Annotated in this window: 43 protein-coding genes, 1 pseudogene and 1 riboswitch (1 of these 45 cut by a window edge); of the genes and pseudogenes, 24 read left to right on the top strand and 20 right to left on the bottom strand. The window is 39.9% G+C overall.

Features of this window, described 5'->3' with window-relative positions; all coding sequences use genetic code 11:
* The first annotated feature begins 559 nt into the window (after positions 1-559).
* The 4 genes from pflB (at position 560) to ACT6XC_RS02700 (ending at position 6,392) form a co-directional block, all read left to right on the top strand.
* Complete coding sequence (gene pflB / locus ACT6XC_RS02685; RefSeq protein ID WP_443737403.1) at positions 560-2,923, top strand: formate C-acetyltransferase; 2,364 nt, start codon at positions 560-562, stop codon at positions 2,921-2,923.
* A gap of 447 nt (positions 2,924-3,370) precedes the next feature.
* Positions 3,371-3,889: a hypothetical protein gene (locus ACT6XC_RS02690; protein ID WP_443740700.1), complete on the top strand. Its 519-nt coding sequence runs from the start codon at positions 3,371-3,373 to the stop codon at positions 3,887-3,889.
* Between the two features lie 149 nt (positions 3,890-4,038).
* Positions 4,039-6,099 (top strand): pectate lyase family protein, encoded by a 2,061-nt coding sequence (locus ACT6XC_RS02695; RefSeq protein ID WP_443740701.1) that lies wholly within the window; start codon positions 4,039-4,041, stop codon positions 6,097-6,099.
* A gap of 74 nt (positions 6,100-6,173) precedes the next feature.
* Complete coding sequence (locus tag ACT6XC_RS02700) at positions 6,174-6,392, top strand: hypothetical protein (RefSeq protein ID WP_443740702.1); 219 nt, start codon at positions 6,174-6,176, stop codon at positions 6,390-6,392.
* A 195-nt stretch (positions 6,393-6,587) separates the two neighbouring features.
* On the opposite strand, the gene ACT6XC_RS02705 is transcribed toward ACT6XC_RS02700, so the two are convergent.
* A complete protein-coding gene (locus ACT6XC_RS02705) occupies positions 6,588-7,082 on the bottom strand; it encodes a hypothetical protein (protein WP_443737407.1) in 495 nt (164 codons plus the stop codon).
* Positions 7,083-7,263: 181 nt separating this feature from the next.
* Here ACT6XC_RS02705 and pflA point away from each other — a divergent pair, with 181 nt between their 5' ends.
* Positions 7,264-8,010, top strand: coding sequence for a pyruvate formate-lyase-activating protein (gene pflA / locus ACT6XC_RS02710; protein ID WP_443737408.1), 747 nt, complete (start codon positions 7,264-7,266; stop codon positions 8,008-8,010).
* Between the two features lie 134 nt (positions 8,011-8,144).
* Here pflA and ACT6XC_RS02715 read toward each other — a convergent pair whose 3' ends face one another.
* The 3 genes from ACT6XC_RS02715 to ACT6XC_RS02725 form a co-directional block, all read right to left on the bottom strand.
* Complete coding sequence (locus ACT6XC_RS02715) at positions 8,145-8,891, bottom strand: transglycosylase SLT domain-containing protein (protein WP_443740703.1); 747 nt, start codon at positions 8,889-8,891, stop codon at positions 8,145-8,147.
* A gap of 132 nt (positions 8,892-9,023) precedes the next feature.
* Positions 9,024-9,455, bottom strand: a complete 432-nt coding sequence (locus ACT6XC_RS02720) for a hypothetical protein (protein ID WP_443740704.1) — start codon at positions 9,453-9,455, stop codon at positions 9,024-9,026.
* Positions 9,456-9,531: 76 nt separating this feature from the next.
* Positions 9,532-9,978 (bottom strand): PTS sugar transporter subunit IIA, encoded by a 447-nt coding sequence (locus ACT6XC_RS02725; protein WP_078930530.1) that lies wholly within the window; start codon positions 9,976-9,978, stop codon positions 9,532-9,534.
* A gap of 365 nt (positions 9,979-10,343) precedes the next feature.
* Between ACT6XC_RS02725 and ACT6XC_RS02730 the strand changes: the two genes are divergently transcribed.
* The 3 genes from ACT6XC_RS02730 (at position 10,344) to ACT6XC_RS02740 (ending at position 15,282) form a co-directional block, all read left to right on the top strand.
* A complete protein-coding gene (locus tag ACT6XC_RS02730) occupies positions 10,344-10,751 on the top strand; it encodes a hypothetical protein (RefSeq protein ID WP_443740705.1) in 408 nt (135 codons plus the stop codon).
* A 5-nt stretch (positions 10,752-10,756) separates the two neighbouring features.
* The gene (locus tag ACT6XC_RS02735; RefSeq protein ID WP_443737411.1) at positions 10,757-11,776 is read left to right on the top strand and encodes a radical SAM protein; all 1,020 of its coding nucleotides are present in this window, start codon (positions 10,757-10,759) and stop codon (positions 11,774-11,776) included.
* Positions 11,777-11,901: 125 nt separating this feature from the next.
* Positions 11,902-15,282, top strand: coding sequence for an alpha-amylase family glycosyl hydrolase (locus ACT6XC_RS02740; protein WP_443740706.1), 3,381 nt, complete (start codon positions 11,902-11,904; stop codon positions 15,280-15,282).
* A gap of 209 nt (positions 15,283-15,491) precedes the next feature.
* On the opposite strand, the gene ACT6XC_RS02745 is transcribed toward ACT6XC_RS02740, so the two are convergent.
* Both ACT6XC_RS02745 and ACT6XC_RS02750 read right to left on the bottom strand, forming a co-directional pair.
* The gene (locus ACT6XC_RS02745) at positions 15,492-17,237 is read right to left on the bottom strand and encodes an ammonium transporter (protein ID WP_443740707.1); all 1,746 of its coding nucleotides are present in this window, start codon (positions 17,235-17,237) and stop codon (positions 15,492-15,494) included.
* A gap of 177 nt (positions 17,238-17,414) precedes the next feature.
* The gene (locus tag ACT6XC_RS02750; protein ID WP_443740708.1) at positions 17,415-19,505 is read right to left on the bottom strand and encodes a glutamine synthetase III family protein; all 2,091 of its coding nucleotides are present in this window, start codon (positions 19,503-19,505) and stop codon (positions 17,415-17,417) included.
* 444 nt (positions 19,506-19,949) lie between these two features.
* On the opposite strand from ACT6XC_RS02750, the gene ACT6XC_RS02755 reads away from it, so the two are divergent.
* From ACT6XC_RS02755 to rnhA, 4 genes and pseudogenes are all read left to right on the top strand, one after another.
* Positions 19,950-21,113, top strand: a complete 1,164-nt coding sequence (locus tag ACT6XC_RS02755; RefSeq protein WP_443740709.1) for a carbamoyl phosphate synthase small subunit — start codon at positions 19,950-19,952, stop codon at positions 21,111-21,113.
* 80 nt (positions 21,114-21,193) lie between these two features.
* Positions 21,194-24,370 (top strand): annotated as a pseudogene (carB, locus tag ACT6XC_RS02760) (carbamoyl-phosphate synthase large subunit); the annotation flags it as partial.
* Between the two features lie 220 nt (positions 24,371-24,590).
* Entirely contained in the window at positions 24,591-26,183 is a 1,593-nt protein-coding gene (locus ACT6XC_RS02765) for a CTP synthase (RefSeq protein ID WP_443740710.1), read from the top strand.
* A gap of 137 nt (positions 26,184-26,320) precedes the next feature.
* Positions 26,321-26,779, top strand: a complete 459-nt coding sequence (gene rnhA, locus ACT6XC_RS02770) for a ribonuclease HI (protein WP_443737417.1) — start codon at positions 26,321-26,323, stop codon at positions 26,777-26,779.
* A gap of 5 nt (positions 26,780-26,784) precedes the next feature.
* Here the strand turns inward: rnhA and ACT6XC_RS02775 are convergent, their stop codons facing one another.
* The 3 genes from ACT6XC_RS02775 to ACT6XC_RS02785 form a co-directional block, all read right to left on the bottom strand.
* The gene (locus ACT6XC_RS02775; protein ID WP_443740711.1) at positions 26,785-28,143 is read right to left on the bottom strand and encodes an MATE family efflux transporter; all 1,359 of its coding nucleotides are present in this window, start codon (positions 28,141-28,143) and stop codon (positions 26,785-26,787) included.
* Between the two features lie 202 nt (positions 28,144-28,345).
* Complete coding sequence (gene cysK, locus ACT6XC_RS02780) at positions 28,346-29,278, bottom strand: cysteine synthase A (protein ID WP_443740712.1); 933 nt, start codon at positions 29,276-29,278, stop codon at positions 28,346-28,348.
* A 161-nt stretch (positions 29,279-29,439) separates the two neighbouring features.
* A complete protein-coding gene (locus ACT6XC_RS02785) occupies positions 29,440-30,282 on the bottom strand; it encodes a hypothetical protein (protein ID WP_443740713.1) in 843 nt (280 codons plus the stop codon).
* A gap of 319 nt (positions 30,283-30,601) precedes the next feature.
* On the opposite strand from ACT6XC_RS02785, the gene ACT6XC_RS02790 reads away from it, so the two are divergent.
* A complete protein-coding gene (locus ACT6XC_RS02790) occupies positions 30,602-31,789 on the top strand; it encodes a hypothetical protein (RefSeq protein ID WP_443740714.1) in 1,188 nt (395 codons plus the stop codon).
* Positions 31,779-32,534, top strand: a complete 756-nt coding sequence (locus ACT6XC_RS02795) for a hypothetical protein (protein WP_443740715.1) — start codon at positions 31,779-31,781, stop codon at positions 32,532-32,534. The genes ACT6XC_RS02790 and ACT6XC_RS02795 overlap by 11 nt, the downstream gene beginning before the upstream one ends.
* A gap of 136 nt (positions 32,535-32,670) precedes the next feature.
* Here the strand turns inward: ACT6XC_RS02795 and thrS are convergent, their stop codons facing one another.
* Positions 32,671-34,425: a threonine--tRNA ligase gene (gene thrS, locus ACT6XC_RS02800; protein ID WP_443740716.1), complete on the bottom strand. Its 1,755-nt coding sequence runs from the start codon at positions 34,423-34,425 to the stop codon at positions 32,671-32,673.
* Positions 34,426-34,584: 159 nt separating this feature from the next.
* Here thrS and ACT6XC_RS02805 point away from each other — a divergent pair, with 159 nt between their 5' ends.
* The 3 genes from ACT6XC_RS02805 (at position 34,585) to ACT6XC_RS02815 (ending at position 39,114) form a co-directional block, all read left to right on the top strand.
* Positions 34,585-35,997 (top strand): hypothetical protein, encoded by a 1,413-nt coding sequence (locus tag ACT6XC_RS02805; protein ID WP_443737424.1) that lies wholly within the window; start codon positions 34,585-34,587, stop codon positions 35,995-35,997.
* Positions 35,990-37,651 (top strand): peptide ABC transporter substrate-binding protein, encoded by a 1,662-nt coding sequence (locus tag ACT6XC_RS02810; protein ID WP_443740717.1) that lies wholly within the window; start codon positions 35,990-35,992, stop codon positions 37,649-37,651. The genes ACT6XC_RS02805 and ACT6XC_RS02810 overlap by 8 nt, the downstream gene beginning before the upstream one ends.
* Positions 37,652-37,779: 128 nt before the next feature.
* The gene (locus ACT6XC_RS02815) at positions 37,780-39,114 is read left to right on the top strand and encodes an acetate kinase (protein ID WP_443737426.1); all 1,335 of its coding nucleotides are present in this window, start codon (positions 37,780-37,782) and stop codon (positions 39,112-39,114) included.
* A gap of 162 nt (positions 39,115-39,276) precedes the next feature.
* Here the strand turns inward: ACT6XC_RS02815 and ACT6XC_RS02820 are convergent, their stop codons facing one another.
* The 4 genes from ACT6XC_RS02820 to ACT6XC_RS02835 all read right to left on the bottom strand — a co-directional run bounded on the left by ACT6XC_RS02820 (position 39,277) and on the right by ACT6XC_RS02835 (position 43,495).
* Positions 39,277-39,900, bottom strand: a complete 624-nt coding sequence (locus ACT6XC_RS02820) for a DJ-1 family glyoxalase III (protein ID WP_443740718.1) — start codon at positions 39,898-39,900, stop codon at positions 39,277-39,279.
* 124 nt (positions 39,901-40,024) lie between these two features.
* Complete coding sequence (locus ACT6XC_RS02825) at positions 40,025-41,545, bottom strand: alanine/glycine:cation symporter family protein (protein ID WP_443737428.1); 1,521 nt, start codon at positions 41,543-41,545, stop codon at positions 40,025-40,027.
* Between the two features lie 96 nt (positions 41,546-41,641).
* Positions 41,642-41,738: riboswitch (glycine riboswitch) on the bottom strand.
* A gap of 84 nt (positions 41,739-41,822) precedes the next feature.
* Positions 41,823-42,089, bottom strand: coding sequence for a hypothetical protein (locus ACT6XC_RS02830; protein ID WP_273330765.1), 267 nt, complete (start codon positions 42,087-42,089; stop codon positions 41,823-41,825).
* A 542-nt stretch (positions 42,090-42,631) separates the two neighbouring features.
* On the bottom strand, positions 42,632-43,495 hold the full coding sequence (locus tag ACT6XC_RS02835) for an AraC family transcriptional regulator (RefSeq protein ID WP_443740719.1): 864 nt from the start codon (positions 43,493-43,495) through the stop codon (positions 42,632-42,634).
* 150 nt (positions 43,496-43,645) lie between these two features.
* On the opposite strand from ACT6XC_RS02835, the gene ACT6XC_RS02840 reads away from it, so the two are divergent.
* Positions 43,646-45,028, top strand: coding sequence for an MATE family efflux transporter (locus ACT6XC_RS02840; protein ID WP_443740720.1), 1,383 nt, complete (start codon positions 43,646-43,648; stop codon positions 45,026-45,028).
* Between the two features lie 183 nt (positions 45,029-45,211).
* Here ACT6XC_RS02840 and ACT6XC_RS02845 read toward each other — a convergent pair whose 3' ends face one another.
* The gene (locus tag ACT6XC_RS02845; protein WP_078930508.1) at positions 45,212-45,397 is read right to left on the bottom strand and encodes a hypothetical protein; all 186 of its coding nucleotides are present in this window, start codon (positions 45,395-45,397) and stop codon (positions 45,212-45,214) included.
* Positions 45,398-45,624: 227 nt separating this feature from the next.
* Between ACT6XC_RS02845 and ACT6XC_RS02850 the strand changes: the two genes are divergently transcribed.
* Positions 45,625-46,695: a TRAP transporter substrate-binding protein gene (locus ACT6XC_RS02850; RefSeq protein WP_443740721.1), complete on the top strand. Its 1,071-nt coding sequence runs from the start codon at positions 45,625-45,627 to the stop codon at positions 46,693-46,695.
* Positions 46,696-46,722: 27 nt separating this feature from the next.
* Positions 46,723-48,840, top strand: coding sequence for a methyl-accepting chemotaxis protein (locus ACT6XC_RS02855; protein WP_443740722.1), 2,118 nt, complete (start codon positions 46,723-46,725; stop codon positions 48,838-48,840).
* Between the two features lie 150 nt (positions 48,841-48,990).
* Here ACT6XC_RS02855 and mgtE read toward each other — a convergent pair whose 3' ends face one another.
* Positions 48,991-50,367: a magnesium transporter gene (gene mgtE, locus ACT6XC_RS02860; RefSeq protein WP_443740723.1), complete on the bottom strand. Its 1,377-nt coding sequence runs from the start codon at positions 50,365-50,367 to the stop codon at positions 48,991-48,993.
* A 301-nt stretch (positions 50,368-50,668) separates the two neighbouring features.
* Here mgtE and ACT6XC_RS02865 point away from each other — a divergent pair, with 301 nt between their 5' ends.
* Genes ACT6XC_RS02865 through ACT6XC_RS02875 form a run of 3 tightly spaced genes read left to right on the top strand, consistent with a single transcriptional unit; the run spans position 50,669 to position 54,802 of the window.
* Positions 50,669-51,931, top strand: coding sequence for a response regulator (locus tag ACT6XC_RS02865; protein ID WP_443737434.1), 1,263 nt, complete (start codon positions 50,669-50,671; stop codon positions 51,929-51,931).
* Positions 51,918-53,921: a response regulator gene (locus tag ACT6XC_RS02870; RefSeq protein WP_443740724.1), complete on the top strand. Its 2,004-nt coding sequence runs from the start codon at positions 51,918-51,920 to the stop codon at positions 53,919-53,921. The genes ACT6XC_RS02865 and ACT6XC_RS02870 overlap by 14 nt, the downstream gene beginning before the upstream one ends.
* A complete protein-coding gene (locus ACT6XC_RS02875) occupies positions 53,918-54,802 on the top strand; it encodes a histidinol-phosphatase (RefSeq protein ID WP_443740725.1) in 885 nt (294 codons plus the stop codon). The genes ACT6XC_RS02870 and ACT6XC_RS02875 overlap by 4 nt, the downstream gene beginning before the upstream one ends.
* On the opposite strand, the gene ACT6XC_RS02880 is transcribed toward ACT6XC_RS02875, so the two are convergent.
* On the bottom strand, positions 54,799-55,155 hold the full coding sequence (locus ACT6XC_RS02880) for a TraR/DksA family transcriptional regulator (RefSeq protein WP_443740726.1): 357 nt from the start codon (positions 55,153-55,155) through the stop codon (positions 54,799-54,801). The genes ACT6XC_RS02875 and ACT6XC_RS02880 overlap by 4 nt on opposite strands.
* An 88-nt stretch (positions 55,156-55,243) precedes the next feature.
* Between ACT6XC_RS02880 and infA the strand changes: the two genes are divergently transcribed.
* On the top strand, positions 55,244-55,465 hold the full coding sequence (gene infA, locus ACT6XC_RS02885; RefSeq protein WP_078930500.1) for a translation initiation factor IF-1: 222 nt from the start codon (positions 55,244-55,246) through the stop codon (positions 55,463-55,465).
* A 93-nt stretch (positions 55,466-55,558) separates the two neighbouring features.
* Here the strand turns inward: infA and ACT6XC_RS02890 are convergent, their stop codons facing one another.
* The 3 genes from ACT6XC_RS02890 to ACT6XC_RS02900 form a co-directional block, all read right to left on the bottom strand.
* On the bottom strand, positions 55,559-56,143 hold the full coding sequence (locus tag ACT6XC_RS02890; RefSeq protein ID WP_443737438.1) for a DnaJ domain-containing protein: 585 nt from the start codon (positions 56,141-56,143) through the stop codon (positions 55,559-55,561).
* Between the two features lie 112 nt (positions 56,144-56,255).
* Positions 56,256-56,822, bottom strand: a complete 567-nt coding sequence (locus ACT6XC_RS02895; RefSeq protein ID WP_443740727.1) for a Smr/MutS family protein — start codon at positions 56,820-56,822, stop codon at positions 56,256-56,258.
* Between the two features lie 144 nt (positions 56,823-56,966).
* Positions 56,967-57,671 carry the 3' portion of a hypothetical protein gene (locus ACT6XC_RS02900; RefSeq protein WP_443740728.1) on the bottom strand. It continues 690 nt past the right edge of the window, so only the last 705 of its 1,395 coding nucleotides appear in the window; its start codon lies off the right edge, out of view; the stop codon is at positions 56,967-56,969.

The raw sequence follows: 57,671 nt of genomic DNA on the forward strand, positions 1-57,671 counted from the left end.
TACCGCCAGGTATGCAAGCATCCTTGCCGCAGGCAAGGACGTGCGCTTTTTAGCGCACTGTATAATCGACGAGTTTTGTGCAAACAAAACTCGCAGCATACCGCCAGGTATGCAAGCATCCTTGCCGCAGGCAAGGACGTGCGCTTTTTAGCGTTTGTATCCTGCAAAAACCTAAAAAAAACACTATTCATAGCGTTTTAACACAAAGTTATTAGGAATAATTACTAATAAAGTCTTTCTTCTGTTGCACTTTTTTGTCAAATCCACTATAGTCTTAACTAACAGAAACAGTCGCATTTTTTAACAAAATTGCGAATTATATACAAATTTGCTTGAATAAATACGAGCCCTGTAAAAACTGTTTTTGAAACATCAAAAAAAGGAAAATTCGACTTACGGAGTTTCCGCAGGCTTAGCAGACTAGTCTTAAATTCAAGACTGTTTTTGCGCGTTTTTTTCCATTTTTGTAAAGTTTTCCCGCCATTACGCAGGTTTACTTCAATTTGTTTCAAATTCTTTTGCACGCGTGCTCCGTTTTTTTCAAGAAAGGAGAACTTTTATGGCAGAAGCATGGAACGGTTTCAAAGGACGCCTTTGGAAAGAAGAAGTAAACGTTCGCGACTTTATCCAGAACAACTACACACCTTATGACGGCGACGAAAAATTCCTCGCAGGTCCTACAGAAGGTACAAACAAGCTCTTTGCAAAATTGCAGGAACTTCAGAAGGCAGAGCACAACAAAAAAGCTGTAGGTCTTGACGGAAAAGAAAGAACTGGCGTTCTCGACATGGACACAGACATCGTTACCGGTCTTACAGCTCACAAACCTGGCTATATCGACCCAGAATTGAAAGATCTTGAACAGGTTGTTGGTCTTCAGACAGACAAACCTCTCAAAAGAGCATTCATGCCTTACGGTGGAATTAAAATGGCAGAAGAGTCATGCGAAATGTACGGCTACACTCCAAACCCAGAACTCCACAAAATTTTTACAGAATACCACAAAACTCACTCAGACGCTGTATTCCAGGTTTACACACCAGAGATTCGTGCAGTACGCCGCTCTCACATTTTGACAGGTTTGCCTGATACTTACGGACGTGGTCGTATCGTTGGAGACTACCGCCGTATCGCTCTTTATGGTATCGACTACCTCATCAAAAGCAAGGAAGCTGACAAAGCAAACATTGGCGACGGAACAATGACTGAAGAAGTTATCCGCCTCAAGGAAGAAGTTGCTGATCAGATTAAGGCTCTCAAAGGTCTTAAAGAAATGGCTGCTCTCTACGGCTTTGATATTTCTAAACCAGCTACAACAGCAAAAGAAGCTGTACAGTGGTTGTACTTCGGTTACCTCGGCGCAATCAAAACTCAGAACGGTGCTGCAATGTCAATCGGACGTGTTTCAACCTTCCTCGACATTTACATCAACCGCGACCTCGAAGCTGGCTTAATCACAGAATCTCAGGCACAGGAACTTGTTGACCATTTCGTAATGAAGGCACGCATGGTTCGCTTTGCACGTATCGAATCATACAACAACCTCTTCTCTGGCGACCCAGTTTGGGCAACACTCGAAGTTGGCGGTCTTGGACAGGACGGACGTTCACTTGTTACAAAGAACGACTTCCGTTTCCTCCATACTCTCGAAAACATGGGACCAGCTCCAGAACCAAACATGACAGTTCTCTATTCTAAGAGACTTCCAGAAAACTTCCGCCGCTATGCAGCAAAGATTTCTATCGATACATCTTCAATCCAGTACGAGAACGACGATGTAATGCGCCCGGTTTGGGGTGATGACTACTCAATCTGCTGTTGTGTATCTGCAACTCAGACAGGAAAAGAAATGCAGTTCTTCGGAGCGCGCGCTAACCTCGCAAAAGCACTTCTTTACGCTATCAACGGTGGTCGCGACGAGCCGGATGGACTTACACCAGGCGTTCAGGTTGGACCTTGCTACCAGCCAATTACTGCCGATGTACTCGATGCTTCTAACTACAACGAAGTTGTTGCTAAATACAAGCAGATGCTCGAATGGCTTGCTGGAATCTATGTAAACTCATTAAACGCAATCCACTACATGCACGACAAATACTATTACGAAGCTGAAGAACTTGCTCTCGAAGACACAAACCTCAAGAGAACATTCGCTACAGGTATCGCAGGATTCTCACACGTTGTAGACTCACTTTCTGCTATCAAATATGCAAAAGTTAAGGTTGTTCGTGGCGATGTTGAAATCAAAGACAAGAAAACAGGCGCTGTAAAAGAAGTTGTTAAGGGATTGGCAAAAGACTTTATCGTTGAAGGCGACTTCCCACGCTACGGTCAGGACGATGACCGCGCAGACGCAATTGCAGTTCAGTTGCTCAAAGATTTCATGACAATGATCAGAAAGCACCCGACATACCGCAATGCAGAACCAACAACATCAATCCTTACAATCACTTCAAACGTTGTATACGGAAAAGCTACAGGCGCTCTTCCAGATGGACGTAAAGCTCATGAACCATTCTCACCAGGAGCTAATCCAAGTTACGGCGCAGAAACAAAGGGCTTGATCAAATCTTTGAACTCTGTTGCTAAGCTTCCATACGAATACGCTTTGGACGGTATTTCTAATACACAGACAATCAACCCAAGCGCACTCGGACACAACGAAGAAGAAAGAATCGACAACCTTGTAAACGTTCTCGACGGATACTTCGATTGCGGTCCAGAATCAGGACATGCTGGTTCTCACCACCTCAACGTAAACGTATTCGGAGTTGAAAAACTCAAGGACTGCCAGGCTCATCCTGAAAAACCAGAATATGCAAACTTCACAGTACGCGTTTCTGGATACGCAGTTCGCTTTATCAACCTTACAAAAGAACAGCAGGACGACGTAATCGCTCGTACTTGCCACGCTTCTCTGTAAGCTAAAATGTTGAATTAGCGACAACAAGGCCACTTCGGTTTTAAAACTGAAGTGGCCTTTTTTATGTTTTTCAACTTCGAAAAATCCATAAATGTTAGTATTAACAATCATATTTTTCATCATTTTTCATCATTTTTCATTATTTTTCATTATTTTTCATTATTTTTCATTATTTTTCATTATTTTTCATATTAAAAAATACAGATTTTATAAAACCGATATCGTTATACTGCAAAAAGTACAATGAAATTTATTTTCAATAAATACGATACTGTCATACAGGGTTATCTCTAAAAATCATTTTTTTCGAAATTTTATTAACTTTTCTATTTAAAAATACAAATCACAAAATATTCTCTTTTCTTTCTTTCCTGCATTGATTTTTTGCCGTAAAAGTTCGGGGATTTTATGATGCAAAATTCAATATTACATAATATGGAGGATATTATGAAAAAAAGTTTAAGAGCTGGAATGGCTCTAACAAGTCTTGTTTTTGCCGCAGGGCTTGTTTTTTCCGGATGTCTGGCAATTTCTGACGGAGAATCAGAAGACACTAAAACAACTTCGGAAATTTCAGCAGTTTCCCTCAATCGCGCCGCTGCCTCTTATTCTGGAACAAGCGGAATTTTAGGTTCGATAACATCTGCTACCCCAACAGGTTCTGGTCTTACTGGTGTAAAAGCCCAAGGCTGGCTCAACAGCGCTTACATAGTGTGGACTGGCTCTTCTTCAAGTTACACGGTCACATGCGACGGACAAACCGTAAGTTCTTACCTTACACGAAAAATCGGAAACCAGTGGAGATGTGATATTCCTGGTCTTGCAAAAGGAAATCACACAATAAAAGTTACAAGCGGCTCTTCTTACCTTTCTGCAACAGTCAGCGTAGAGCAAGCCACGACAGAACAGGATTCGCTTTTTACGGCACAATCACACCAGGAGCATACAAGGCTGATGGAACCCTAAAAGACAATGCTGTTGTTCTTTATGTAAACGAATCAACAAAAGATAAGGTTTCTCTTGACGTTGTAACATCTTCAAAAGGAGCAACAACAACGTGCACAGGACTTCAGAACATTCTAAATGCGTTCAAAAAAGGCTATGACAACCGGCCTTTGTGCGTCCGCTTAATTGGAAAAGTAACAGACTTTGCAACCATGGACAACGGAGATATTATGATTTCTGGTTCAAGCGCTTCAAAACCTCTTTCAAACGGACTTACTATTGAAGGAATCGGGTCTGACGCAACAGCGTACGGCTGGGGAATCCGTATAAAAAATGCACAGTACGTTGAAATTTCAAATATCGGTTTTATGATGGTTGATTCTGCCGAAGGCGATAACGTTTCGCTCCAACAGTCAAACAAAAATGTTTGGGTTCATAACTGTGATATGTTCTACGGCGCTCCAGGCGGAGATGCTGACCAGAAAAAAGGCGACGGTGCTTTGGACTGCAAAAAATCAACATACGTTACATTCTCTTACAACCATTTCTGGGATTCAGGAAAATGCAATCTTCTTGGTTTGAGCGAAGGAACAACATCTGACCTTTATATCACTTATCACCACAACTGGTACGATCATTCTGATTCACGTCATCCACGCTGCCGCTACTATTCTGCGCACATTTACAACAACTATTACGACGGAAATTCAAAGTACGGTGCAGGCGCCTGCCTTGGAGCTTCTTTATTTATGGAGTCAAACTATTTTAGAAACTGTAAATATCCGATGATGATTTCCATGCAGGGTTCTGATCTTTTTGCAGGAACTTCTTCAAAAAACAGCGCAAATTCTACTTTCTCAAAAGAAGCAGGCGGAATGATTAAAGCTTACAACAACACAATGACCGGAACTTACTACTTCATTCCTTATGGCGGAACTTATTCAGGAGCAGACACGTATTCCGATTTTGACGCATATGTTGTTTCTTCAAAATCTGCAACAGTTCCATCTTCTGTAGTTTCTCTTTCAGGTTCAAACAAATACAACAACTTCGACACTTCTTCGGTTATGTATTCTTACACAGCAGATTCTCCAGAAGATGCAGTTAAAAATGTAAAAAAATATGCAGGACGTATTGAAGGCGGAGATTTTACTTACACATTCCCAGACATTGCTGACAAAAGTTACGATGTTGACACAACATTAAAGACAAAGCTTGAAAACTATACTGGAGCAACAACCGCATACAACGAAGCAAGTTCATCAGAATCTTCAGACAGCTCTTCTTCTGGAGGAAGTTCAGGTTCGACTTCGAGCGGAGCTTCATCAGAAAGTTCTTCTGGCAGTTCTTCATCAGGAAGCTCTTCAACTTCAACCGTCACTTCTGCAAAATTGAGCGCTGATTCTTATTCAACTGGAACTATTTCTTCAGACACGGTTTACGGCGACTTTACTATTCTTGCAACAAGCAAAAAAAATGTAAAAATCTCTTCATCATCCGCAACATACGGTTCAACTTCTTACAAAAAAGCCTGGGATTTACAGGGCGGTGCTGACGGACTAAAACCGACTTACCGTGCATTTACAGTAACTCTTGCAAAAGGAGCAACAGTTTCTGTAATTGCAAATGCTTCAAGCGACAGAACACTCAATATTTCCAACGGAAGTAAAGTTGTAAGCAGCGCTTCTGTAGGAACTTCTGCAAGTCTTTTCTCTTACACCGCAACATCGGCAGGAACTTACTATATTTATTCAAAATCAAGTTCAATTCGTATTTTTGAAGTAAATGTAACTGGCGCTGTTGCAAGTTTTAAGACAATTGAACTCAGTGCAAACAACCTTGCGCACGGAACTTTTTCTTCAAACGTGACAAGTGGCAGCTTTAAAATCTATGCTACAAGTTCAAAAAAAGTAACAGTTCCTTACATTGCATCAGCAACTTACGGCGGAACAACTTACACTCAGACTCTTGCACTTGGTGGTGGCGGTTCTGCAGGTTCATATAGATGTGTTGGCTTCGATGCAATTTCTGGTTGTAAGGTGACAGCTTATGCTTACGGCGCTTCTGGACGCTATCTTGCCCTTGTAAAAGCAGACGGCACAGTTGTTTCTAAAAAAGAAGTAACTGCAAGCCTTGCTTCTTATAGTTTTGATATACCTTCAGACGGAACATATTATCTTATGTCTACAGCCTCGGGAATCAATATAAACTACATAAAAGTCAATAAATAAACAAAATCGGCTGTTCAATTAGGACAGCCAGTTAATTTGAAAAGTTATTCTTCATAAAGTCAAAGAGGAAAAATATGAAAAAAGTTTTTTTTAAAACAGCAGGTATTTTTTTGGCTAGCCTGTTGATGTTTGGATGTTCTAACCTTTCAGTTTCGGAATCAGAGCCGACAGAAGATATAGCTAGAGTTGCAGCGACAGAACAATCGACTGGTTCAATCACATCTAAATATTCAGGAGCAAGATTTTCAACCCAGGCAGCTTCTATTCTTGGAGTAAGCCTTAAAACAAATTAAGTTTTTTAGAATAACATTGAACTTATAAATAAAACAAAAATCCCGGACAGAAGAGAAAATCTTCTATCCGGGATTTTTTGCGTTAGGGACATTAGGGGCGGCAAAGCCGTTGCAAAGCAATGCCAACCCCGTTTGGCCCGACGGCAGTTGTAGCGCAAGCGCGACGCAAGCGGAAACTGCCGGAACGCCATTAATCTAGCGCCACATATCCTTTTCTTCTTCAGAAGGAGCAGTATAATAACCCAAATAACAGACAATATCTCCTGCCCATTGAGAAATTGCCAAAGCATCTGCTTCCGGAGTATTCACTGTAAACGAAATTGCATCGTTATCATCGCAGTATTTTTGACAAGTTTTAAAATCTTTTTTCAAAAGCGCAGCTTCGGCTTTTTCGAGAAGTTTGTATTTTTTCTGAACAGAATCTTCCTTGGAAATTTTTGCCGGCTTTTTTGATTTATAATTTTTAAGGTCGTAATTCTGCTTTGTCAAACCTCCGTTTATGCCTGCAAACGGATCTACACTTTTTTTTGAAGAAGATGATGACGAAGATGTTGTTCCTGTCGACTGTTTGTTGCCTTTTATTCTGCCTTCGATTCCTTTCATAGCGCTTTTCCAGCCAGGCTCAGCAAAACAAGCAGATGCCGCAATTAAAACTGCAAGTGCAATTTTTGTTTTTTTTGATGTTTTCATATAGAACCTCCAAAAAGAGAAAAATCTAAACTTTCTGACTTTTCTCTGACGCTGTTAAACACTAAATTCATTATAAACGACAAAATCCAAAAATACATTAAAATTAAGAAAAATTATTTTTCTTAATGCCGAAAATTTGTTAGATTATTATAGAAAGAATTAGATTTTTACGAGGTACAAGATGAAAGGATACATTCACCAGTTTGAAAGTTTTGGTTGTGTAGACGGTCCAGGTTCACGTTTTATAGTTTTTACAGCTGGATGCAATATGCGCTGTAAATTCTGTCACAATCCGGACACCTGGATTATGAAAGAAGGCAAACTTTGGGAACCGGCAGATGTCTTAAAAGAAGCGCTTTCCTGCCGTTCGTACTGGGGTAAAAAAGGCGGAATTACAGTAAGCGGCGGAGAACCTCTGTTGCAAATTGATTTTTTAATCGAACTCTTTACGCTTGCAAAAAAAGAAGGCGTCAATACCTGCATTGACACAGCTGGAGAACCGTTTACAAAAGAAGGCGAATGGTTTGAAAAATTCAAAAAATTGATGGAAGTTACAGACATTCTTCTTATGGACATCAAGCACATAAACGAAGAAGAGCACGTAAAACTCACAGGCAAAACCGGAAAAAACATCCGCGAAATGTTTGCCTATCTCGACGAAATTCAAAAGCCAATCTGGATTCGTCACGTGCTTGTTCCAGGAATTACAGACAACGACGAATATTTGACTCAGACAAGGGATTTTATCCGCACTCTTTCAAATGTTTACCGCGTTGAAATTCTTCCTTACCACAATCTTGCAATTTCAAAATACCGCGACCTGGGAATCAAATATGCCCTCGAAGATACGCAAATGCCGTCCGCAGAACGAATCGAAAACGCAAGAAAGATTTTAGAATGCGATAAATATACACGCTGGCAGGAATAAAATAAGAATTCTGGTGGCCGGGGCTACAAAGCCCCGCCGGGCTTTGCGTGGCTGCGACCAAACGCAAGCGTTTGTTTGCCTGCGGCACCACTCCAATCCCTGCCACAAAAGCAGCAGGTCAGATAATTTTAGTATTACTTTTTTGCAAGACTTGTGTTCTTTTGTGCACCGTTAAAGAAAGAAGCCACATCTGAATTAAAACGGCCTTCAAGTTTTACCCGGTACGCGCTGATTTTTGCAACGTAGTTTAAAGTGTGCTGAGGTGTCTTATTTGCACGAACCCTTGTTGTACCAGCGTTGTACATAGCAAGCGCAGTCACATCATTTCCTGTTCCAGCCAAATCCATGCACCAGCGCAAATGAATCATTCCGTATTTTGCACTTACTTCAGGATTGAAAAATTCTGATTCGGTCAAATGCGGAAAAGACGCGCTGTTTAATTGAAAAAGTCCTCTATCAACAGTTGCATTTGAATTTCTGTTGATTGCATCCGGCTTAAAGCGGCTCTCTACAAACGCAAGGCTAAATGCGAGGCTCAATGGAATATTGTTTCTGTCGGCATTTTCAAGGATTGAAAGCGCAACAAGACGGTTACCTGTCACCTGAGTGTAAAACCATTCGACAGATGCGCGAGAGCTAGGCTGTCTGTAAAGCTCTAGACCGCGGTCATTCTCGTTTGAAAATTCAAAATATTCTGGTTTAAATCCAACTTCGAGCGCTAATTCTTCTGAATATTTTGCATTGGCTAATTCAGCATAAGAATCAAGAACAGATTCTGTTTCTCCAGAGGGAAGTAAAAAATATATCAGCAAGCACACACTTAAAAACAAAACGCTGACAGGAAGAACTCCCCTGAACAATTTTGCAGTATATGAACTCATAATGGATTCATAGTTGCACATTTCAATACTAATTTCAATTAGAGATTTTAGAATAAATTGTAATAACCTGCATTATTTTCAACAAAATTCCGTTATATGCGATATTTTTTTGATTTTATGCAGGTTTTTAACCTAATAAAGCACAACGTCCTCAGTACATGGCTTTTTTGCAAAATAAACATACTGCGGATGTTTTTCTGAAATTTTCTCTAAAAAATCGCTCAAAACATCGGCATCGTCGGCAACTTCGCTTACAAGGGCCATTCCAATAACTGATTTGCAGTCTTTTACGCGGCGTGCTGTATGCTTCATTGCGTTGTTAAACTGCCCTGGAGTTGCTTTTTTATCGTAAACAGGCTCCAAAAAAACAAATTCGTTTTTTTCTTCAAGAGCTTTTAACTGGTCGCGCAGTTGTGCAAGAAAATTTTCATCGTATTCTTCTTCTGCGCCTTCTACCTCGCTCCATTTTACAGGAAAAACCATTTTTTCTGTTACAGGAACTTCTTCTCCTGTTGTTTTATATAGTTTATGATTTTTTGATTCAAAATTTTTTTCAAATTTCATATTTGCTCCAGTCTGTATAAATAAAAAAAGCCCCTGACCAAAAGGTCAAGAGCCTCCCCCATTTCTCACCCAAAAACTATTCGGTAAGAATTTTGATTACTTCAGCTTTGTCCTGTGTATTAAGAATCTGCTGACGTTTCTCTGCACTCTTGAACAAAAGGCTTACTTCTGCCAAGAACTGAAGATGTGGACCAGTCTTGTTTACTGGTGAAAGTGTCATAATAAAGATACGGCATGGTTCCTGATCCAAAGAATCAAAATCAACTGGATTGTCAGAAATACCGATACATGCTACTAAATCAGATACCGTGTCTGTTTTTCCGTGTGGAATAGCGATTCCGTGCTTCATACCAGTAGACATTTTTCGTTCACGGTCGAGTACACATTCGCGGGCAGCAGCCTTGTCAGTTACTTTTCCCGCCTTAATTAAAATTTCAAGCATCTCGTCGATGATGTCTTCTTTTGTTTTGCCCTGCAGATGAAGTTCTACAGTTTCAGGTGTTAATACAGTTCTTAAGTCCATAATTTTAGTTTACCTTCCCTTGTTACCAAAGTCAAGAATTTTTTTCTTAAAAATAACCAAAGATATTTTGGTTAGTCCCTGATTCTGGTTTTATTACCTGTCAAAAATAAAACCCAGAATGTGATTTTATTATACTACCGTTTTTGTTTTTATTGAAGTTTAAATATTGTTTTTCTATAATAAAAATGAAGATTTTAAAGTTTCGTGTCTTTTGGACAAGGGATTGAAGCGGTGAGCGCAGCGAAAACAAAGGCTTGCCTTTGGTCGAAGGCGAATGCCGGAGCCGCGGAAAGCCCGGTTTTTGCAAAGCAAAAATGGCCCCAAATTAAAATTAAATTTATATTTATATAGAAAGGAATGTTAATATGTCAGATACTTCTAAATTTTTGGCTGATATTCAGAGAATTAAAAAGCACGTTCGCGCTGACAATGGAGGAAAATACGACGGCAGAAAAGTTTGTGAGCAGATTTCAAGTCTTTTTGCTTCTTCAAACAGAAATGCCGGCGATTTGGCAAGGTCGATTGCAGATTATTGGCTGAATTCTTATATTTTTGCCTCGACCGACGTCAAAAATGAACCTTCGCAGGAAAACATCGACAGAATTACGGTTTTTCAGAACTTTTTGGACGGAGATTCTGACGAAGATTATTCGATTTTGACTGGCGACGACTGGGAAACTCTCAAGGACTTTTGCGATGACGAAGCTGAAAATTTGGATTTGGACAGTTTGCAGAATTTTATGAGCATAATTCTTGATAACGGCGCACTTTAATTTTTATGATTAGCGATAACGAAATTGTAAATTTGTATTCGGAATGCAGACAGTGTCCGCGAAAATGCGGAGTAAATAGATTTGCTGGAAAATCAGGTTTTTGTCTCGAAAACGCTGATCTGAAAGTTTCGGTGGCGTGTCTGCACTTTGGAGAAGAACCTCCTGTTACTGTTCATTCTGGAAGCGGAACTATTTTTTTGACTGGATGCAACCTGCGTTGTGCTTTCTGCCAGAATTATCAGATAAGCCAGCAGGGAATAGGAAAATCTGTTTCTAAAGAGGAATTTGCGGAAATCTGCCTTAGGCTTGAAAATGCCGGCGCAGAAAATATAAATCTTGTTACGCCGAGCCATCATATTCCAAAACTTGCGCAATTTATTGAGGAAGCTAAAAAACGCGGACTCAAACTGCCTGTCTGCTGGAACAGTTCTGGTTATGACAGCATTGAAATGCTCGAAATGCTCGACGGACTGGTGACAATTTTTTTGCCGGATTTTAAGACTCTGAGCGCTGAACTTTCTAAAAAACTGTGTTCGGCAGAAGATTATCCTGAAACTGCAAAAAAAGCCCTTTTGTGGATGATTGAACACAATCCGCTTAAATTTGCCAACGTTGAAAAAAATGGTGTAACAAAACAAAAACTCCTTCAAGGCGTAATAATACGCCACCTTTTTTTGCCGGGGCGTTTTGAAGAAACAGTGGATGTACTTTCGTGGCTCAAAGAAAATGCAGACAAAAAAGCGATAATTTCGCTTATGAACCAGTATACTCCGGTTCCTTTTGCTGGAAGCGAAGATGAACTTAAAAGACGGAAAAATGCGCTTTCTGCAATCGAAAACAGGCTTGTAAATACGACCGAAGACCAGGATTTGCGCGATATGATAGAAGCTTTTGATTTTGACTTGCTTTTTTATCAGGATTTGAGCACTGATACGGACTGGCTTCCAGACTTTACAAAAAAACAGCCTTTTTCAAATAAATTGGCAAAACCTGTCTGGCACTGGAAAAACGGTTTTATAGAATAAAAAATAACCTCAAAATGTCATTTTTGCCTTTCAGTGTGTTATAATGAGAAAAATGTCGATTTTTGGATTGTCTTGCAATAATCGGCAAAGTTTTTTCAAAAAAAATGCACAAAACGGAGGAAAAAATGACCTTTTCTTACAATGAATTTCATATTTCGCGGACGGTCAGAAACGCCTGTAATTTTTCTGAAGGGCTTTTTTCTTCGAGCGGCAACGTTATTCTTGTAAATTTGCCAGCTGTGAGAACTTTTCAGGCAAAATTCAACGAATACCTAAAAAAGAACGGAAAAACAGAAGTAAGCGCAGGAACTCTGAACGCAATGGGTCTTTTGGACGAGGTTTTTCATCTTGCGTGTTGGACTTACAGAAGACAAAAATATCCAGACGCATTTAAAGAAATTTTAGCTGAACTTGATTCAAAATTTTCCAAGGAAAAAGTCGATTCCCTTTTGACAGCTTTTTGCGAGGAATTTCCACCGGTTGCGGTTTACAAAGGTGAATGTTCTATTCAAGATTTTTTGAACACGGAAATGGTTGAACGAAAGACAAACCGCACGCGCACAAACCGGGAACAGACGCTCGAAGAGGTGATTATGCTTCATCTGGCGAACGAAAATCCTGCTTTTAAGCCTTTTTATCCGCTTTTTGACGATTCTAATTTAGAAAAAAAATCAATTTATATCGAATCCTGGAAACTTATTCAGTCTTATTTTAAACAGTTGCCTTTTTGGGGAACTTACGGTCACGATTTAATTTCGTTTTTAAAAGAACCTGTAAAATTTGCCCCGGACAATCTGCAAGAACAGTTGAATTATGTCCGCACCCATTGGGCTGAGCTTTTTTTGCCAGGTGAAGGCGAAGGTGAAAATTACTGGCTTAAAAGACTTTTTGGAGGAAGCGATCTTCTGGCTGAAGAATGGAAACCGGAATGGCGTCCGACAAACGGTGGAAGTCCGGACATGAGCCCTCCAAACTACGACTATTTAATGAAAGAATATGAAAGGTTTAGCAGCGACAAAGAATGGATGCCTCGCGTTGTTTTGATGGCAAAAACCGTCCTTGTATGGCTTTTTCAGCTTTCTAAAAAATACGGAAGGGAAATTTCAAGACTGGATCAGATTCCTGACGAAGAACTGGATTTGCTGCGCGACAGGGGTTTTACAGGACTTTGGCTAATCGGTCTTTGGGAGCGTTCTTCTGCAAGCAAGAGAATAAAACAGTTATGCGGAAATCCAGAGGCGGCGGCAAGCGCCTACTCCCTCGAAGATTACGAAATTGCTTCTAACCTTGGTGGCTGGGACGCGCTTCAAAACCTGCGCACAAGGCTCTGGCAGCGCGGAATCCGTCTTGCAAGCGACATGGTTCCAAATCACACTGGAATGGATTCTAAATGGGTGGTTGAAAAACCGGATTTGTTCGTTCAAAGACGCGACAATCCTTTTCCGCAGTACACATTTAACGGCGTAAACTTGAGCCACGACAGCAGGGTTGCAATCTATCTGGAAGACCATTATTACTCAAAAAACGACTGTGCCGTTGTCTTTAAGCGCGTTGATACTCAGACTGGCGACACACGCTATATTTACCACGGAAACGACGGAACAGGAATGCCATGGAACGATACTGCTCAAATTGATTTTTTAAATCCACAGGCCCGAGAAGAAGTTATGCAGGAAATTCTGCATGTTGCAAGGAACTTTCCGATTATACGCTTTGATGCGGCTATGGTTTTGGCAAAAAAGCACATAAAACGGCTTTGGTATCCAGAACCAGGAAAAGGTGGCGACATTGCAACCCGAAGCGAATATGCTCTTTCGGCAGAAGAATTTGAAAAAAGAATTCCAAATGAATTTTGGCGCGAAGTTGTTGACCGTGTTGCAAAAGAAGTTCCTGACACTCTCCTTCTTGCAGAAGCATTCTGGATGATGGAAGGATATTTTACACGAACACTGGGAATGCACCGCGTTTACAATTCAGCCTTTATGAACATGCTTAAAAAGGAAGAAAACTTTAAGTATCGTTCGACCGTAAAAAACACGATTGCCTTTGATCCTCAGATTTTAAAGCGCTATGTAAATTTTATGAACAATCCGGACGAAGAAACGGCAGTTGCCCAGTTTGGAAAAGGTGACAAGTATTTTGGTGTCTGCACGCTTATGATAACAATGCCGGGACTACCAATGTTTGGACACGGCCAGATTGAAGGGTTTGAAGAAAAATACGGAATGGAATACATGCGCTCTTACCGCGACGAACCTCCTGACCAGTATTTAATTGACCGGCACAACCACGAAATTTTTCCGCTCCTCAAAAAACGCTATCTGTTTGCAGGAGTTGAAGACTTTTTGTTCTACGATGTCTGGAACAACGGAAGCGTAAACGAAAACGTCTTTGCTTATTCAAACCGTTGCGGAGGCGAATATACACTCGTTTTCTACAACAACAAATACGAACGCGCGGCCGGCTGGATAAAACAGTCGTGCGAATATGCCGTAAAAACAGGTTCTGGCGAAAACGACAAAAAACTTATCTCGCGCTCACTTTCCGAAGGTTTGGGACTGAATGCACAAGCCGACACTTTTGTAATTTTTTACGAGCAGCGCTCTGCAAAGTGGTACATAAGACGCTCAAAGGATATTTGCGAACAGGGAATGTTTATTGCTCTAAACGGTTTTGAAACTCAGGTCTTTATGAACATTGAGCAGAAAAAAGACATAGACGGCAAACTTGAAGAACTCTGCAACTTTTTGAATGGAAGCGGAACTCCAGACTTAAAAATTGCCTGGCAAGAACTGCATTTTAAGGAAATTTACGAAAAATTCGACATTTTGCTGGACGAAACCGTAAAATTCTTTGAAGAAAGCAAAAAGCCTTCTTGCAGCGAACTTAAGCTTAAACTTGAGGCGCCGCTAAGTGAGTTCTACAAAACTGCTGAAAAATTTGCACCAGCAAAGACAAAAATCAAGATTCCTGCAATAAAACTGGCGCCGGTTCAGAAAAAAGACGACGACTTGAGGCTTAAAAAACAGATTTTGATTTTGCTTGAACCGCTCTCAAAAACGGGATTGTGCCTAAACTGGAATTTGCAGCGCAAGATTGCAGAAAAAATCGAAGGTTCGTACAGTTTCTTTGAAAAATCATTTATTTTTAAAAGCGCAAAGATTGATGAACTTTCGCTAGCAAGACTGCTTGTAAACTCAGAATACAGCAGAAATTTGACGGGCACAAACGAATTTGACGGCGTAAAATGGTTTAACAAAGAGATGATGGAAAATGCCTTAAAAGAAGCCGAAGAAATCCTTTTGGAAGGAGCATCAAAATCCCTGACAGAAAAAATCAAAAAGATTTTTAAGAGTCTTGACAACGCTCAGAAAAAATCTGAATACAAGTGCGAGAATTTCTTGAAAACTTTTGCTCCAAAAAAGAAAAGAACTGCAAAGGCAGCAAAAAAAGATAAAGATGAAAAATCTGTAAAAATTAAAAAAAAGACGGTAAAAAAAGAGTAAAACTTAAATTTTTGCGCAAATTTGATGTTTAACAAATTGATGCGCCAGGAACACGGAAGGCGGCGAAGCCGGTGCAAAGCACCGAGGGCACCGAAGCCTGTAGTACTCCGGCCCGCGAAAGCGGGTGGCGCCCTCAAAAAAAAACGGTGACCGATGCACTTTTTTGACTGTGCTCAATCACCGTTTAACGTCAAACCGCTTTTTTTTAACTATTTGTCGTTTTGAAGGGCATCGTAGCCTGTTTCGCCAGTGCGGATTTTTACAACCCCTGTCACATCGCTTATGAAGATTTTTCCGTCGCCAATGTGTCCTGTGTAAAGGGCTTTGCGTGCCGCTTCGATAACCGTGTCTACTGGAACTTTGCTGATTACGGTTTCAACCTTGATTTTTGGAAGAAGGTTGATTTCGACTGGAGCACCACGGTAATATTCGCTTGCTCCTTTTTGCATTCCACAGCCCATTACATTGCTTACGGTCATGCCGGTTATTCCAATTTCGTTCATTGCAGCCTTGAGTTTGTCAAATTTGTTCTGACGTGTAACGATTACGACCTTGTGTGCAATTGCTTCTTTTGAAGTTGTGCCAGAAACGGGAACACTGAGTGCTGGAATTTCGATGCCAGCATTTTCTGCTTCTTCGACTTCTTCTGATGAATAGGTTGTTGCAAAACCTGCGTATCCAGTATCAAGTCCGTGCTCGAGCTTATCGAGTCCGACAATTTCTTCTTCGGCTGTTACGCGAAGACCGAAAATCTTTTTGATTATAGTGAATAAAATCGTAATTGTCACAACTGTCCAGGCGATTGTCGAAATCATTCCGAGAAGCTGAAGTCCAAGACATTCAAATCCACCGCCGTAAAAAACTCCTGCGAGCTGTTCGCCAGCTTTGTTTGCAATCGAATAGCCTGGGACTGCTGGGTTTGCAAAAAGTCCAACGGCGATTGTTCCCCAAATTCCGTTAAAACAGTGAACTGCAACTGCTCCGACAGGATCGTCAACATGAAGTTTGTAGTCCAAAAACCATACGCCAAATACAACCAAAAGACCTGCGACAATTCCGATTATTGAAGCGCCAAAAGCGTCGGCAACATCACAAGGCGCGGTAATTGCTACAAGACCGGCGAGCGAAGCGTTCAAACACATAGAAACATCTGGTTTTCCGTATTTTATCCATGTAAAAATCATACATGTAACTGTTGCAAGTGCTGGAGCGATTGTTGTCGCTACAAAGATTGAACCGAGCTGGGCGACAGAAGTTGCAGCCGCACCGTTAAATCCGTACCAGCCGAGCCAAAGAATAAATACACCGAGCGCGCCGATTGGAATATTGTGTCCTGGGAAAGCGTGAACATCTGTTACTTTGCCGTCCTTGTCACGCGTAAATTTGCCAATGCGAGGACCGACCATTGCAGCACCGATTAAGGCGCAGATTCCGCCAACCATATGAATACAGTTTGAACCTGCAAAATCGTGGAAGCCAAGCTGTGCGAGCCAGCCGCCACCCCAAGTCCAGTGAGCTTCAATAGGATAGATTACTGCCGAAATTACAGCAGAATAAACGCAGTAAGAAAGAAATTTTGTGCGTTCTGCCATTGCGCCAGACACGATTGTTGCTGTCGTTGCGCAGAATACGAGGTTGAATACAAATCCAGACCAGTCAAAATTGCCGTAATCTGTAAAAATCTGCCAGTTTGGTTTTCCAATCAAACCGAAAAGTGCGTTTTCACCGAGAAAAAGTCCAAATCCAATAAGAATAAAAACAACTGTTCCGATACAAAAGTCCATCAGGTTTTTCATGATGATGTTTCCCGTGTTTTTTGCACGGGTAAAACCTGTTTCGACCATTGCAAATCCGGCTTGCATCCAAAATACGAGGGCGGCGCCTAAAAGAAACCAAACGCCCCACAAGTCGCTAGAAACCGACTTTACCGCTTCCATTAGTGCAGCTGAATCCATAAATTACCTCCAAAAAATAATTCAACAAAAAAAAGCGCGCGGACAGTCCGTCTAAAAAACGAACAAAATCCGCACGCCATTGTGCTTAAAATAAAAATCGCGTTCTGCAATTTTTGTCTTTTTGCTTTTGCCGCCGCGCTATGCGACAGCATTTGTTACAATATAAAACCCAATCGCTTATACTCTGAACAGCAAATCCTCGTAACTTGGGAAAGGTTTATATTCTTCTCCCAAAAGCGGTTCGATTTTGTCTGCTACAGCGCGTGCTTCTTCCATTGCAGGTTTTACTGTATCTGCATAGGCCTTTGCAACTGCAAGAGCGCTTCCTGCTTTTTCGGCTTTTTCGTGCGCTTTTTCGAGTGAATCTGCCTTTTCGGAAAGCTCGTCAACGAGAAGATCTAGTTCGGAAAGAACCTTTGTTTCTGCTGAGGCCTTTGCGCCTGGAACAACCGATTTAAGTTCACTTACAGTCTTTGAAACTGCCGAAATATACTTGTATGCCGCTGGAAGAATGTCTTTTGAAATCATTTCGAGCATTGTGTTTACTTCGATATTCAAAACCTGAGCATATTTTTCAAGCTTGATTTCGTAATGACTTTCCATTTCCTGCTTTGTGTAAACGCCAAGTTCTGTAAAGAGCTTTACATTTTTTGCATCAAGATAATGTTCAACTGCGTCAGGAGTTGTCTTTAATTCAAGAAGTCCGCGTTTTTTTGCTTCAACTTTCCATGATTCATCGTAGCCGTTTCCGTTAAATACGATTCTCCAGTGAGCTTTTACTTCGCGCGCAATCAAAGCGTTGAGAGCTTTTTCAAAATCTGGAGCACTCTCGAGTTCGTCTGCAAAGATTTTTAGAACATCTGCAACAATTGCATCGAGAGTTGTATTAGGACCTGCGATTGAAAGGCTTGAACCTACAGAACGGAATTCAAATTTGTTTCCTGTAAAGGCAAATGGCGAAGTTCGGTTGCGGTCGGTTGAATCCTTCGGAATTGAAGGAAGAACATCAACTCCGATTGTCATTTTTTCGTTTTTGTCCGAAGTGTAAGGTTTTCCGTCTTTGATTGCTTCGAGAACTGCATAAAGTTCGTCGCCAAGATAAACGGAAATAATTGCTGGAGGCGCCTCGTTTGCTCCAAGACGATGATCATTTCCTGCACTTGCAACAGAAATTCTCAGCAAATCCTGGTTCTCGTCGACTGCCTTTAAAATTGCCGTCAAAAACAAAAGAAACTGAGCGTTCGATTCTGGTGTTTTTCCAGGTTCGAGAAGGTTTTCTCCTTCGTTTGTGGACATTGACCAGTTATTATGCTTTCCTGAACCGTTAAGTCCGGCAAATGGTTTTTCGTGAAGAAGACATTCAAGACCATGACGCTTTGCAACTTTCTTCATAACTTCCATTGTGAGCTGGTTCTGGTCTACAGAAAGGTTTGTTGTCGAGAAAATCGGCGCCATTTCGTGCTGGGCTGGAGCTACTTCGTTATGTTCTGTTTTTGAAAGGACTCCGTATTTCCACAAAGTTTCGTTCAAATCTTCCATATATTCTACGATTCTAGGATTAAGGGCCGCAAAATACTGGTCGTCCATTTCCTGTCCTTTTGAAGGTTTTGCTCCAAAAAGAGTGCGTCCAGTCATGCGCAAATCTTTGCGTTCTGAATAAAGCTTGTGGTCTACGATAAAATATTCCTGTTCAGGACCGACTGTAGTTGCAACATGGCTTACTTCTTTTCCGAAAAGTTTGAGGATTCTCTTTGCCTGCTTGTCCAAAGCTTCCATTGAGCGCAAAAGCGGAGTTTTTTTGTCGAGAGCTTCGCCTGTGTAAGAGCAGAATGCTGTTGGAATACAAAGAGTGTGTTCCTTGATAAAAGGATAAGATGTTGGATCCCAAACTGTGTAGCCTCTTGCTTCGAATGTAGCTCTGTGTCCGCCACTTGGAAATGAAGAAGCATCAGGTTCACCTTTTACAAGTTCTTTTCCAGAGAACGACATGATTACGGTTCCGTCATTCTGTGGATTTATGAAAGAGTCGTGTTTTTCTGCCGTAACTCCTGTCAAAGGCTGAAACCAGTGTGTATAGTGAGTTGCGCCTTTTTCAATCGCCCATTCTTTCATTGCATGAGCCACAACATTTGCAACATCAAGCGGAAGAGGTGCTCCGTCGTCAAGAGTTTTCTTGAGAGCCTTGAACGTTTCTTTTGGCAAGCGGTCTTTCATAGTTTTCTGATTAAAAACCAAACTTCCAAAAACTTCTGGTACATTTGCTGTCATATAGTCCTCCAAAAGTAAAAAAGACGCCGCAATTTATCAGGGAGGGAGGTTCCCATAAAAAATCACGACGTCTTTGTCTTTAAAATAAAAAAAGCCGCAGAAAATTCAACCTTTTTCTGCGGCCTCATTGCCTTTTTATATTTGAGTTATACAGCGACAGCAAAAAAGTGTCAATTAGATTTTGTAAAAAAATATTTTTTTTACATCGTGCACAATTTTTTTTATTTTTTTGTGCATTGCGATATTTTCATATAACCTTCACCAATTGACAATAAATACAGATAGTTTTATTGTATTCAGCGGAATATATGAGCAAGGGCGTTCATTACTGTTAAGGAAGTATTGCAGGCTATTTCTGAAAGTTTGAATTTTTAGAAGTTTTTCTGTTTTTTCTTTAATATGCAATGACGCTTTTTTTTTTGCCCTTAAAGGTAGAATAAAAAAATGAAAAAAGCATTCTTGATTTTGGCAGATGGAACGGTTTTTGAAGGAAATTCCATCGGTGCTATTGGCTCTGTAATCGGAGAAACGGTTTTTACAACTGGAATGACCGGTTACCTCGAAACTCTTACCGACCCGAGTTATTACGGACAAATTGTTACCCAGACTTTTCCATTGATCGGTAACTACGGAATGATTCCAGAAGACTACGAAAGCAAAAAATGTCATATCCGTGGCTACATTGTCCGGGAACTTTGCGAAAAACCTTCTAATTTTCGTTGCAAACTGACACTCGACGATTTTTTAAGGCAACAGAATATAATCGGGATTTGCGGAATTGACACCAGAAGGCTTACAAAAATTTTGCGAGAAGCTGGAGTTATGAACGGAATGATTGTTACCGCAGAAACCTGCCCACAAATTGATAAAAATCTTCTTTCAAAAATAAAATCCTACCAAATTGTTGATGCCGTAAAAAATGTTCAAAACAGCATGATTTTAGAACCACTCAAGAATGCAGTCGAACCGAAAAAAACTCCATTTTATACAAAAGATTTTGCAGACGGAAAAGAAAAAACCATTGCTCTTTTTGATTTTGGGGCAAAGGCGAATATTGAACGCGAACTTGAACGGCGTGGTTGCACTGTAAAAGTTGTTCCTTACGACACGACAGCAGAACAGATAAAGGCGATGAATGTTGACGGAATAATGCTTAGCAACGGTCCTGGAGATCCTGCGGAAAATGTCGGTGTAATTGCCGAAATAAAAAAACTCTGCGAATACGGCAAAATTCCGATTTTTGGGATTTGTCTTGGGCACCAGATGCTCGCCCTTGCAAACGGCGCTAAAACAGAAAAATTAAAATACGGACATCGTGGCGGAAATCATCCTGTAAAGGATTTGCAAAGCGGAAGAGTTTATATTTCCAGCCAGAACCACGGATATGCGGTTAAAAACGAAACTATTCCAAAAAATGCAGAACTGAGTTTTGTAAACTGCAACGACGGAACTTGCGAAGGCATTGCATACAAAAATATTCCTGCCTTTAGCGTGCAGTTCCATCCAGAAGCATGTGGCGGTCCGCACGACACAAACTTTTTATTTGATAGTTTTATAAAAATGATAAATGCGTTAGGGGCTGAAAGGGTGCCGGAGGCAAACCGCTAAAAGCGGGTCGAAGCGAAAGCGTAGCCCTGCAAGACCCGCCCGAACGCCCAAAAAAGTAAAAAACTGATGGAGATTAAAAAATGCCATTGAACAAAAATATACACAAGGTAATGATTATTGGTTCTGGACCGATTGTAATTGGTCAGGCAGCGGAATTTGACTATGCAGGAAACCAGGCTTGCAAGGCTCTTAAGGCTCAGGGGCTTGAAGTTGTTCTGGTAAACTCAAATCCAGCAACTTTAATGACTGACCACGTTATGGCTGACGAAATTTATCTTGAACCGCTCAATGTTGAAACCTTGCAGAGAATTATCGAAAAAGAAAAACCAGATTCGCTGCTTTCGACACTTGGTGGTCAGACTGGACTTACTTTGAGTATGGAACTTGCAAAGTCGGGTTTTTTGGAAAACCATGGAGTGCAGCTTTTGGGTGCGCGTCCGCTTACGATTGACAAGGCTGAAGACCGGCAAATGTTCAAGGATACGATGGAAGAGATTGGAGAACCTTGTATTCCTTCAAAAGTTGTGACTGATTACGATGATGCTCTTGATTTTGCAAAAAATAAAATCGGTTTTCCTGTTATAATCCGTCCGGCTTTTACTCTGGGTGGAACTGGCGGCGGAATTGCATATAACGAAAAAGAATTTGATGAAATTGCCCACAACGGACTTCATCGCTCGCCGATTCACCAGATTCTAGTTGAAAAATGTATTTCTGGCTGGAAAGAAGTTGAATTTGAAGTTATGCGCGACCATGCAGGCAATGTTCTTACTGTCTGCTCAATGGAAAATTTTGATCCAGTTGGTGTTCATACTGGAGACTCGATTGTAATCGCTCCGACCGTAACACTTGCCGACAAAGAATATCAGATGCTCCGTTCGGCAGCCTTGAATATAATTTCTGCCCTCGAAATCGAAGGCGGTTGCAACTGTCAGTTTGCGCTCAATCCAGAAACTTTTGAATACGCCGTAATCGAAGTAAATCCGCGTGTAAGCCGTTCTTCCGCGCTGGCTTCAAAAGCAACTGGATATCCGATTGCAAAAGTTGCAGCTCTAATCGCCGTTGGCTACAACCTTGATGAAATTCCGAACTTTGTAACTGGAAAGACAAAGGCTTGCTTTGAACCAGTTTTAGATTATGTTGTCGTAAAAGTTCCAAAATTCCCGTTTGAAAAATTCGTTTACGCCGCAAGAAAACTTGGTACGCAGATGAAGGCGACTGGAGAAGTTATGGCTATCGGCCAGAATTTTGAAGAAGCGATTTTAAAGGCAATCCGTGGCGCTGAACTTGGTGTAAAAGACCTGAATCTTGCCACATTTGCAAAAGAAAACGAAGAAAAAATCCGCGAAAGGATCGGAAAATGCACAGACCAAAGAATTTTTGCAATATATCAGGCTCTAAAACGAAAAATAATGAGCGTGGACGAAATTCACGAAGTTACAAAAATTGATGAATGGTTTTTGTATAAACTCGAAAATATTGCCGAAGCCGAAAAAAAAGCCGTTGCAAATTCCGCACCGACCGTTCATGCTCCAATGCTCTACTCTCCAGCTTCGTTCAAAATGGTAGACACCTGCGCTGGCGAGTTCAGCGCAGAATCTCCGTATTTTTATTCGACAACTGGCGGAGAAAACGAGGCAGAAGAATTTCTTGAAGGGCTTGAAAAGGAAGGAAAACGCAGCAAAAAAGGAACGATTATTGTTTTGGGGTCCGGACCAATCAGAATCGGACAGGGAATTGAATTCGACTACGCTTCGGTTCAGTGCGTATGGTCGCTCAAAAAACTCGGCTATGAAGTTGCAATCATAAACAACAATCCAGAAACTGTTTCGACAGACTTTGACACTGCCGACCGTCTTTATTTTGAACCGCTCACTCCTGTCGACGTTATGAATGTAATCAAGGTTGAAAAACCAGTCGGTGTTGTAGTTGCATTTGGCGGACAGACTGCCATCAAACTTACAAAATACCTCGACGGCCAGGGAATCCGAATTCTCGGAACAAGCGCAGATGGAATTGACCTTGCAGAAGACAGGGAACGTTTTGAAGAACTTTGCGAGAGACTTAACGTAAACCGTCCGAAAGGACAAACCGTCTTTACAGAAGTTGAAGCTCTAGAAGCAGCCGCCCGCCTTACCTATCCTGTTTTGATGCGTCCAAGTTACGTTCTTGGCGGACAGAATATGATCATTGCGCGAACAAATGCCGACATCAAGGAATACATGAAAATTATCCTTGCGCAAGGAATTACAAATCCTGTTTTGATTGACAAATACATGGAAGGAACAGAACTTGAAGTCGACTGCATTTGCGACGGTGAAGATGTTTTGATTCCAGGAATTATGGAACATGTCGAAAGAACAGGAATCCACTCAGGAGATTCAATCGCAGTTTATCCTGCATGGAACTTTACGGACGAAATGACAAAAAACGTCGTAGAAAAATCGCGTGACATGGCTTTAGCTCTTGGAACTCAAGGACTTGTAAATATTCAGTGGCTTTTTTACAACGGTCAGTTGAATATTATCGAAGCAAATCCTCGCTCTTCGCGGACAGTTCCTTATTTGAGCAAGGTTACAGGAATTCCAATGGTTGAACTTGCTACCCGGGCAATGCTCGGCGAAAAAGTACGCGACATGGGCTATGGAACAGGACTTTACAGAAAACCTGATTATTACGCCGTAAAAGTTCCAGTATTCAGTTTTGAAAAGCTTATGGACGTAGACACTCACCTTGGGCCGGAAATGAAGTCAACTGGAGAAGTTCTGGGAATTGCAAAAACACGAGAAGAAGCGATTTTTAAGGGAATGGTTGCGGCTGGCTGGAAGATGATTCATCCTGCGCTTGCAAAAAAAGGCGAACCGACAGGAGTTTTATTCAGCGTAAGAAAGTCTGACAGACCTGAACTGCCGGCACTTGCAAAAAAATACAGCGATTTGGGATTTACGCTCTACGCAACGGAAGGAAATGCCGACACAATCGAGCGTTCTGGAATGAAAGTAACAAGGGTGAATAAAGTTCACGAAAATTACAACGAAAACGTAATGACACTTCTCGAAAGCGGAAAAATCTGCTATGTAGTTTCAACTTCCGCAAAAGGACGAGATCCTTCTTCAGAAAGCGTTCGTCTGCGCCGTCTTGCAGTTGAACACGATATTGACTGCCTGACAGCAATCGACACGGCAAACGCACTTGCAGATTCACTTTCTGGAAAATTTACGGATTTAAATACAACTTTGGTTGATATAAACAAGCTGTTTCATTAGTTTTGACTTTTGTTCGGCAAAGATGATTTGCGGACAAATTCTGCAATTTTTGCAGCCAGAAAACTAGCGAACTTGAAAAAAAAAGTTTTTAGTATTATTATTCGAGACGAAATTATTAGTTGACGAAGAAGTCGCGGGCACAGTTCCGATTTTTAACGGGATTGCTGTCGGCGACTTTTTTTATTTTAAAAATTTTATCAAGAGGTTTTGTATGTCAAAATTCATTTTTGTGACCGGCGGAGTTGTAAGCGGTTTAGGAAAAGGAATTACAGCCGCAAGTCTGGGCCGGCTTTTAAAATGCCGCGGTTTAAAAATTGCATCTCAAAAACTAGATCCTTATATGAACGTTGATCCTGGAACAATGAGCCCATTTCAGCACGGCGAAGTTTTTGTAACAGACGACGGAGCAGAAACCGACCTTGATCTGGGACATTACGAACGTTTTATCGACGAAAATTTAAATAAATATTCAAATTTGACCTCTGGAAGAGTTTACTGGAACGTTTTGAACAAAGAACGGCAGGGCGAGTATCTCGGTCAGACAGTGCAAATAATTCCTCATGTAACAAACGAAATCAAGGATTTTATTTTAAAAAATGCGCAGGTAAGCGGCGCAGACGTTTCTATCGTAGAAATCGGAGGAACAATCGGCGACATCGAAAGCCAGCCTTTTTTAGAGGCAATCCGCCAGCTTTCTACAGAAGTTGGAAGAAAAAACTGCCTTTTTATTCACGTTTGCCTGGTTCCGTACATTTCTGGCAGCGACGAATACAAATCTAAGCCGACTCAGCACTCGGTAAAAGAACTCATGGCCGTTGGAATACATCCTGACCTTATCGTAACCCGTTCGGACGAAGCAGTTCCCGAAGAAATCCGCCAAAAAATCAGTCTTTTTTGCAATGTTGCGGAAGACTGCGTAATCGACAACAAAACCCTGAATTCACTTTACGAAGTTCCGCTCATGCTCCACGAACAAAAAATGGACGAAGTTGTCTGTCGCGAACTAGGAATCGAAGGAACAACTTCAAACCTTTCAGAGTGGGAAAAAATGGTGAATTCAATTCACTCAAGAAAAGGCGAAATTCAGATTGCCCTTGTCGGAAAATACGTAAAACTCCACGATTCATATTTGAGCATTGTCGAAAGTTTGAATCACGCTTCTTTTGTTGTCGGCCGCAAATTAAAAATAAAATGGGTTGATTCTGACAGCGTAACAGACAAAACTGCCCCGGAAATTTTTAAGGACTGCGCAGGAATAATTCTTCCGGGCGGATTTGGAAACCGCGGAATCGAAGGAATGATTACTACTGCCCGATTCGCCAGAACCCACAAAAGACCATATTTTGGAATCTGTCTTGGAATGCAAATCGCCGTGATTGAATTTGCACGCGATATTTTGAATTTTAACGACGCCAACAGCCGGGAATTTGACGAACAGTGCGAACATACAGTAATTGACCTTATGAAAGACCAGGAAGGCGTAATTATGGGCGGAACAATGCGCCTCGGAAAATATCCTTGCAAAATTCAAAAAGGAACAATCCTCGAAAAAGCCTACAAATCGAATTTAATCGAAGAACGGCACAGACACCGCTACGAGTTTAACAATTCGTACCGCAAACAAATGCAGGACGCAGGTCTTATAATTGGAGGAACAAGCCCAGATGACAAAATCGTAGAAACGGTCGAGCTTTCTGAAAAAGAACATCCATTTTTTGTAGGAGTTCAATTCCATCCAGAATTTAAGTCCCGTCCAAACCGCGCAAGTCCACTTTTTGTTGAATTTTTAAAAGCGTGCCTGTAAGTTTTGGCAAAAAATTCTACACCGGATGCGGAAAGCGCAGTTGGCACGACAGTGCCAATGAGGGCTACCGAACTTGAAGCAGCCGGTTAGACACCAGTTTGCCGTCCATTTCTTTTTCTGCTAGAATATTTGAACTTATGGAAAATTCAAGAAAAATCATTGTTTATACGGACGGCGGTTGCCACGGAAATCCTGGTCCTGGAGGTTGGGCCTGTGTAATCATTGCAGAAGGCGAAGCTCGCCAGTTAAGCGGTGGCGATAAATTGACTACAAATAACAAAATGGAACTTACAGCGGCAATCAACGCACTTTCGGCAATTTACAACACGGAAAGGTTTCGGAACTGCCCGGTTCAACTAAATATTGACAGTCAGTACGTAAAAAACGGAATTACAGGCTGGATTTTTGGCTGGAAAAAAAACGGCTGGAAAACTGCCGCAAAAAAACCGGTTTTAAACCGCGAACTTTGGGAAAAACTCGATTCCCTCAATTCCCTCTTAAACGTCGAATGGAACTGGGTTAAAGGTCATGCCGGAGTTGAATACAACGAAGTCTGCGACAGTCTTTGCCAGAGCGAAATTGCAAAGTTTGAATAGTTTTATCAGGCTTTTTTATTTTTTCCAAAGGCAAGTCTTGCAAGCATTATAAGTCCGCGGAAACAAAGCTCAATAGCCATTGCAAACCAGATTCCTTTTAGAGCGTAGTTTTTTACGAGAATAAAACTTAGGCTCAAACGCACAACCCACAGGCTAAAAAGATTTAAAATGCTTGGAACGAAGGTGTCGCCTTTTCCGCGGAGAGCGCCCATTGCAACAATGCTCGCTCCAAAAAGAGGCTCCGCAAAAAGTTCTATTCTGAGCACTTCAACCGAAAGAGCGCGGATTGCAGGGTTTGGCGTTATAAATTTAAAAACAAGCGGACAAGCAAAATACATGGCAAGTCCGCTCACCGTCATCAGAACGATTCCGTAAAAAACCGTAATCCAACTGAACGAACGAACCAAATCCCGCCTTTTTGCGCCAAAACTCTGACCAACGAGAGTTGTAGCCGCCTCCGAAATTCCATATCCAGGCATATAACAAAGGCTTTCGGCAGTCGTTGCAAAAGAATTTGCGGCAAGACTTACAGCGCCCAAAGGAGAAACCATTCTCGTAACTACGACAAGTGCGCCACTAAAAGCAGAACTTTCCAGGGCAACAGGAGCTGCAAGTTTAACCGCCTTTTTTACCACGCTTCCGTCAAAAAAGAAACCTTTATATCCGGTAAATTTCAAATACTCAGACTTAAAAAGACTAAAATACAAAAAAAGCAGGGCAACGCTCAAGGCAGAGCACGCAGAACCAAGCGCCGCGCCTTTTACGCCAAGATTTAACACAAATATAAAAAGAAAATTAAATGCAATATCAAAAAAACACATCAATGCATTTAAAATACCAGGAAGTTTCATGTTTCCAGAACATTGCTGCATTCCGCCAAGCAGATAAACAATTTCATAAAAAGGAGCAGAAAGACAAAAAATCAAAAAATACCAAAAAGCGTCATTGTAAATCTCATCACTTGCACCAAGCCACAAAGGCAGTTTAAAACTTATTCCAGTTCCAAACAAAAGCAAAAACAGGCTAAAACAAATGCAGATCAAAAGCGCATTAAAAAGCAAATTTTTCGTTTTGGATTTTTCTCCAGCGCCGACAAGATGCGCCATTTGAACCGTAAATCCAATGCAAAGAGCGTGCAAAAGACTTCCCAAAACCCAGGTCGAGGAAGCAACCAGACCTATACTCGCCGACTGCCGCGCTCCCAAAAACCCAACCATTGCGGCATCAATATATTGCATCAAAATCGATGACAACTGCGCCATCATTCCAGGAATACTCAGGTGCCAGACAAAACCAATCTGCTTTTTAAGAGAAACGGCAGAATTCTGGTTCAAAAGTTCTGACAGGTCAAAATTTTTGTCCATAAAACCATTTTAGATTTTTTAACCGAACAAAACAACCTGATTCAAAAAATAAAAAATCAGGACGGGATTTTGCGCTCAAACCGGTGTTTCGCAGTTCCGCTTTCGCTCCATTGCAAGACCTCTTGCAACGCTTTGCGCTGCTACACCCCGGCGTAAGCAAAACCGAAAAACAAAAAGTCTTCCGGCTTTGTTTTATTTTTCTTTAGTCCTGAAAAAGCGGAGTAGAAAGGTAGCGGTCTCCAGTATCCGGCAAAAGAACAACAATATTCTTTCCCTTGTTTTCTGGACGTTTTGCAAGTTCAATTGCAGCCCAAGCAGCCGCTCCCGAAGAAATTCCAACAAGAACGCCTTCTTTTTTACCAATCAATTTGCCAGTTGCAAAAGCGTCTTCGTTTGAAACAGCAATAACTTCGTCATAAATTTTTGTATCAAGAACATCTGGTACAAATCCTGCGCCAATTCCCTGAATTTTATGAGGACCAGCAACTCCTGTCGAAAGCACAGCAGAAGATTTTGGCTCAACTGCAACAACTTTTACGCCAGGATTTTTTGACTTAAGAAATTTTCCAGTTCCTGTAATAGTTCCACCAGTTCCTACACCAGCAACAAAAATGTCTACTTTTCCGTCAGTATCTTCCCAAATTTCAGGACCAGTAGACTCAAAATGAGCCTTTGGATTTGCAGGATTAACAAATTGACCGGCAATAAAACTGTTTGGAGTATTTGCCTTGATTTCTTCAGCCTTTGCAATTGCACCCTTCATTCCCTTTGAACCGTCAGAAAGTACAAGTTCTGCACCATAAGCTTTCATAAGCTGGCGGCGCTCAACAGACATTGTTTCTGGCATTACGATTACAATTTTATAACCGCGGGCTGCCGCAACAGAAGCAAGTCCAATTCCTGTATTTCCAGAAGTTGGCTCAATAATTGTCGAGTCTTTTGTAAGAAGACCTTTTGATTCGGCTTCGTCAAGCATTGCCTTTGCAATGCGGTCTTTTACAGAACCTGCCGGATTAAAATATTCAAGTTTTGCCAGAATTTTTGCTTCAAGTGAGTTTTCTGACTCGATATGCGACAATTCAAGAAGCGGTGTGTGTCCAATAAGCTGGTCTGCCGAAGTGTAAATGTTTGCCATAGTTTTTCCTCCAAAGCATTATTACCTAGTTGTTTAATAGGTTTATTTGATACTTAATTTATAATTCTTATTACCTACCTTGTCAATAGGTAATAATTTTTTTTGCAAAAAAAATTGGCTCCGCCTAAAAACAAGGCAAAGCCAATTCTATTTTTCGGTTTTTAATCGTATTCTTCTTTTTCTGATTCAGAAATTTCTTCATCAATTCCCGAAGAATTGCGCATATACTGCAAATACGAAATTCCTTCGTCGTTGCATTTTCTCATCAAATCCAGTTCTTTTGTTCCGAGTTCCAGGTCATAGGCAAGTTCCATATATTTTTCGCACTCGTCTTTTTCTCCAAGCTCATACAAAAACTGCGCATAATACGTGTAGACCATATATTTTTCACCAGGAGTGCGCGCGCCTTTTATACCGTTTTTGTAAAACTGCCTTGCTTTTTTGTTTGAGCCGATTGGAGGCGGAGCGTAAAAATTCCAGTTTCCAAGACAGGCATTTGCCGACGCCATAAATTCATCTTTTTTTAGCGCTTTTTTGTGCCAGTCCTTTACCTTAAAACCCCAGTAAAAAGTGGCCGCAAGGGAGCTCGTCATATAGTAACTTGTCACATCGGCGGTCGAAACATAAAACCACTTGCTCAACTGCTCTTCGTTGCGCTTTTGCATCAATTCAAGGCAGTCATTCATCCGTTTTTTCATATTTTTGCGCAATTGGATGCGGTTTTCTTTTGTCAAAATTCTTGCGTATGCTTCCATAAAATATAAATTTGCAAGAATCTGCTTTTCCTGCTCAAAATCCTTTGCAACGGCAGGAAGCACAATCATCGTTTCGTTTTCAATATTTTTTATGATTTCGACTGCAGTAAGGTCATCGTTCGATTTTAATTCGACACGAAGCGTAACAAATTCGTCGATTTTTTTCTGACAAAAATCCGAAATTTCATTTTCTGCAAAACAGGCGACAGCAAGACAAAAGATTGCAACGCAAATACAAAACTTTTTCATATTTTAATTGTAAAATAACAAGGTCGATTTCCAGTAAAATAAAATACTGTATTCGTCCAAAAAATTTAAAAATGTTTTCCAAACTCCGACAAAAAAAGCCTCCAAAAAAGACAATCAGAGGCTTCGAGTAAATTTACTCAAATAAATAACATAAGTCCATAAAAAAAAGTTACATTTTGCAAAAGAATAATCTTAGCCCCGATCGTCGCGGAAAGACCGGACGAGCGGAGCGAAGGAGGACTTGCAGCAAGAGCGGCTAGACCGTACCTGCGCTCCAAAAGTCTAAAAAAATTCTTTAAAACGACCGATATAAATACAAATGAAGCAGAATTTTTTATTTACGGCGGCAGTATCGGCAAGTCTTTTGATTTTTGCAGGCTGCTCAAAACAAAACAAGGCTACGATTTCTCAAATTCCAGAAAACACAAAACACCACAGTTGGTATTTTTTTACGGAAGATGGTTTTGAACAAACTTCTCTTCCGCAACAATCGGGGATTTCGAGTTTAAAACCCTGGACAGAAACTTTGCGTGCAAGTGATGCAAACACTGCGGCCGACAAAAGCGGCTATATGCTCGTAAACAGGCTTGGCGTAATTCACTTTGCAAAAAACGAAAGCCAGCAGGTTCAACCGGTTTTGATTCAAGATTACGAGCTTTTTTCCAATTCAACAGCTTCAAACCTGATTTTTGACAACGAAAATCCATATTTTACTTTGAGCCGCTCCTCTTTTTTTAACAAGGAAGCCTCTCTTTCCGAAAAAGGCAATGCTCAAGATTCAAACCGCCCGTTTTTGGTAAGAATTTCTCAGGAATTAAAGGCTTTTTATCCGATTGTTACCTACGGAGATTTAAGACTTAGCGGTGGCGGAGAAATCACAGGAACTTTTTTTGACGGAAATTCATTTTTTTCTTCTATAAAAAAAATAAATAATTCTAAAACCGAATTTACCTATATAAATTTTTCCGCAACTTCTTCGCTCGAAAGCCTTTCTCCATTTACAAAAGACGAAAAAATTACGATTCAGGAAACTTCGGAAGAAAATTACAGGTTGCTTAATTCTCCGAAAAAATTTTCAGATTCACCAAAACGCCTGCGTTCGCTCCTGTCTTCAATTCCACAAACTTTTTCTTTTTCGGTTGAATGCAAAAACTCTGGCGGAACTTCTCCAAAAACTTTTATTTCTGGATATGATTTAGGATCGGAAAACGCAGAAAATTCTTTTCTTATAAACGCACACGCAATAATTGCAGACGACTGGATTTGCGCTGTTTTTTCTGACGGAACAACATATTTTAACGGAGCCTTGGACGGTGAACCGATTTTGAACAACGGAAAAAACGCAGCATTCCGCCTTCCAAAACTTCCACAAAACTACATTTACGGTCCGTTCTGCATAAGCGGAACAACTCTTGCCGTTGCCTGGGAAGAAAGCGATTTTTACAAGACAGGTCGCTCTGGATTTTTGACGGTGGACTTAAAAAAGGTTTTGTACAATGAAAAATAAAACAATTTACAAGAAATTTCCGTTCATTTTTTTATTTTTTTCGCTTTCTTTTTTTTGCTTCGGACAGACAGAACAAAATTTTCAAAAAGAGCAGGCAGAAGATAACGACAAAATCCTCACAAAAATTGAAAATTTCGAAAAAACAAAAATAAAAATTCCAAAAAACCTGTTTTTCTTTACTCTCGGACCTTCGGTTTATGTAAATACAGACAGCAAAACCTCTCCAAGCCCAGTTTCGTTCGCAGGTGGAGCGGGATTTGACCTTTTTAACCACAAATTTTTGAATTTCCAGCCAAAACTCACTTTTTTTACAAATTATTATCTCTGGGACGGCGAATATGCGCGCCCTTCCGAAATCGAAAACAGAACAGCACTTGCGCTTTCGTTTTTATTAGATCTGAGCACGACTCATATTTTTCGTCTCGAAAAAGACATTTTTCAGTTTGGTGGCGGATTGGGATTTTTGGCTCGATTTTCCTTTCTTGCAAACGGCGTTAATTCAGACGACTCAGGCGGAGAAACAAATTCAACAGCGGGCGACGACGTAAAATCAATCAACCGCTGGTTCTACAAAAACTTAAATTTTCTCTATCCAAACTTAAATTTTTCCTGGCAACGTGCATTTACCAAAAACTATCTGGCCGGTCTGGAATCAAAAATCTACTTTCCGCTCGGCGCAATTTTGGACGGACGCACTTTTGACGCGGTAATTTTTTCGTTAGCAATAAAAATCAGTCCAAAATAATCCGGGCGGTGCAGATTTTGAGCACTTGCACAAAATCTGCCGCTATGTCCGGGGTTTCATTCAAAAAAAATACCGCGGTTACAAACCGCGGTATTTTTTTTGAACGGCTTACGCCGCCCCTACCAGCGCTACCGCATTAAATCTCTGTTGAATGGGAATTTACTTTTTCCTGAACATAAGCAATAAAATCTTCAAGCTTCATTGTTTTTTGTTCAAGTCCGCTACTCTGACGGAAGCGTACGCTTACAGTTTTTTCGTTTTTTTCGTTTTCGCCAACAACAAGGATATAAGGAGTTTTGTGCTCTTTTGTAATCATCTTGATTTTCTGGCGCATATTTTCGTCAGAAGTATAAGCATTTGAACGAATATCTGCGCTAAGAAGCGCTTCGTTTACTTCTTTTGCATAATCGTCAAATTCATTTTTTACAGGAACAACTGCTGCCTGTTCAAATGCAAGCCAAGTCGGGAAGTTTCCAGCAAAGTTTTCAATCAAAATTCCAAGGAAACGTTCAATTGAACCCAAAATAGCTCTGTGCAACATTACTGGATGATGTTTCTGGTTGTCAGAGCCAATGTAAGTTGCATCAAGGCGTTCTGCTGACGGCAACTGGAAATCCGCCTGAATCGTACCGCACTGCCATTCGCGTCCAAGACAGTCGTAAAGCTTAAATTCGAGTTTTGGACCGTAGAATGCGCCTTCTCCCGGCTGAATTTCGTAATTAAGGCCAGCTTCGTGGCAGGCATCGGACAACGCTTTTTCTGCACGCTGCCAGGTTGCAAGGTCGCCAACGTGATCTTCTGGCATTGTTGAAAATTTTACAACTAAATCGTCAAATCCAAAGTCGTGATAAACTCTTTTAAGAAGTTTACAGAATTTTGCAACTTCTGCCGCAACCTGTTCTTCCGTACAAATAATATGAGCATCATCCTGAACAAAACCACGCACGCGCATAATTCCATGCAAAGTTCCAGAAGGTTCATTGCGCACGTCATGGCCAAATTCTGCAAGACGCATAGGCAAATCTTTGTAAGTGCGGAGACGGCTCTTAAAAATTTCGAGGGCACCAGGACAGTTCATTGGTTTGATTGCAAAAAGCCTTTTTTCTGACTCAGTAATAAACATATTGCGCTGGTAGTGTCCCCAGTGTCCAGAACGTTCCCAGAGAGTACGTGGCATAATTGCAGGAGTATTAACTTCCTGATAGCCGTCGCGTCTTACCATTTTGCGCATATAATCCTGAATAACTGTGTAAGTTGTCCAGCCGTTCGGGTGCCAGAAAATCTGACCAGGATCTTCTGGTTCAAGATGGAATAAATCCATTTCTACTCCGAGTTTACGGTGGTCGCGTTTTTCTGCTTCTGCAAGCATTTCAAGATATTCTTTTAAATCGTTCGGTTTTTCAAAACAAAGCGCATAAACACGCGTAAGCATAGGACGGTCAGAATCTCCGCGCCAATACGCACCTGCAATTTTTTGAAGTTTAAAAGCCTGAGCATTGATTTCTTTTGTCGTAGCCACATGAGGACCACGGCAAAGGTCAATATAGCCGTCCTGTTCGTAAGTAGAAATTGTTGCATCCTGCGGCAAATCGTTGATAATTTCAACTTTATAAGGTTCGTCAGCAAAAATTTTCAAAGCTTCGTCTTTTGAAATTTCTTTGCGTACAAATTCTGCTCCGGAAGAAATGATTTTTCTCATTTCTTTTTCAACAGCAGCAAAATCATCTTCGGTTATTTTATGGTCTGTCGGAAAATCAAAATCGTAATAAAATCCGTTGTCGATTGCAGGACCAATTGCGATTTTTGTTCCAGGAAAAATATGTTTAACTGCTTCTGCCATTACATGCGCACATGAATGGCGAATAATCTGTAACTTTTCATTTTCTGCCATAAAAATACCTCTTTGTATAAAGACCAATTTTTTTTATCTTTGCTTTATAGAATATCGCTTTGCGGACTTTGTTTCAACTTATAGCAATTTTTTGGCAGGTTTGCATTATACTATTGTAGAAAGATTGTAGATTTCCGAAAAAAAGCCGATAATAGAACTATGTCAGAGAAAAATTTTTCAGAACAGTTAATTGCCGCAATTGATAAAAAAACGGATTGGTTCAACTCTCGAGAATTGCAAAATGTACTTGAACAGTACCGCCTCATGCACACTTGCGAAAAAACGCTCTATGAGTTTCTTTTAAAAAAATCTCTCATCACGCCTGATCCTTACAAAAACGACAAGAAAATTTCGGACATTGTTCCGCCAGAAAATTCTCCTTTTACAGACAACGAACGTTCAATGATTATAGGAATGAGACTTTCCGATTATGACAGCACGCTGGACTTTCTCTGCAACTATTACAAATTTTCAGTTTCAAATTTGCAGATTTCAAATATAAAAAAATTGATTGATTTAAACAATGCAATCCAATGGAATTCATTCTCCGTAAATTCAACAAACATAAACACAAGGACAATTGCAACTATGCTTTTTAACGCAAAGCAGGGCGCAGATGCTTTAACCGTAAACATGATAAACGACAGCATCTCAAAAGCAGGCAAAGCAGTTCTTGCGATCAACAAAAGTTTAAAGGCGCTCACAGAATTTCAGCGAGAATTTTATAAAGGAAATATCCGCAAAAACGTAATGGCTAATCCTTCTTTCAATGCGGAAAAGGCAGCTTCAAGTCCTGACGACGAAAAAGTTCAAATTAAAAAACTTTTTCAAGCAACTATGGGAAAAATTCCGTATTACAATGAACTGATTGACGAAATTATTGCCGAAGATCATTCTCCCGACAAAGAAAATCTTCAAAAAGCACTTTTAAAAAAACTCGAAGTTGAAAATTCCAGCGCTCAGGATTCAGAAGAAAAAATCGACACTAAATCAATTCTTTTGGTTGCGCTCAGAGTTTTTGGCGCAATGCCAGGTCAGATTTCACAGGCAAAAGAAAAAATCATAGAAAATCACGAAATTTTGGAAAGCGAACACAACTCTTTTTTTGAAAAGCTCAAAAAAGCGCTCCGAAAAGCATTTAATATAGAAGAAAAACCTGTTTTTTATCAGATTTCAATTACAGATCAGACAACGGACACAATTCGCCACGAAAAAATCGACTATCAACAATTTGTACGAGATCTAGAGCTACGCTCAAGAAGATACGCTTCGGCAGGAATAAGAAAAGCGCCTCTTTACGAGAAAATTGCCCAACAGAGCGAAGAGAAAATTCTTGAATATGTAAACCAGCAGATTCTTGAATGCAATAAAATGCTCAAAATTTTAAACGGACTCGACGAATTTTTCAAAAGCGCCCCTCTTCCACAAAACCGTTCAAAAATCAAAGGTTTAAAGATGGAAATTACGGCCTTAAAAAATTCAATCGTAAAAGCAAACCAGCGCCGCTCTGAATACACGGCATACATCGAAGAAGAAGCTCAATTAAGAAAATTAGGAATTACAAATGCTTAAAAAATTTTCAGCCACAGTTTTACTTACATTCGGCTTGTTTTCGTTCAATTTTGCACAAAATTTTCCGCAGAATCCACAAAATCAAGACAACGAAGATGAAGACATAGAAAAATTTATGAATGAATTTGAGCAAAATTCCGAAAACGAAGAAAAAACTCAAAAAAAATTCAACCCGGAAATTCAGCGGACTTTTATATTTTCTTCTCCAGTTTATCATTTAGATTTAAATCCGCACACATCAAGTTATTCTAACGAAGCGCAGATTATAAACGCACTGCAGGAAGGTCTTTTCTGCTACGACCCAAAAACCTTGGATCCAGTTTCGGCAATTGCTTCCGAATACAGAATTTCCCGCGACAAAAAACGCTGGACTTTTACGATTCGGGACAACGCAAAGACAAGCGACGGCTCAAAAATAACCGCGCAAACCGTTGTTGACAGTTGGCTTCACCTTCAAAAAACGCCTGACGCACCTTATTCTTCGCTTTTGGACTGCATAAAAGGAATTAAAGATTACCGCGAAAATAAAATTGCAAAAGAAGAAATTGGCTTAAAGGCAAACGGCCAAAAATTGACGGTGATTTTAAATTCACCAACTGCCCATCTTCCACGGATTCTCTGCCACCACGCATTTTCTGTTTTTACAGGAAATTTGGAAGTTTTTTCGGGCGCATACGTTCTCAAAGAACAGGATAAAAATCAACTTGTCCTCGAAAAAAACAAAAATTACTGGGACGAACAAAATGTGGCGATTGAACAAGTTATAATTAAAATTTCCGACGACAAAAAAGAAAATTCATGGTTTTTTAACACAGGGCGAACGGATTGGATAACAACTGCCTTCGACACAAATTCTCTCATAAATAAAAATGCAATAAGAATCAGCACCGTTTTTGGAACAACATATCTGTTTTTTACCTGCAAAAATCCAGTTTGGAACAAGGTTGAATTTAGAAATGCGCTTTTAACGGCTGTTCCTTGGGATAAACTGCGTAGCGACAATTTAATTCAAGCATCAACCTTGGTTTACCCACTTTCTGGATATCCAGAAGTTGAAGGTTTAATCGATTACAACGAAGACGAAGCACTAGAATTGATGGAAGAAGCCCGTAAAAATTCAGAAATTGGACAAGACGAAAAACTTCAGATTACTTTTGGAATTGCAGACAACGAATACATGAAAGGCCTTGCTGCGATTTTAAAAGAAGCATGGGCGCCACTTGGAGTTGAACTCGTAACATTTAAAATTTCAGACGAACAATATCTTTCTAGCATTCCGTATTTAAACTATGATATTTTCAGTTATTCGTGGATTGGAGATTTTGCCGATCCGCTGGCTTTTCTGGAACTTTTCCGTGAAGGTTCAACCCTAAACCACACAAAATGGACAAATGAAAAATTCACCGAAAAACTAAAACTTGCAGACGAAGAAACTGACGGAGCAATGCGTTACAAAATTCTAGGACAGGCAGAACAAATTCTTCTTGACGACGGAATAGTTATGCCGATCAGCCACTCAATCAGTTTGCATGCAATAAACCTAAACGAAATCGGCGGCTGGTATACAAATGCTCTCGATATTCATCCGTTAAAAAACATTTATTTTAAAGAAACCGTTTATGCCGTTCCGGACAACGTTGCAATTGCAAAATAAAACAAGAGCGGACAAAAGGAACGCAAAGCGTTAAAAAAACTAATAATAGCATTTTTAATTGAACAAAGTTTTTTACAAGTTTATAATTGCATTAGATTTTTTTTAATTCATTTTTAAGAGGAAAAACAATGGTTATTCTTACATTGAACTGCGGTTCGTCTTCAGCCAAATATCAGGTTTACGACTGGGACAACAAAGACGTTTTAGCAACAGGAGTTGTAGAACGTGTTACAGCACCAGGCTCAGTTATTACACACAAGCCAAAAGGAAAAGACAAATTTGTTAAGGAAAGCCCTTGCCCAACACACAAGGAAGCAATCGAACTTATTCTCGATGCAATCACAGACAAAGATCACGGTGTTATCTCAGACATGAGCGTTATTGGAGCTGTAGGACACCGCGTTCTCCACGGCGGAGACAAATTTACAAAATCTGTAAAAGTTACTCCAGAGGTTTTGGACACATTCCGCTCTGTAATCGGTCTTGGACCTCTCCATATGCCTGCAAACATTATGGGAATCGAAGCGGCTCAGAAAGTTCTTCCTAATGTTCCTCACGTTGCAGTAATGGACACTGCATGGCACCAGACAATGCCACCTGCAAGCTATCGCTATGCTGTTCCAAAAGAATGGTATGAAAAATACGCAGCACGTCGCTATGGTTTCCACGGAACTTCTTTCCTCTACACAGCAAAACGCGCTTCTGTTCTCTTGCACAAAGCTCCAAAAGACACAAATGTAATCATCGCTCACGTTGGCAACGGCGCTTCTATGTGTGCTGTTAAAAACGGTTGCTGTTTTGACACATCAATGGGAATCACTCCTATCGAAGGTCTTGTAATGGGAACTCGCACTGGCGACGTTGACGTTACTCTTCCATTCTACATTATGCGTCAGACAGGAATGAGCGTTGAAGAAATGGACACTGCCCTTAACAAGAAATCAGGTCTTCTCGGTCTTACAGGGCTTTCTTCTGACCGTCGCGACATTGCAGACGCTGCAGAAAAAGGCAACAAAGACGCACAGCTCGCAGTTGACATGGAAGTTTACCGCCTAAAAAAATACTTTGGCGCTTACATGGCAGCAATCGGTCCTGTTGACGCAATTGTTTACACAGCAGGTGTAGGCGAACACTCAGCACTGATTCGTGGTCGCGCTCTCGAAGGTCTTGAATGGATGGGAGTAAAAATCGATCCAGTTAAGAACCAGCTTGCAAACACAGGCAACGCCGAAACTTGCATTTCTACAGACGACTCAAAAGTAAAGGTTTTTGTAATTCCAACAGACGAAGAACTCGTAATGACAGAAGACGCATTTGCAATTATGAACGGAACTTACGACGTTCACACAAACTTTACATATTCTTTCCAGGATCCTTCATACAAAAACAAGGCTCGCGAAGCAGCACTCGTAAAAGAACTCGAAAAGAATCCTGACCTTGCAAAAATTATCGTTCGTCCGTAGCTTAATTTAAGTTTGCGTCCAAAACGCATAATTTTTTGCTAAAAAAATGGCTGTCTGACAACTTGTGGCAATAAAAAAATACCCCTTTTACTTTTGTCCAGTAAAAGGGGTACATATCACAATCAGACAGCCTTTTTTATAAAAAAGAAACGTTTTGCAAATTTATCTCTGGCAAGAACCTTGACGGATTCTTTCTGCAACAAGCTCTCCGCAAAGAAGCTCAACAAATTTCATTGCAAACTGTTCTGCAGTTCCAGGTCCACGCCCCGTAAGCACATTGTTATCTAAAACAAACGGAACATTTTTTATATGAGTTGAATTTTCGGTCAGTTCCTCAGCCTTAAGCGCACTCCCACACCATTTATCAAGTTCTTTTTCCATCTCCGGATAGCATGTCCATTTTCGGTTAGCCAGAATTCCAGTGGGAGCAAGAACAACGGCAGGAGCGGCACAGATTGCAGCAACAACTTTTCCACCGCGCGCCATTCTAATCGTAAAAGTAAACAAAAACTGATTGTCCGCCAAATTTTTTGCTCCAGGCATTCCTCCAGGAAAGTAAATGGCATCGGTCAATTCTCCGTTTAGTTTTTTTATGTAATCTTTAAGCAGAATATCCGCAATAACAGGAATTCCATGACTGCCTTTTACAACAATCTGCTCATCAACACAGCCGTCTTCTGGCACGCTAACAGTCGTAACATTCTGACCAGCACGACGCAAATAATCAACAACCGTCAGAGCTTCGATTTCTTCAAACCCTGGCGCAAGAAAAACAGAAATATTCATAGGTTCATTCTAACACAAAACAATTTTTACAGCAAAACTCGTTCAAAAATTCTGTCAAAAAAAATCCCCAGAAAACTTCTGTATTCTGGGGAATATTCCATTTTTTTTAACTGAACTCTATTTTTTAGTTTTGTTCTGCGTCAGAAACAGGATTGTTCCAAAAATCGTATCCAATTGAATAGATGCGTTTTCCAGAGAAATAATCCGCCGTAAGTTTTACGATAATTCCGTTTAGAACAAGGAGAGAAATAATATTTGGAATTGCCATAAGTCCGTTCACTATGTCGGCAATTGTCCAAACAGCGCTTACAGTCATATAAGGACCGCTAAAAATTGCGACAATATAAAGCCAGCGGTAGATTTTTACAGGAGTCATTCTTCCGTTAGAAAGATATTCGATACAGCGTTCCGAATAATAATCCCAACCCAAAATTGTCGTAAATGCAAACAAAACAAGGCAGACCATCAAAACAAACGAAATTACAACGCCAGGAATACGTGGAAGCAAGGCATGGAATGCAGCGTTTGTAATTGCAAACCCTTGGAATTTTTCAGGATCGAGAATTTCAGGATTCAAGATTCCGCCGATTACAATTGTAAGACCTGTGATTGTACAGATTACGATTGTATCAAAGAAAGTTCCAGTCATAGAGATAATTCCCTGCTGAACCGCATAATCAACCTTAGCAGCAGAAGCGGCAATCGGAGCAGAACCAAGTCCGGCTTCGTTCGAGAAAATACCGCGGGCAATACCTTTCTGCATTGCAACAATCATTGCACCGACAGCGCCACCAGCGGCAGCCTTAAAGCCAAATGCGCCCTGGAAAATTCTTTCAAAAGCTTCTGTAACATGAGAGATATTGCAAGAAACAGCAAGAACACCAAATACAAAATAAACAACAGCCATTACAGGAACAATTACAGCCGCAACATTTGAAATCCTTTTAAGCCCGCCAATGATTACGAGAGCAACCAAAATTGCAAGAACAATAGAAGCTATTACTACAACAACAGAATAGGTTCCAATTCCAGGAATTGAAACCGTAGCAAGCGCAGCTCCACCGACAAGAGTAGAAGAGAAAGTTTCAACAGCAGTTGTGATTGAATTTACCTGGCTGAAAGTTCCGATTCCAAACAGACCAACCATAGTTCCGAAGATTGCAAACAAAATTGCGAGAACTTTTCCAAGACGAGGGAATTTTGCGCCAACGCCCTTTTCACAAGTGTAGAAAGGACCTCCGAGAATATGACCGTCAGGCTTTTCTTCGCGGAAATGAATAGCAAGAAGACATTCAGAATATTTTGTAGCCATTCCCAAAAGCGCAGCAAGCCACATCCAAAAAAGCGCACCAGGACCACCAAGAGCAATGGCGGTAGCAACACCGACAATGTTTCCAGTTCCAATTGTTGCAGAAAGTGCAGTACAAAGGCTCTTAAAAGAAGAAAGTTCTCCGCCTTCTTTTGAATCAGGTTTGCGGAAAATCGATTTAATTGCAAACTTGAGTTGAGAGAACTGAACGCCTCTGAGCCTGATTGTCAAAAAGATGCCGGTTGCAAGAATCAGAATTATGAGAGGAAGTCCCCACACAAAACCGTCAATAGCATCTAAAACTGAATTGATTTTTGTGAACACCGATGAAGTCATAGTGTTCTCCTTGTGAATAAAAAATCCCTGCAAAATAGCGCAGAGAAAAAAATAGAGCCTGTCTCATCGGGCAGGCTCTCTAGAGTGAGTAGAACTTTTTTAAGCTCCGTCCGTTTGCCTGAGATATCGGTTCTTATAACCTTAACCCTTCGGCGCCTTGCCAAAAATACAAGGACTCTCCAGAGAGATGGCTTAGGTACAACGCACCCGCCTTCATTTATAAGATTACCAATATGGCAATTTTTTTACAAGAGCTTTTATATTTCATTTTTAACGATTAATTTTCCCTGTTTCCGTCGCTATAATCATCGTCTTCAACAATGTCATCTTCTTCATCGTCATCATCGTCATCAGACTTTTCGCGCAAATACTTTTTCAGAATTTTTACAGCCTCGTCTTTTTCAATGTCAAACTCATCCATAAGTTCACGCACAATGTCGCCTTTGCTTACCAGCTCTTCTTCCAAAGCCTTGATGTAAGAAACATAGTAATCAAAATCGTCCAAATCATCGTCGTCAGTAGTATAAATATCATCATCAAACATAATTCTTACCTCAAAAACTATAATAACATAAACACCGTCAAACTTGCATATAAAATCTTATTTAAAGGTGAACTATTCTGGAGCGCAATTTTTCGTCAAACCCGTCTTTCGTAATTCCGCTTTCGCTTCATTGAGGCGGCAGCTTCGCAAAACTCAGCAGTCGCCTCAACTCCGTTACTACAGCCGGGGCTAAGTTTTTTTGGTTCATTAATATTTTTCTTTCAAAAACACAAATTGCGGATTTCTTGTTTTTACAAAAATCAAAAACACAGTTTAAAACAAAAAACCGGGAGCTCATCCCGGTATGTATACACGCCATACAAAACACATTCGGTTTGTTGGCACAATATTCAATTCCTGCGTAACTGCAGGTAGATTATGTCTAGTTTTTGACCTCTAAAAGGTCTGATATTTTTGTCGGCAACATAAGCGTCTCCTCTACGTGTAGTCGGTGCTAAGTCCTCATCTCTTTCCTGACCACGATTTAATACTAACACGGTATTCCAGACTCGTAAAATAAAAAACTGTTATATTTTTTTTGTTTATTTTCCAGACAGATTGTACTTTTTACGAAATTCTCTGGGAGAGCATCCAGTGCATTTTCTAAACGCATCGCCAAAATAATTTGCGTCGGTAAAGCCACAGGCAAAAGCAATCTGCGTTACGGTCAGTTTTCCAGTTGTTAGCATTTCTTGGCTCCGTTTTATGCGCACATTTGTCAGATATTCCTTAAAACCATAGCCTGTTACTTCCATAAATTTTCTCGAAAAATATGTGCTGCACATTCCTGCTATTCCAGCAGCTTCGTCAAGCGTAATTTTTTGCGCGTAGTTTTCAAAAATAAATTTTGCAGATTTCTGAACTAAAGCTGTCGTCTGGTCGATAAGTTCTTCGTTTTTTATATTATTTCCATTGCGTCCAATAAGAGCAAAAAGAGTGAGAATCAGTCCGTGAATATTCAATTCGCTGTAAAAATCGTTTCTTTCTTTTTCTTTTAAAAGCAAATCCAAAACATAAAAAAAATCTCTTCTTTGTTTTCCAAAAAAACTCATCTTTCCAAAAACCAGAGTTTTTTCTAAAAAATTCGGCATAAGCGGACGCAAAAAGGGTTCAACAAATTCCTGTGTAAAACTCAAATTTATTCTTTCCGCTGGCATTTCTTTTTCGTATTGATTTCTGTGCAAGGTTGACGGAGGCAGAATTACAATTTCGCCTTCATTCACAAAAAAAAGATTGTGGTCAACAAAAATTCTGCACTGCCCTTTTTTTACGCAGCAAATTTCAAAATAAGGATGATAATGACTGCTTCCCATCGAAACTTCTTTATCCTTAAAAATTATGTCAAAATCCTTTACTGTGTCGCGATAAAATCCGTTTCGTGCATTGTCAAATACTTTCTGGTTCATTTTTTTTACCGTTTTTTGATAATCATAAATTTTCTGTAGTTTAATACAATTTTTCATAAAAATCACGCTTTTTTACATTTTATTTTGAAATATAATTTATTAAGGTTGTGTTAAAAAATCTTAATAATAAAATAACAAGGACGAAAAAAAATGAGTGTTCAACTTTCAAAAAAAGACGAAAAATTCCGTGAATTTTCCCTAAACGGAAATATGTTTCATGTAATCCTTTATGTCTGCATTCCGCTCGCCTTGTACCAGAGCCTTACACAAATTTTTAAAGTTTTCGACACGATGATGGCCGCACATATTTCTGCAACGGCAGTTTCCTCGGTTGCATACATTGGTCAGATTCAGATTATGCTTTCTGCACTTGGAAGCGGTCTTGCTGTCGGTGCAAGCATAAAAGTAAGCGAAGCGTACGGTGCCGGAGACTGGGAACTCGTAAGCAAGAGAGTTTCCACAATGGTTGCAATGTGCGCAATTTTGGGCAGCGCGCTTTTGCTCTTTCTTTTGCCGACAGCTTCTGCATTTTTGCGTTTTATGAAAACTCCTGAAGAATTTATCTCGATAGGAAGCACTTACTTTAGAATCGAAATTCTTGCTCTTGTAATAACATTTTTTAACAACATATACATTTCGATTGAACGCGCACGCGGAAATTCAAAGAGAATTCTTTATATGAATATGGGAATTGTCGCTTCAAAACTCGCATTGACGGCAATCTTCGTATATATTTTTCATCTTGGAATTACTGCGATTGCAGTTGCAACCTTGATTTCGCAGCTAACGGTTCTTTTTACGGCAATTGTCGTAATGACAAAAAAAGGCAATCTTTTTAGTTTTTCGGTAAAAGCGGTTTCTCTTAAGAGCGAAATTGTAAGTCCAATGCTCAAACTTTCAATTCCTGTAATAATCGAAAAAGCGGCTTTTTCAATGGGAAAAGTAATCGTAAATTCAATGTGTACAATTTACGGACCGCAGACTGTCGGCGCCCTCGGAATTTCTAACAACATCGGTGGAATTACAACTATGCCTCAAAATGGTTTTCAGGAAGGCGGTAGCGCCGTAATAAGCCAAAACCGCGGAGCAAAAAAATTTAGCAGGACACTCAAAGCCTTTTGGTGCGAACTTATCTGCAACCTTATTATTGGAGTTGTTTTGATGAGCATTTCCCTTTTGTGCCTTGAACAGATTTCGAGATTTTTTGCAGGAAGCAACCTGGAATTTCAGGAAATGATAAAAGGAATTTACCGTTGGGAAGCCTGGGGCGCAATTCCTCTTGGAATAAATGCTTCGGTTCTTTCGCTCATGTACGGTTTTGGAAAAACAAAAATCACTCTTTTTATGAATTTTTGCAGAGTTTTTGTATTCCGTGTGCCTATTTTGATTGCCCTTCAGAAATTTACAAACCTCGGAAGCGAATCTGCCGGAATTATAATGGGAATAAGCAACTTTTTGAGCGGAATGCTTGCAGTAATCCTCGGTGTATGGATTTTTTTTAAAATAAAAACAACTGAAAAACCTGAGATTTAACTTTTTGAGTTTAACTTACGCCGGATGCGACGGGCTTTAGTTGCGGCTGTCAAAAAACGAATAGCAAACTGTTGATGTTTTTTTGCAGAAAATATGTTCGCAGACACAAAAATTGGCAGCCGCAATGCGCGCGAGCAAACCCAAAGCAGCCGGTTAGACAAAAAAATTTCGTCCAGATAAAAATTAAGCGGAAACTGTATCGCCGTTTTCTGATTTTTCGGTCAGATGTTCACGTTCAAAGCTTTTATAACCTTCTTTATATGCGTGAAAAGCAATTTTTTTCATTTCGCTTTTTTGATTTATAGGAAGAACAAGGTTTTCAAAATGAGTCTTCCAATAATCGTCAAAGGCTTCTGTTACGTCTTTCATAGATGGTTCCTCCACTTTTTTCAAATTAAACTGTCGTATTTTACAAAAATAATAAAAAAAAGGTCAATAATCTGTAGGTTTTTGACCTTTTTTTGTTATTTTTTTATAAATTTTTTAGCAAATTTTGATTTTTTTGACAGAGTTATTTTTATAAATTATTATATTTGTATTAAAAAAGTTCAATTTTTTTTAATTTCTAGTTTTTCTAGAAAAAAAAGGAGTTTGAAATGAAAAAAAATTTGAAATCGGCTCTTGCTGTAGCGGTTATGCTTTCTGCAACATTTTCAATACACGCCGCAAAGGCTGGAAAAGTAATCTCAAGAAATTCTTCAAAAACATCTGTTTCTAAGAAAGCTGAATCACGTTCCCTCGAAATTACAGTTTCGCTGGCTCACAACCAGACTGCGCCTGACAATCCTTACACTTTTGGCGCAAAAGCTTTTAAGGACAAACTCGAACAAGTTTCTGGAGGAGGAGCAACAGCAACTCTTTACAACGGAAACATGAGCGAAGACGAAGGAGAACTTTTTAAAAAGCTCCAGAGTGGAGAAGCAAACATCGTAGTAATTTCTCCAGGATATCTTACAAGTCTTGGCGTTGCAGAAGTTGATATTTTCTCTCTCAACTATCTTTTTAACAATTTTGCGCACTGGGGAAAAGTTCTTGACGGTCCGTTCGGTTCTGAACTTGCAGGAATCGTAAACCAGAAAACAAACGGAAAAATCCAGATTTTGGGTTATTGGTCTGCTGGCGTAAGAAACTATTATGGAAAAAAACCAATTCATTCTCCAAAAGATTTAAAAGGTATGACAATCCGTATTGGAAGTTCTCCTGTTCAGCAGCAGTTCTGGAAAGGTTGTGGCGCAATTCCTGCTTCTGTCGGCTGGGGCGTTCTTTACGATGCTTTGAACACTGGAAAAGTTGATTCGGCAGAAAATGACTACACAAATATGAGCCTTAAAAATCATCACAAGGCAAAAAACGGAAAATATATCTGCGAAACAGAACACGACTTTACAACACGTCTTATGCTTGTAAACGGAGATTTCTTCAATAAACTTACTCCAACGCAGAAAAAGTGGATTAAACAGGCTGCATCTTATGCTACACAGGTTGAACGCCAAAAGACTTTTGAACAGGCATCTGGTTCTAAAGCAAAAACTATTGCTGAAGGAGCGGTTGTTGTAGAAAATAGCGACATCGACACGGCAGCATTCAAAGCTATTGCCCTTCCTATTCAGGACGAATTTGCCCAAAAAAATGGCATGGAACGCTTCCTTAAGATGGCCAGACAATAGAATTTTTTATAAGGAAGAGGCTAAAAAATGGCAAAAAAAGAACTTGACCGATTCGACACAAAAGCAAAACGCAACATGAGAATTTCTACAAAGTTGATGCTTTTTATCGGTGCAGGCGTAGTTATCAGTTCAATCGGTGTCTGCATTCTCTCGCTGGGAATTTTTAACAGCAAGATGATTGACAACACAATAGAAGATCTTAACCACACTGCAGACGGGGTTGAACTTTATATAACTTCGAGAGAAAACGACCTTTCTCACTACTCTAAACTTTTTGCGCGCAATTCTGAGCTTCTAAATGCAATTGAATACGACTCATCTTATGCGTTGCAGCACGCTCTAAAATCTTTTGTAGACGATTCGGAAATTGACTTTATGTTTGTGACAGATTCCCGCGGACGAGTATTAAAAGGTGGCGGTATAAATGTTACAGCCGGTGTGGACGTTTCGTACATTGGAACAGTCGCAAACGCGCTTTCTGGAGAACCTTCAATCGGAATTGAGGGCGTTGCAAATTTCAATTATGCCATAATTGCAAGCGAACCAATTTATATAAATGGAAAAGTTTTTGGAACTGTCGTTACAGGATACGATCTTTCCACAACTCATATAATTGATTACATTTCAAGAAGTTACAATGTTGAATGCACTGTTTTAAAAAACGATATTCGTACTGCTACAACTTTAACGGATTCAGACGGCAACTCCTTGGCAGGAACTAAACTCGACGACAGTTTTGTTGAAGAAACGGTTCTTCACGAAGGAAATGCATTTGCAGGTCCTGTCAGTATAAGCGGACGTTCGTATTACGGATATTATTTTCCGATTACGTCGGGCGACGGAAAAATTACAGGAATGTTCTTTATTGCAAAAAATATTGAATCAATCGAAGCAATCCGTGCAAAAACTGGAACAATCGTTATTCCTGTAGTATGTATTCTTTGTACACTCATCATTACAATCGGCGGATTTTTTGTACGCTGGCTCATGTGGCGAATTTCCAATGTAACAAATACGCTCAAAGATATGGCAAGTGGAGATGCCGACCTTACAAAACGTGTAAAACTGCTTATCCGCGATGAAATTGGCGACCTTGTAATTCAATTCGACTTTTTCTGCGACAAATTGCAGCAAATTGTAGGAGAAATAAAGAATTCAAAAGAAGCTCTTTATTCTGCTGGAAGCCAGATGTCCGAAACTACGACAGAAACTTCAAGTTCAATTTCAAACATAATTCAAAACCTTTCCAATATTCGCAATCAAATTTCGTTCCAGAACGACAGCGTGCATCAGACGGCTGATTCAGTTTCCGAAATTTCAAATTCGATTACGGTTTTAAACGACATGATTGAAAAACAGGTAAGCGGTGTAAACGAAGCAACTGCAGCGGTCGAAGAAATGGTTGGAAACATTGCAAGCGTAAACAGTTCTGTCGATAAAATGGCAGTTTCGTTTGAAGAACTTACGGCAAACGCACAGGCTGGTTTTTCTAAACAGCAAGATGTAAACGATCAGATAACGTCTATTGAAGGACAGTCAAAAATGCTTCAGGAAGCAAACTCTGTAATTGCATCAATTGCAGAACAGACAAACCTTCTTGCAATGAATGCGGCAATCGAAGCCGCTCATGCTGGCGAAGCAGGAAAAGGATTCTCTGTAGTTGCAGACGAAATCAGAAAACTTTCAGAAACTTCATCGCAACAATCAAAGACAATCGGAGATCAGCTCGACAAAATCCGCGATTCAATCACAAACGTTGTTTCTTCGGCAACAGAATCTGGGGAAGCGCTGGCTCTTGTTTCAAACAAAATTCATGAAACAGACCAGCTTGTTGTGCAAATTAAGAGTGCAATGAATGAACAGCAGATTGGTTCAGAACAAATTGTTAATTCGCTCAAAGACATGAACGAAAGTACAAATAACGTACGCTCTTCTTCAAAACAGATGGAAGACCGCAACGAAAAAATTATGAACGAAATCAATTCTCTAAAAGAGATTACGGTAAAAATGAGAGACAGCATGTCAAATATGAGCGAAGGAGCCGAACGAATCAGCGCAGCAGAAGAATCTCTTTCGGATATTTCGCACAAAGTAAAAGATTCAATCGACAAAATCGGTTCAGAAATCGACCTGTTCAAAGTCTGACAAAATTACGCTCAGACAACTTGATAATTTTGTCATAAAAAATTGGCAGAAAAACAAAAATCCGCCAGTAAAATTACGCTCTAAATCGCACCTCCTAAAGCAGAAGAAATAAAGTTCACTTTAGGAGGTGTTTTTGATTTTTTCCAAAACTCAAAGGTGGAGAAAGAATTTTGCAATTCCAAAATAAACTAGAAGAGAAAGCGTGTCCGCAATTGTTGTAATCAGCGGACTTGCCATGACCGCCGGATCAAAACCAAGTTTTTTTGCAAAAAGCGGAAGCGTGCAGCCCACAACCTTAGCGACAAGAACGGTAACAGTCATCGTAAGGCATACAACAAGCGCAACCATAGCCGAAACATCCGTATTTCCAAGCAAAAGGCGGTCAACAAGCATAACTTTTGCAAAACATACAGCGGACAGGGCTGTTCCGCACAAAACCGCCGTTCTTATTTCTTTCCATATAATTATGCCGATGTCAGAAAAGCCAAGTTCCCCCAGCGAAAGGGAGCGGATAATCGTTACAGACGACTGCGAGCCGGAATTTCCGCCGGTATCCATAAGCATCGGAATAAAAGCCGTAAGAACAACCAGCTGCGACAAAGCGTTTTCAAAATTCGTAATAATCATTCCTGTAAAAGTCGCGGAAACCATCAGGAACAAAAGCCAGCCGATTCTGTGCTTAAAAAGGCTGAATGCCGAAGTGCGCAGATAAGTTTTGTCGGAAGGAGTCATACCTGCCATAATCTCAATGTCTTCGGTGGTTTCGTCTTCCATTACGTCGATGGCGTCGTCAAAAGAAATAATTCCGACCATATTTTGCTCTTTGTCAACAACCGGCAAAGCCATAAAGTTGTATTTTGAAAACATCTGGGCAACCTCTTCCTGGTCGGTGTGCGTGTTTACAGAAATAACGTTTGTCTTCATCAAATCGTCAATCAGAAGGTCGTCGTCTTTTGCAAGAAGCAAATCCTTTACAGAAAGCCGGCCGAGAAGCTTGCGGTTTTGAGTTACATAGCAAGTGTAAAAAGACTTTTTGTCCGAACCCTTCTGGCGGATTTGATTGATTGCCTGGCCGACAGTTGTTCCCAGCCGCAGCGAGACATATTCCGTAGTCATAATCGAACCGGCGGAATTTTCCGGATACTGAAGAATCTGGTTTATTGCCGTCCTTGTCTCCGCATTCACGTTTGAAAGAATCCTGTTCACAACGTTTGCAGGCATTTCTTCAACAATGTCAGCGGCATCGTTCACATACATTTCGTCAAGAATGGCGGTAAGCTCCTTGTCAGAAAAACCTTTAATCAGTTCTTCCTGAAAATCGCTTTCCATCTCAACAAAGGCTTCCGCCGCAATTTTTTTAGGAAGAAGGCGGAACAGCAGTGTGGCCGGTTTTTCATCAAGTTCCTGAAGAACCGAAGCGACATCTTCCGGCGCCATAGTAGAAAGAATATCTTTTGCCGAAGAATATTTTTTTTCTTCAAGCAAAATGTCCAGTGTTTTTTGAAAAGTAGCGTTAAAATCTGCCATAGAAAACTCCATAAGATGAGAAATTTATGGCCAAAGAATGATTTAGAACTTCACTGGGGGAGGAGCTGCATTCAAACTTTGACCAGAAGCCGGGTTACCGGAACTACCGTCAGGCATAAACGTTTCCTCCTTGAGCAAAAAATTGAATAAAAATCAGTATAAAAAGTATTCTTTTAAGTAAATCTTGTCAACCAAAACAAAACAGATAAAATCTACAGTTCTTTTAAATTTTCATTACACAAAATCTCCCATATAAAAAATTTTAATTGAAAATTCGATAGACTTATTCTAAAATTGGAATATGGCACAGTTTCCAAAAAAACAGGTTTTAATCATAGACGCAACTCCGATGTTCCGGGAATTTTTAACAGAAAAACTTACCGAAGAAAAAATTGAGGTTGAAACTGCGCAGGGACACCGCGATGCCGTAATCAAAATGGCAAACGACCTGCCTGACCTTATTATTTTGGATATTGAAAATTCGATTGACGATATGCAGGAATTTTTGGACAAAAAAGCGTCAAATCCGAACACAGTCAAAATTCCAATGATTATTTCTGGTCCAAAAATCGAAAAAGAACGTGTTGCCCAACTTATTCATTATGGCGTTGCAAAATATTTTACAAAACCAATCAAATTCGACCTTTTTTTTGAATCAATCGGACAAATTTTGCGCTCTGCCTTTACAATGGACATAACACCGTGCGTGCTTGAAATTCACCTGAACAAAAACATTATTTTTGTTGAAATTGCGCAGGGACTTAACCGCGAAAAAATGGCCCTTCTAAAATACAAACTTACGGAACTGATGGACAAAAACCGTCTGGATTCTCCTAAAGTTATAGTAATGATGACAGACCTTTCTCTGAGTTTTGTCGACGGCTCAAACCTTGAGCTTCTTTTTGATAATATTCTTGCAGACAAGAGAATTGAACGAAAAAATCTAAAGGTTCTTTCACTGGACAGTTTTGCAAAAGAATTTATCGAAGGTCATACAGAATATTACGGTGTAGAAGTCGTTTCAAACCTAAACGAAGTTTTAAATTCAGTTGTTGAAAGCGGTTCAGAATCAACTGTTCAAGACATAATTTCGGATCAGATTTTAACCTCAACAGGCTCAGAAGACGAAGGTTCTGTGGAAATGCGCTTTTATTCAGACACAGGAACCGCTGAACACGAAGAAGAAGACAGTTCTCAACCGTTTAAAATTGCAATTGTCGATGACGATGCAGTCGTCCGTCAGTTGCTTTCACTCAGTTTTAAATCCATAAATGCAGAATGTGCCCTTTTCTCAAGCGGAACTGAATTTTTGCAGGCCGCAAAGACAAATAATTACACACTAATTGTTCTTGATATTTTTATGCCAGGAATAAGCGGTTTTGATATTTTAAAAAACTTGCAGCAATTCAACATAAAAAGTCCGATAATCGTTTATTCGCAGTCAGCACAACGAGAACTGATTGTTCAGTCGCTTTCGCTCGGTGCAAAAACCTACATTGTAAAACCTCAAAAACCAGATTTTATAATTCAAAAAGCACTGGAAATCATAAATGGAAAACTCTGATTCTTTCAGCGCGATTGACGAGGCCAGCCGTTATCTTGCAAGCACACTTCACGAAATCAGGACGCCAATTCAGACAATTATCGGCACCGTCGAGCTTTTGCAAGACACAAGCATGGACGACGAACAGCGTGAGTATATTCGCCAAATTCAATTTAGCGCAGATGTTCTACTCGACCTTGCAAACAATATTTTGGATTTTACAAAAATCCGTTCCGACCAATTTAAGCTGGAATCAGTTCCTTTTAACATTGTTGAACTTACAGAGCAGGTCGTAGATTTAATCAGCATCGAAGCGTTTAACCGTGGATTGGAAATTATTACGGACATTGATTTTTCAATTCCTTCGATAATTTATGGAGATCCTGTCAGAATTCAGCAGATAATCTTAAATCTTTTAAAAAACGCTGTAAAATTCACAAATCACGGATATATTCATCTTGAACTAAAAAAAACAGGGCAAAATATTTTATTCACGATAAAAGATACTGGAATCGGCATAAAAAAAGAACAAAAAGAAAAAATCTTTACAAATTATTATCAGGGCGACATTTCTACTTACCGCAGATTCGGCGGAACAGGACTTGGACTCTCAATCAGCAAAAACCTTGTGCATTTAATGAATGGCAGAATCGGCGTAAAACCAAACAAGGACGAAGGTTCAATTTTTTGGTTTACACTGCCAATTGTAAAAAATCGGGGGTTCGAAACTTTTGAACAAAAAGAAACATTTCTGGTTCAAAAAAATTCTAAAATCTTAATAATTGACGACAACCAAAAAGCCACAAATTCACTGATAAAAATTCTAAATGCCGCAGGAATTTTTGATATTGAATCGACGACACAACCACAGAACACAATTCAGCTTATTTTAGACGCGGAATCTCAAAAAAATCCGTTTAATCTCGTTTTTATCGATATGATTATGCCAGCAATGGACGGATGGCATTTGGCGAGCGAAATTCACAATGAAAAAAAAATAAAAAACACGCCAGAGCTTTACCTTCTTGTGCCAGAGGGTCAGATGAAAGGCGAAGCAAAAATGAAAATGCTCAACTGGTTTGAAGGATACCTTTACAAGCCTTTAAAGCGAAAAAAAGTATTTGAGCTTTTAAAAGAAAGCACGGACAAAAAAAATAACAACATTGTTGAGCTGGAGCTTGCAAACGATGACATGATTATGACTCTTGAGCCAGTTGACGATTCATCTGTTGCAAAAAACAAAAGAGTTCTCGTTGCGGAAGACCATCCTGTAAACAGCAAGTTAATCGAAACTTTTTTACGGAATTTTGGAGCCGATGTTTTTCTGGCAGAAGACGGGCAGCAGGCAGTTGAACAGATTAAACAAAATCCAAACATTGAGTTGATTTTTATGGACATTCAGATGCCTGTAAAAAATGGCGTTGAAGCCACTGTCGAGCTCCGAAAATCCGGTTACAAAGGAATTATCATCGCATGTACGGCAAATAACGACGCAAACGATTTTGAAATATACAAAAAAAGTGGCATAAACGACATTATTGTAAAGCCGTTTAAAAGCAACACAATCCGCACAGTTCTAGAAAACTGGATTCCAATTATAGATTTGACTGTTTTAAAATCAGTCTCAACCATCGAACCCGAAAATTCTGCAAAAAAAACGGCCTGGGACAAAGAAGATTTTTTGGACACTACAGGTGGCGACATTGTGGCTTCAATCGAAATATTAAAAACTTTTGCAAAACAGACAAACAGACTTTTAAAAGAAGCGGAAATGGCTGTTGAGGCAAAAGATTTTGAAAAACTGCGAGCGCTAGGACATTCACTAAAAGGAAGTTCTGGCACAGTAAGCGCAAAATTGCTTGCAGAATACGCTTCCAGACTAAACCTTACGGCAAAAACAGGCGACATTGCAGGCTGCAGATTCAATCTGGAAGAATTTAAACATGAATATGTCCGCTTTAAAAAGCTTGTAGCAAAATTCATAAGAGCAGAACAGGCAGTAAAAAAATGAAAAGTTTTGTTGATTTTAAAAAAAATTCAAAGCCATTAAAAGTAAATTTTCACACACATTCCACATTTTGCGACGGAAAAAACACGCCGGAAGAAAATGTTATTTCCGCAATAAAAAAAGGTTTTAAAATTTTGGGGTTTTCGAGCCATTCAACCTGGCCGTTTTCTTTTGGCGACAGCATAAAAAAAGATGATTTTGAAAAATACACTCAAGAAATCAACTCTCTAAAACAAAAATATGCGGATCAAATCGAAATTTTCTGCGGTTTTGAAGCAGACTATATTCCGCCTTTTTGCAAACCAGATTTTGACGCTTATAAAAAATTTTCTCCCGACTTTTTAATCGGTTCTATTCATTATCTGTACAACGGTGAAAATTCTCCAGAAAAAACCATGCCAGTCGACTGGAGCACAGAAAAACTTTTTGAAGGAATAAAAAACATTTACGCTGGCGATACAAAAAAAATGCTCTGCCACTATTTTGAATCAGAGCGAAAAATGCTTTCGGAATGTAATTTTTCGATAATAGGACACGCAGACTTAGTCCGCAAATTCAATCAGAAAAATCCATTTTTTAGCGAAAATGAAGGCTGGTACAAAAATGAACTAAAAGAGACAGCAAAGTCCATAAGCAGAGCTGGAGTTATCTGCGAAATAAATACTGGCGCAATAAGCCGTGGATTTTTAACACTTCCCTATCCGTCAGAATATTTTTTAACGCTTTTACACGAGCAAAACGTTCCAATAATGCTCAGTTCAGACTCGCATGCCGCCGAAACGCTAGACTGCGAGTTTGAACAAGCAACCGCTCTTGCAAAAAAAATCGGGTACACAGAACTTGCATACCCGAAAAATAAAAATATAATCACATATAAGATTTAGCGATTCTGTCTTTCGTTGCGGCTCTGACAGTTAATACACATAAAAGCGTAAGGGATTGCTTCGAGCCTTTCTTCAGGAATTTCTTCCTTGCAAACCAGACAGCGGCCGTAAGTTCCCTGCTTAATGCGGTCAAGCGCATTATTTATCATTTGCAGGCGGTTTGAATCCTGAGCGCCAAGCGATTCAAGCAAACGACCATCTACAACATCAGAAGCAACATCAACTTCATCTCCAGACTCTCCGCCTTCGACAATTTTTTTGTAATCTTCATTTTGTGCAGCAAGAGAGCCGAGAATCGTATTTTTCTGCTCAATTAATTTTTTTTTCATTTTTTCAACAAATGCTTTTTCCATATCCGTCTCCCGTTGACAAGATTTTTTATAAGTAGATAATAAATATAATAAAGAACTAACAAAAAGGCAAACTTTTTTTGGAGGAAATGTGGCTAAAGAAGAAGCTATAGAAGTTGAGGGAATTGTAAAAGAAGCGCTGCCAAACACCATGTTCCGTGTTGAACTTAAAAATGGCGGACATGTCATCATGGCACATCTTTCAGGCAAAATGCGCAAACACTACATTAAGATTGTTCCAGGAGACAGCGTAAAAGTTGCACTCTCTCCATACGACTTGAACCGCGGACGCATAATTTTCCGCGAACGCTAATCAAAACTGCTAATTGCAAAAAAAAAGGTCATTTCGGTTTTTAACCGCTCAATGACCTTTATTTTTTTATTCTGTAAATCTACCAATCTATTTTTATTTTGTCTTTCTTGCAAAAATTCCTTTAAGACTTTTTGTCATTCCAGAAAGCCCCTTTATAAATCCTGCAATACACAAAATCGGCCCAATCGGAATTATAAAAAAACTAAATCTCATAAAATACATGCTCAAAAGAAAAATTGCCGCGCTTTGCAAAAACTGTCTGAACCATTCGGCGCGAGTGTATTTTTTTTCTGATTTTTCGTATTTATAATAATATGTGCGATTTTGACCGTTTTGCGAATTTTCGTTTTTCCAGCCATATTGCGCCCACTGCCAAAAAGGATCGTCCTGATAAGACGAACCGCCATAAGCACTTTGCTGTCCCCAAGGATTGTATTGCTGACTATACGACTGCTGAGACTGAGAACCGAAAGCACCGTAACTGTCATAACTACGGCGTTTAGTTTCATCACCCAAAACATCGTAAGCAGCGCTTATATTCTTGAATTTTTCTTCGGCCTCTTTATTGCCAGGATTCCGGTCAGGATGATATTTCATAGCCAGTTTTCTGTAAGCCGACTTTATTTCGTCCTGAGATGCATCTTTAGAAACTCCCAATACTGCGTATAAATCTTCCAATATTCATTCCTTAAGTTTTTACTTTTTTTATTATAAACTGTTCTGCAATTAAAATAATCAAAATTTCCCACAGTTACAAGTAAAAACAGTTTTTTAAACATTACTTTAAAACTTACTTTAACAAAACCCAGGTTGCTCCAGAACCGCCATGATTTCTGTCGTTGTGTCCGCTCACTCCCAAATGTTTATTTTGCTCAATAAAAGTCCTCACCATTGCACCCAAAACAGGATCTGTTCCGTGGCTGTGGATTCCCTTTCCGTGAACAATTTCAATTTTTTTTATTCCGCGCCTAAGGCAATCGTTTACAAAAGATTCAAGTTTTATCCAGGCTTCGTCCCGGGTAAGTCCATGCAGGTCGATTCTTGCTTCTGGACGCATAGATTTTAAGTAATTGCGGTTTTCCATTTTTGACGCTTCTTCGCTTTCTTCGTTCAGACGGTCTTTATCAACAGTTCCATAACGACGCAACCAAAGTTCCATAGGATTGATTGCTTTTTTTGAATCCTCAACCATCTGCCCTTCCAAAGTTTTTTTGTAGTTTTGAGCGGCAAGTTCTTTTTCTTCGGGAGTCGGCGCATTTGCTTTTTTATGGCTAACCTGAGCCGCAGGCTTTTTTGCAGCAGATTTTTCTTTTTTTTGAGTTTCTGCCCATTGTGTCAAAATATCACCAAAATCCATTTTATTCCTCCAATAAATTTTTATCGGGCGGCTTTTTGCATAGCAAAAATCAGGCTATCCGTGGTTCCGGCTTTCGCCTGCATTGCTCCACAAAGTTCCGCAACGGCTTTGCCGCCACTCCTATCCTTGCCGCTTTGCAGTAAATTATTTTATTTCAAAAACAAGTTCTTTTTTTACCCAGCCGTTTATTTCCGACGATTCTATATAAAAGTAATCGCTTGTTTTTTCCGAAATTTTTACGCGTATTCCACCGTAAAAATTCTGCACAACAGAACAGGTTTCTTCTGGCACAGGACTTATGTTTCCGCCTGCAAAAATTCCATAATTCTTAAAAATTTGAGTTCCTTTGTAAAAACTCGCAACAAACGCAAAAACCATGCAGAACGCAAGCATAATTGCAATTTTTTTCCGCTTCAAAATAATAAAAACCACCATCAAGACCAGTAAAATTATTCCGCAAACAGCAAATAATTCCACAAAAGGCTTTTTTATTTCATTTTCGTTATTTGAAAGCGAAAACTTTTTTTCAAGCTGCTCGCGCTCCGATTTTACTTTTCCCGAAAACAAAGAATTTCTTTCAAGACTCCGCAATTCAGCAATTTTTTTGCAATCTTCAATTCCAATTTTCTTTTTTGTAAAGCCGTTGTCAGTGTTTTTTGGCTCAGAAAATGCCGAATTAAACAGTTTTTTGTCGATTATTTTGCCTTCAGAATTTTCAACTTTTTGAGAAGTCGGCAAAACAGTTAAAATTACGTTCGGAATTTTTACAGTGCGCTGGCTTCCATTGTAAGCAATCGCCGTCAAAGCAAATTCTGGCAAATCGTATTCGCCTTCTACAAGCGGCTTCCA

The sequence above is a fragment of the Treponema berlinense genome, assembly GCF_052273165.1.
GTDB classification, from domain to species: Bacteria; Spirochaetota; Spirochaetia; order Treponematales; family Treponemataceae; genus Treponema_D; species Treponema_D berlinense_A.

Coding starts and splice junctions, on each gene's coding strand:
- pflB (WP_443737403.1), top strand. CDS start 560: ATGGCAGAAGCATGGAACGGTTTCAAAGGACGCCTTTGGAAAGAAGAA.
- ACT6XC_RS02690 (WP_443740700.1), top strand. CDS start 3,371: ATGAAAAAAAGTTTAAGAGCTGGAATGGCTCTAACAAGTCTTGTTTTT.
- ACT6XC_RS02700 (WP_443740702.1), top strand. CDS start 6,174: ATGAAAAAAGTTTTTTTTAAAACAGCAGGTATTTTTTTGGCTAGCCTG.
- ACT6XC_RS02705 (WP_443737407.1), bottom strand. CDS start 7,082: ATGAAAACATCAAAAAAAACAAAAATTGCACTTGCAGTTTTAATTGCG.
- pflA (WP_443737408.1), top strand. CDS start 7,264: ATGAAAGGATACATTCACCAGTTTGAAAGTTTTGGTTGTGTAGACGGT.
- ACT6XC_RS02715 (WP_443740703.1), bottom strand. CDS start 8,891: ATGAGTTCATATACTGCAAAATTGTTCAGGGGAGTTCTTCCTGTCAGC.
- ACT6XC_RS02720 (WP_443740704.1), bottom strand. CDS start 9,455: ATGAAATTTGAAAAAAATTTTGAATCAAAAAATCATAAACTATATAAA.
- ACT6XC_RS02725 (WP_078930530.1), bottom strand. CDS start 9,978: ATGGACTTAAGAACTGTATTAACACCTGAAACTGTAGAACTTCATCTG.
- ACT6XC_RS02730 (WP_443740705.1), top strand. CDS start 10,344: ATGTCAGATACTTCTAAATTTTTGGCTGATATTCAGAGAATTAAAAAG.
- ACT6XC_RS02735 (WP_443737411.1), top strand. CDS start 10,757: ATGATTAGCGATAACGAAATTGTAAATTTGTATTCGGAATGCAGACAG.
- ACT6XC_RS02740 (WP_443740706.1), top strand. CDS start 11,902: ATGACCTTTTCTTACAATGAATTTCATATTTCGCGGACGGTCAGAAAC.
- ACT6XC_RS02745 (WP_443740707.1), bottom strand. CDS start 17,237: ATGGATTCAGCTGCACTAATGGAAGCGGTAAAGTCGGTTTCTAGCGAC.
- ACT6XC_RS02750 (WP_443740708.1), bottom strand. CDS start 19,505: ATGACAGCAAATGTACCAGAAGTTTTTGGAAGTTTGGTTTTTAATCAG.
- ACT6XC_RS02755 (WP_443740709.1), top strand. CDS start 19,950: ATGAAAAAAGCATTCTTGATTTTGGCAGATGGAACGGTTTTTGAAGGA.
- ACT6XC_RS02765 (WP_443740710.1), top strand. CDS start 24,591: ATGTCAAAATTCATTTTTGTGACCGGCGGAGTTGTAAGCGGTTTAGGA.
- rnhA (WP_443737417.1), top strand. CDS start 26,321: ATGGAAAATTCAAGAAAAATCATTGTTTATACGGACGGCGGTTGCCAC.
- ACT6XC_RS02775 (WP_443740711.1), bottom strand. CDS start 28,143: ATGGACAAAAATTTTGACCTGTCAGAACTTTTGAACCAGAATTCTGCC.
- cysK (WP_443740712.1), bottom strand. CDS start 29,278: ATGGCAAACATTTACACTTCGGCAGACCAGCTTATTGGACACACACCG.
- ACT6XC_RS02785 (WP_443740713.1), bottom strand. CDS start 30,282: ATGAAAAAGTTTTGTATTTGCGTTGCAATCTTTTGTCTTGCTGTCGCC.
- ACT6XC_RS02790 (WP_443740714.1), top strand. CDS start 30,602: ATGAAGCAGAATTTTTTATTTACGGCGGCAGTATCGGCAAGTCTTTTG.
- ACT6XC_RS02795 (WP_443740715.1), top strand. CDS start 31,779: ATGAAAAATAAAACAATTTACAAGAAATTTCCGTTCATTTTTTTATTT.
- thrS (WP_443740716.1), bottom strand. CDS start 34,425: ATGGCAGAAAATGAAAAGTTACAGATTATTCGCCATTCATGTGCGCAT.
- ACT6XC_RS02805 (WP_443737424.1), top strand. CDS start 34,585: ATGTCAGAGAAAAATTTTTCAGAACAGTTAATTGCCGCAATTGATAAA.
- ACT6XC_RS02810 (WP_443740717.1), top strand. CDS start 35,990: ATGCTTAAAAAATTTTCAGCCACAGTTTTACTTACATTCGGCTTGTTT.
- ACT6XC_RS02815 (WP_443737426.1), top strand. CDS start 37,780: ATGGTTATTCTTACATTGAACTGCGGTTCGTCTTCAGCCAAATATCAG.
- ACT6XC_RS02820 (WP_443740718.1), bottom strand. CDS start 39,900: ATGAATATTTCTGTTTTTCTTGCGCCAGGGTTTGAAGAAATCGAAGCT.
- ACT6XC_RS02825 (WP_443737428.1), bottom strand. CDS start 41,545: ATGACTTCATCGGTGTTCACAAAAATCAATTCAGTTTTAGATGCTATT.
- ACT6XC_RS02830 (WP_273330765.1), bottom strand. CDS start 42,089: ATGTTTGATGATGATATTTATACTACTGACGACGATGATTTGGACGAT.
- ACT6XC_RS02835 (WP_443740719.1), bottom strand. CDS start 43,495: ATGAACCAGAAAGTATTTGACAATGCACGAAACGGATTTTATCGCGAC.
- ACT6XC_RS02840 (WP_443740720.1), top strand. CDS start 43,646: ATGAGTGTTCAACTTTCAAAAAAAGACGAAAAATTCCGTGAATTTTCC.
- ACT6XC_RS02845 (WP_078930508.1), bottom strand. CDS start 45,397: ATGAAAGACGTAACAGAAGCCTTTGACGATTATTGGAAGACTCATTTT.
- ACT6XC_RS02850 (WP_443740721.1), top strand. CDS start 45,625: ATGAAAAAAAATTTGAAATCGGCTCTTGCTGTAGCGGTTATGCTTTCT.
- ACT6XC_RS02855 (WP_443740722.1), top strand. CDS start 46,723: ATGGCAAAAAAAGAACTTGACCGATTCGACACAAAAGCAAAACGCAAC.
- mgtE (WP_443740723.1), bottom strand. CDS start 50,367: ATGGCAGATTTTAACGCTACTTTTCAAAAAACACTGGACATTTTGCTT.
- ACT6XC_RS02865 (WP_443737434.1), top strand. CDS start 50,669: ATGGCACAGTTTCCAAAAAAACAGGTTTTAATCATAGACGCAACTCCG.
- ACT6XC_RS02870 (WP_443740724.1), top strand. CDS start 51,918: ATGGAAAACTCTGATTCTTTCAGCGCGATTGACGAGGCCAGCCGTTAT.
- ACT6XC_RS02875 (WP_443740725.1), top strand. CDS start 53,918: ATGAAAAGTTTTGTTGATTTTAAAAAAAATTCAAAGCCATTAAAAGTA.
- ACT6XC_RS02880 (WP_443740726.1), bottom strand. CDS start 55,155: ATGGAAAAAGCATTTGTTGAAAAAATGAAAAAAAAATTAATTGAGCAG.
- ACT6XC_RS02895 (WP_443740727.1), bottom strand. CDS start 56,822: ATGGATTTTGGTGATATTTTGACACAATGGGCAGAAACTCAAAAAAAA.